The organism is Nocardioides sp. Root1257, assembly GCF_001425175.1.
Taxonomy (GTDB): domain Bacteria; phylum Actinomycetota; class Actinomycetes; order Propionibacteriales; family Nocardioidaceae; genus Nocardioides.
In genome coordinates, this window is sequence record NZ_LMDV01000009.1 from 278942 (window position 1) to 335480 (window position 56539).

The following is a 56539-nucleotide window of genomic DNA, read 5'->3' on the forward strand; positions in this document are numbered from 1 at the left end:
GATGACGGAGCACGATGACCGCGGTCTGGGTCGACGCGTCCTCCGGCGCCAGCGGCGACATGCTGCTCGGCGCCCTGGTCGGTGCCGGGGTGCCGGTCGAGGTCCTCCAGGAGGCGATCGACGCGGTGGCGCCCGAGCCGATCGCGCTCCGCGTCGAGGAGGTACGCCGCGGCGCCCTGGCGGCCACCCGCGTCCACGTCGACGTGGCCGAGTCCCACCACCACCGGACCTGGCGCGACGTCCGCTCGATGCTGGCCGGCGCCGAGTCGGCGCTGGCGGTCTTCGAGCGGCTCGCTGTCGCCGAGGGAGCCGTCCACGGCGTACCGGCCGACGACGTCCACTTCCACGAGGTCGGCGCGCTGGACGCGATCGCCGACGTCGTCGGGGTGTGCGCGGGCTTCGCCCACCTCGGCGCGACCAGCGTCACCGTCTCCCCCGTCGCGGTCGGCTCGGGCACCGTCCAGACCGCCCACGGCACGCTGCCGGTCCCACCACCCGCGGTCGCCGAGCTCCTGCGCGGCGTCCCGACGTACGCCGGGCCGGCGCCCATGGAGCTGTGCACGCCCACCGGGGCTGCGCTGCTGACCACCCTCGCCACGGCGTACGGCCCGCAGCCGCCGATGACCGTCGACACCATCGGGGTCGGCGCGGGCGGGCGGGATCCCGAGGGTCACGCGAACGTGCTCCGGCTCTTCGTCGACGGTGGTATCGAGGCTCGCTCCGCTCGCACCTCGACCGCCGAGGGGCCGCTGCTGCTGGAGTGCAACGTCGACGACCTCGACCCCCGGGTCTGGCCGGCCGTGATCGCCGCGCTGCTCGAGGTCGGGGCCTCGGACGCCTGGCTGACCCCGATCCTGATGAAGAAGGGCCGCCCGGCGCACACCCTCAGCGTCCTGGTCGACGCGGCACGCGCCGAGGACGTGCGCGCCACGATCTTCCGCCAGACCAGCACGATCGGGCTCCGCGAGCAGCCGCTGACCAAGCACGCCCTCGACCGTGAGATGGTGGCGGTGGAGGTCGGCGGACACACCGTGGCCGTCAAGCTGGCCCGGCACCACGGCGTCGTGGTCAACGCCCAGCCGGAGTACGACGACGTCGCACGCGCCGCCTCCGACCTCCAGCGCCCGGTGGCCGACGTGCTCGCCGAGGCGACCTCCCTCGCCAGGAAGTTCCGCTAAGTGGATCCCGTCGTCATCGGCCTGACCTTCCTCGCGATCTTCGTCGTCGAGCTGCCCGACAAGACGTTCCTCGCGACCCTGGTGCTCGCGACGAAGTACCGGCCGGTCCTGGTGTGGATCGGCGTCAGCCTGGCCTTCCTGGTGCAGACCCTGGTCGCGGTGCTGCTCGGCCATGCGGTGTCCTTCCTGCCCGAGGAGATCGTGCAGGCGGCCGCCGGGCTGATGTTCCTGGTCGGCGCCGTGATCCTGATCCGGGAGGGCCGCAGCCACCAGGAGGCGGCGGCCAGCGACGAGGAGGTCGACACCAAGGAGGCCACCGGCTACAAGGCCGTGCTCGCCAGCTTCCTCGTGCTCTTCGCCGCCGAGTGGGGCGACCTCTCCCAGCTGCTGACGATCTCCCTGGTCGCGAAGTACGAGGAGCCGGTCGCGGTCTTCATCGGCGCCCTGAGCGCGCTGCTGCTGGTCAGCGGCCTGGCGGTCGTCGCGGGCCGCCAGCTGCAGCGCTTCGTCAAGCTGCACGTGCTGCACTACATCGGCGCCGGGGTGTGCGTGGTGCTCGCCGCCATCACGGCGTACGAGCTGCTCTCCTAGGCGGTTCTCTAGGCTGGGCGCATGACCACTCACGGCGCCGACTCCGAGGTCGGCCGTCTCCAGACCGTCCTCCTCCACCGACCCGGCAACGAGCTCAAGCGGCTCACGCCGCGCAACAACGACCGGCTGCTCTTCGACGGGATCCCGTGGGTGGCGCGCGCGCAGGAGGAGCACGACGGCTTCGCGGAGGCGCTGCGCGGGCGCGGCGTCGAGGTGCTCTACCTGACCGACCTGCTGACCGAGACGCTGGAGAGCGACGCGGCCCGCAACCACGCGATCACCACCGCGCTGGCCGGGCTGCACCTCGGCGACACGCTGCGCGCCTACCTGGCGCGGTTCCTCTCCGAGGCATCGCCCGAGGAGCTCACCGGGTACCTGACCGCCGGCATCCGCAACGACGAGGTGCGGGGCGGGTTCGGCATCGTCACGTCGCTGCTGGCCCACGACGACTTCCTCATCGACCCGCTCCCCAACCTGCTCTTCACCCGCGACTCCTCGGTCTGGGTGCGCGACCGGGTCGCGGTCACCTCGCTGGCCATGCCCGCCCGCGCGCGGGAGACGCAGCTGACCGAGCTGATCTACACGCAGCACCCGCGCTTCGTCGGCACCCGCACGGTCCACGGCTGGCACCACGAGCACGTCGAGGGCGGCGACGTGCTGCTGCTGGCGCCCGGCGTGATCGCCGTCGGGGTCGGCGAGCGGACGACCCCGGCGGGCGTCGAGCGGTTCGCACGCCAGGCGTTCGACGTCGGGCTCGCGCACACCGTGCTCGCCGTACCCATCACGCAGGAACGCGCCACGATGCACCTCGACACCGTCTGCACGATGGTCGACGTCGACAAGATCGTGATGTACCCCAACGTCGCCGACTCCCTCACGGCGTACGCCGTCACGCCGACCGGCGACGGCACGCTCACCGTGGCCGACGCCGAGCCCTTCCTGGTGGCGGCGGCGAAGGCGATGGAGATCGACACGCTGCACCAGATCGACACCGGCCTCGACCCGGTCACCGCCGAGCGCGAGCAGTGGGACGACGGCAACAACACGCTGGCGATCGCGCCCCGCGTGGCGGTGGCCTACGAGCGCAACGTGGAGACCAACGCCCGGCTCGAGGAGGCCGGCATCGAGGTGGTCCGCATCGCCGGGTCCGAGCTCGGCTCGGGTCGGGGCGGTCCGCGGTGCATGAGCTGCCCGGTGACGCGGGAGCCGCTCCCGGTCGACTGAGGGCGGTCAACGGCCCGGGACGTGAAAGACCCGGTCGTTGTCGACGGGGGAGGCGACAACGACCGGGCAGCGCGACACTACGTCCCCGACGCGTTCACGGACAAACTGCACGCGCCGAAGTGACGTGAACAACGTGCAAGGTTCAGGTCACCGCAGCGTGACCTGGCGGTTGGCGAGCCCGGACCGGGCCGCGCGCTCCTCGGAGGACAGGTCGGAGTCGTCGGCCAGCGCCGCGGCGAGGTCGGCGGCGAACCGCTCGGCGGGCTCCTCCAGGGCCTCCGGGCCGGTCCCGACGGGGAGGTCCCAGACCGGGGCGAGCAGGCCGTGGGCGCGGAACATGCCGACGAAGCGCGAGTCCTCCACGAGGACGTCCTTGCCCGCGGCGTGCAACCGGGCGAGCGCGTCGAGCAGCGTGTCCTCGGGCTCCGGCATCACCCAGCGCAGGTGCTCCTTGGGGCCGACGTTGGTCCAGTACGCGCTCTCGACGCTGGTCAGCCGGGCGGTCGGGTTGGCGGCCGAGTTGGCCTGCTCGAGCGCGGCCTCGGCGGCGGCGCGGTCGGACTCCGGGACGTCGGCGACCCAGAAGCCGAACCCGTCGTGGACGGTCACGGCCAGCGTGTCGTCGGTGATCAGGTCCTGCAGCCGCGGGCCCTCTCCGGGCGGGTCGGTCAGGCCGACCACGCCGGGCTCGGCGGTCAGCGCGAGCTCGAGGACGGCGCCCAGGTCGCGGGCGGGGTCGCCGAAGTTGTGCTGCACCTGCAGCCCCAGCCAGATCTCGCCGTTGTCGCGCACCATCGCGGGCGCCGCCATCGGCAGCAGCGTGCAGAGCCGGACCACCCGGTCGGCGTCGCTCTTCAGGGTCAGCGGGGCGGTCGCCGCGGGCACCAGCTCGCGCAGGGCCACGACGTCGCACTCCGACGGCATCCCCTCGAAGGGACGGCCGACGTACACCGACGCCGCGCCGCCCGGGGCGCCGTGGCAGGCCTTGTAGCGCTTGCCCGAGCCGCAGGGGCAGGGCTGGCGGGGGCCGACCTCGCCGGCGGCGGGCGGCTTGGGCTTCGTGCGGGACTTCTTGGCCATGCAGAGGAACCTATCCGGCGGCGCTCTCCCGCTCGTCGAGCAGGTCGAGGACGTACGCCGGCCGGTCGGTGATGACCGCCTTCACGCCGAGCTCGAGGCACAGGTCGAGCTGGGTCTCGCTGTTGACCGTCCACACGTGCAGGTCGTGCCCCGCGCGGGCAATGCGGCGGCCCAGCCGGGGGTGCTCGGTCAGCTCCTTGATGCCCGGGCCGACGATCCAGTCCCGGCCGATCATCCGGCGCAGCATCGACCAGTTGCGGGAGTGCTCGATCAGCATCACGAGGGGTACGTCGGGGGCGAGCCGCTCCACGCGCTGGAGCGCGGTCCACGAGAAGCTCATCACCCGCGCGGGCGAGCCGGGGCGGTCCCAGCCGAGGTGGCGGAGCTGGTCGACGAGCCGTCGCTCGACGAGCCCGCCGTACCGGGTCGGGTGCTTGGTCTCGATCGCCACCTCGACGCGGCGGTCGTAGTCGGCGACGGTCTCCAGCAGGGTGCGCAGCGTGAGGACCTTGTCGAGCCGGTCGTCCGGGTCGGGCGCCTCGTCGTCGAGGTCGGCCCAGGGGTGCTTCCAGGAGTGGAAGTCGAGCTGGTCGAGCTCCGAGAGCTCGGTGTTGGAGATGACCGCGCGCGAGCTCGCCGTACGCCGCAGGTCACGGTCGTGCACGCACACCAGGTGGCCGTCGGCGGTGAGCCGGACGTCGCACTCGAGGGCCTCGGCGCCCGCGTCGAGGGCGGCGACGTACGCCCGCAGGGTGTGCTCGGCGTTGTCGTGGCTGGCGCCACGGTGCGCGACGACCTGGGGTCTCACGACTCCTATCGTGCTACTCCTCGGTGACGATGCCGGCCTCGACCCGCCAGCGACGATCGACGGAGACGTTGTCGAGCAGCCGGCGGTCGTGCGAGACGAGCAGCAGTGCGCCGTCGTACGACGCCAGCGCCTCCTCGAGCTGCTCGATCGCGGGCAGGTCGAGGTGGTTGGTCGGCTCGTCGAGCACCAGCAGGTTGACCCCGCGGCCCTGCAGCAGGGCGAGCGCCGCCCGGGTCCGCTCCCCCGGCGAGAGCCGACCGACGAGGCTGGCGACCTGGTCGGCCTTGAGCCCGAACTTCGCGAGCAGGGTGCGTACGTCGGCGGGCGACGTGTCGGGCAGCGCGGCCTCCATCGCGGCGCCGAGCGTCGCGTCCTCGGCGAGCCCGGTGCGGGCCTGGTCGATCTCGCCGATCGCCACCGACGCACCCAGGCTGGCGGTCCCGGTGTCGGGCGCGGTGCGACCGAGGAGCAGGCCGAGCAGCGTGGTCTTGCCGGCGCCGTTGGGGCCGGTGATCCCGATCCGGTCGCGGGCGTCGACCTGGAGGGAGGCCGGGCCGAAGGTGAAGCCGCCGCGGTGCAGCGTCGCCGCGCTGAGCGTCGCGACGACCGCGCTCGAGCGGGGTGCGGCGCCGATGCTGAACTGCAGCACCCACTCCTTGCGCGGCTCCTCGACCTCGTCGAGCCGGGCGATCCGCGACTCCATCTGGCGCACCTTCTGCGCCTGCTTCTCGGACGACTCGCTCTGGGCCCGGCGCCGGATCTTGTCGTTGTCGGGGCTCTTCCTCATCGCGTTGCGGACGCCCTGCGAGCTCCACTCCCGCTGCGTGCGCGCCCGGGCGACGAGGTCGGCCTTCTTGTCCGCGAACTCCTCGTACGCCGCGCGGGCGTGCCGGCGTGCCACCGCTCGCTCCTCGAGGAAGGAGTCGTAGCCGCCGTCGTACACCGTCACCTGGTGCTGGGCGAGGTCGAGCTCGACGATCCGGGTGACGCAGCGGGCCAGGAACTCGCGGTCGTGGGAGACGAGGACGACGCCGCTGCGCAGCCCGCGCACGAACGTCTCCAGCCGCTCGAGGCCGGCCAGGTCGAGGTCGTTGGTGGGCTCGTCGAGCAGCACGACGTCGAAGCGGCTGAGCAGCAGGGCGGCGAGCGCGGCCCGGGCGGCCTGGCCGCCGGACAGGCTGGTCATCAGGGCGTCCGCGCCGACGTCGAGGCCGAGGTCGGCGAGCATCGGCGGGATCCGCTCGTCGAGGTCGGCGGCGCCGCTGGCCATCCAGCGGTCGAAGGCCGCGGCGTACTCGTCGTCGACGCCCGGCCGGTCGGAGCCGAGCGCCTCGGCGGCCGCCTCCATCGTCGTCGTCGCACCGGTGGCGCCGGTGCGGCGGGCGACGTACGCCGCGACGGTCTCGCCGGGGACCCGCTCGTGCTCCTGCGGGAGCCACCCGACGAAGGCGTCGGCGGGTGCGGTGCTCACGGTGCCGCCGTGCGGGTCCAGGTCGCCGGCGAGGAGGCGCAGCAGGGTGGACTTGCCGGCGCCGTTGGCACCGACCACGCCGACGACGTCGCCCGGTGCGACCGTCAGGTCGAGGCCCTCGAAGAGCGTGCGGTGGCCGTGGCCGCCGGCGAGGTCCTTGGCGACGAGGGTGGCACTCACCGCGACCTCAGGAACTTGCCGAAGTGGGGGACGGTGAAGGCGACGCTCCCCCGCTCGCCGGAGTAGACGAGGCCCTTCTTGATCAGGCCGTCGCGCGCCGGGGAGAGCGACTGCGGCTTGCGCGCCAGGTGCGCCGCCACGTCGGCGGTCGGGATCGGGCCGTCGACGGTGCCGTCGCCGCGGTCGACGCCGAGGTCGGCCATCGCGGTCATGTAGTCGCGCTCGGCCGGGGTGGCGCGGTCGTAGCGGGCGCCGAAGAAGCCGACGGCCAGCTCGGCCTCGGCCTCCGGCGCTGCGGCGCGTACGTCGGCGGCGCGGATCGGCGAGCCGACGGCGGCGTCCCAGGTGACCTTGCCGTAGGCCTGCACGAAGTAGGGGTAGCCGTCGGTGAGCCGGTAGAGCTCGTCGAGGGCGTCGTCCTCGAAGTCGACGTCCTCCTCCGCCGCCGGGACGCGCCAGGCGCGGTCCGCCATCTCGCGCGGCAGCCGGTCGACGGAGGCGTAGCGGAAGAGGCGCTCGGCGTACGACTTGGACGCGGCGAGCGCGACCGGGAGGTGCGGGAGGCCGGCGCCGACGACGATCAGCGGCGCGCCCTGCTGGCTGATCTCGTGGCAGGCGCCGCAGAGCGCCGCGAGCTCCGGGGTGGCGACGTCCTGCATCTCGTCGACGAAGAGCCCGACCCCGACCCCCAGGTCGCCGGCGAGCGTGGCGACGTCCGTGAACAGCTCGACCAGGTCGAGCTCGAGGTCCCCCGAGTCGGCGCGGCCCTTGGCGGCGACGACGTCGGTGGGCGGCGTCCACCTCAGCCCCTTGCGGTCGTCGAGGCTGGTGCGCAGCGCGAAGCTCTTCAGCACGCCGGCCACCTCGTCGACCCGGTCGGGGTCGCGGTGCCGGTGGGCCACCTCGCGGACCGCGGCGTGCACCGCCTGGGCGACCGGGATCCGGATGCTCTGGTCGGGACGGGCCTCGATCTTGCCGGTCCCCCACGCCCGTCGTACCGCCTGGCCGCGCAGCGCGTTGAGCAGCACGGTCTTGCCGACCCCGCGCAGCCCCGACAGCACCATGCTCCGCTCGGGGCGGCCCGCCGCCACCCGCTCGAGGGTCACCTCGAACTGCTGGAGCTCGCGGTCGCGGCCCGCCAGCTCGGGCGGTCGCTGTCCCGCGCCGGGCGCGTACGGGTTCCGGATCGGGTCCACGCTCGCACGGTATCCGGCTGTCTAGCGGATTCCGTAGACAACGCGCCGGGCGGCGGGCGCCGTCTGCTGTAACGCCGGGTTACCCACTCTTCCCACCGTGCTGCAACACCCTGGAAAGAGTCAGTAACCCGGCGTTACAAGCGGATCGGGGGTCAGGCGGACTCGGAGCCGACCACGCCGAGCCGGTCACGGGCGCCCTCGTAGGAGCGGACCAGCCCGGAGCGCAGCATCTCGATCAGCGCGGGGACCTCGTCGATGGCGAGCCGGAACGAGCCGGCGCAGACGTTCTCGCGCCACAGGGACAGCACGACGAGCCCGGACTCCTCGTGCCACGAGACGCGGAGCGCGCGGTCGCCACCTCGGGCGTCGAGGAAGATCGACCCCGTCTCCGGCAGCGGTCGTACGGCGGGCACCCCTCCATCATGCGCCTGACCAGCAAGGACTGTCACCGCTTCTGCCTAGAATCGACGCGTGCCCGAGCTGCCCGAGGTCGAAGCCCTGGCCCTCGATCTGGGGAGCCGGCTGGACGGTCACGCGATCGCGAAGATCCACGTCGCGGCGTTCAGCGCCCTCAAGACCTTCGACCCGCCGCTCTCGGCGCTCGAGGGCACGATGGTCGACACCGTCACCCGGCACGGCAAGTTCCTCGACATCGAGGCGTCCGGCCTGCACCTCATCCTCCACCTCGCCCGCGCGGGCTGGGTGCGCTGGCGCGACGAGGTCCCGACGATCCCGCCGAAGCCGAGCACCAAGTCGACCCTCGCCGTCCGCGTGGTCCTCGACGACCAGTCCGGCCTCGACATCACCGAGGCGGGCACCCGAAAGAGCCTCGCGATGTACGTCGTGCGCCAACCGCTCGACGTCCCCGGCATCGCCAGCCTCGGACCCGACCCGCTCACCGACGACTTCACCATCGAGCGACTCGCGGAGATCCTCGAGCGCGAGGGGCGCAAGCAGCTCAAGGGCGTGCTGCGCCACCAGGGCACGATCGCGGGCATCGGCAACGCCTACTCCGACGAGATCCTGCACGCCGCGAAGATGTCGCCCTTCAAGCCCGCGAGCGGGCTGACGGACGCCGAGCTCACGACGCTGTACGACGCCATCCGCACCACCCTGGGCGATGCCGTCGACCGCTCCCGCGGCCTGCACGCCAGCGAGCTGAAGGGCGAGAAGAAGACCAACCTCGCCGTGCACGGCAAGGCGGGCCAGAAGTGCCCGGTCTGCGGCGACACCGTGCTGTCGGTGTCCTTCGCCGACTCCAGCCTGCAGTACTGCCCCACCTGCCAGACCGGCGGCAAGCCGCTCGCCGACCGGCGGATGAGCAAGCTGCTGAAGTAGCTCAGCCCAGCCGAGCGATCAGCTGCCGCGCCCGTGCCCCGAGCACCTCCGTGGACAGGCCGTATCGCTGCTCCAGGACCCGGTCGACCCGCTTCGGGTCGTAGGCGGCCCGCGCCCGGTGCAGGGCACGCACCAGCCGGGCCGGCTCGCCACGCCCGTGCGCGTCCGCGAGGTAGGCCATGGCCGCCCAGGCGACCGCGTAGTTGCCGGAGCGCGCAGCCCAGTCGCCGGCGTAGAAGTCGTCGGTCGGCAGGCCGGTGCCGCCGGTGCTGCTCCCGGGTGGCACCAGGTCCACGTCCGGCACCCGGGGGCCGCCGGCCCGGCCGGACGCGTAGTACTCCGCCACTCCCTCGGTCGCCCAGACCGGCGCGAACGGGTGCCGGGCGAGCAGCACGTGCACGAACTCGTGCCGCATCAGCTGCGGGAGGTACGCCGACCGGCCGCTCTCGAGCATGGAGGGGTTGACCAGCACCCGGAAGTCGACCTGGTCCGAGCCCGCACGCACCGGTATCTCGACGCCGCCGGTCAGCTCGAGGCTCTGGTAGTAGAACCCGTTGGCCTTCATCGCCCGGTCGGTGGTGAACGCCAGCACGACCACCCCGACGTCGTCGGGCCGCGGGTCCTGCGACGCGAGGATCCGGCGCTCGTCGCGCCAGGCGTCGGCCGCCGTGTCGAGGATGCGGCGGCGCTCGTCGTCATCGGTCTCGTCGGTCACCAGGAGCACGTCGTCGCGGTGCTCGATCACGGCGTCGGGGGCGTCCCAGGGCGCCAGCACGACCTGCAGGTCGTCCGGCTCGTCCGCGTCGACGAGCCAGCAGCCGCCGTGACGCTCGAAGGTGACACGGTGACCCACGGCCACCGGCTTCTCGTCGATGCCGGCGAGCTGCACCTTCTGGTTGACGTACGCCGTCAGGGAGTCCGTCGCCGACGCCCGGGTGACGCCGAGCGTCAGCTCGAGGGTGTGCTCCGGCAGCTGCTGGATCCGGTCGAACCGGGCCCGCTGCTCATCGACACCTCGCGGGTCGGCGTCGCGCCAGGAGGTCGCGAGGAACGCCTCGAGGTCGCCGTCCCGGACGGCAGCGGTCCGTCGTTCGAGCACCGACGCAGCGGCCTTCCGGGCGTCGTCCCCGCCCACGCACGCCGCTCCTGTCACCGTCGAGTCGTCCGTGCACGCCGCCTGCGTCGCGAGCAGGACGCCGAGCAGGGCGACGACGGGACGGGCGCGCAATCGGACCTCTGTGTGGTCGGGACGGGCTGCGGAGCCTAGTGTCGGATGTCCGGCGCTGCAGCGATACCCAGGAGAGTCACCCGATGAGCCAGATCCCGACCGTCTCCATGGACGGCGTCCCCGACCCGCTGCCGGAGGGCCTGACCGTCCTCGACGTCCGGGAGCACGTCGAGTGGGAGCACGGGCACATCGACGGCGCGCTGCACATCCCGATGCACGAGGTCCCCGAGCGGCTGGCCGAGGTCGGCGATGGCCAGACGCTGGTGGTCTGCAAGATCGGCGGCCGCTCCGGCCAGGTCGTGGCGTGGCTCCAGCAGCAGGGCTACGACGCCGTCAACCTCGACGGCGGCATGCTCGACTGGGCGGCGGCCGGCCGGCCGATGGTCAGCGAGACCGGCCGACCGCCCCAGGTCGTCTGAAGGGTCGTCTGAGACCGACGCGTCAGGAGGCGCCGTCCGACGGCACGGCCGGGATCGACGGGCTCGGGCAGTTCTTCGTGGTCCAGTCGCCGAAGGCCTCGGCCGCCTTGTTGTCCTCGGCCGACACGTCGTCGCCGAGGTTCTGGAGGTCCTCGGCGGTCGCGTCGTCGTCGACGCTCTTGAAGGTCTTGATCACGACCTCGAACCCGTTGCGCGCGTCGTCGGTCATCTCGCTCGGCGTCCCGTAGTCCTCCATCTCGGCCGCCCAGTCCTTGATGCCCTTGATGGCCTTGGACGGGTCGTCCGAGCTGGCGCCGGTCAGGTTGTCGTAGAGCCCGTTGAACTTCTCGCAGAAACCGTCCTTGCTGGCGCCCTTCGGAGCGTCCTTCGCGGAGTCACCGCCGTCGCTGCCACCGCAACCGGTCAGCCCGGCTCCCACGGCGCTCAGCACGAATGCGATCCCGGCGATCTTCACAGCAGTCTTCATGGGGTCGTCTCCCTCGTCGTGGCTCGGTCGTGGTCCCTCGGTCGTTGTGCACCGGGGCTCACCCTTCCCCCCTGAGGTCCGGTTCACGCACGTGCAGTGCCCGGGCGAGACGACGCAGGTACTCGGCGCGCGGGATCTCGACCACCCCGAGCGACGCCAGGTGCGGCGTCACCCACTGCACGTCGAGCAGCCGCTCGCTCGGGTACGTCGCCCGCAGCCGCTCGACGAGAGCCACCAGCGCGACCTTCGAGGCGTCCCGCTCGCGGTGGAACATCGACTCCCCCGCGAAGAGTCCGCCGATGCCCACGCCGTACAGCCCGCCCACGAGCCGGCCGCCCTGCCAGGCCTCGACGGAGTGCGCCCAGCCCAGCTCGTGCAGGCGCAGGTACGCCGCCTGGATGTCGCCGTCGATCCACCCCTGCGGGCGGGCCGGGTCGGCGCACGCCTCGACCACCTCGGCGAACGCCGTGTCGACGCGGATCTCGTACTCCCGGCAGGAGCGCCGCAGCGACTTCGAGACCACCAGGCCGTCGAGCGGGAGGACCCCGCGACGCACCGGGCAGAACCAGTACGTGGGCACCCCGCGGGTGCCCGACGGCATCGGGAAGAGCCCGCGTCGGTACGCCGCCAGCAGCGTTCCCGGCGCCAGGTCCGCCCCGATGCCGACCAGGTCGTCGTCGGGGTCGAAGCCCGCGGGATCGCCGAACGTCCAGCGCGACGGCGGAGGCTCGACGGGTCTCACGTGCTCGACCGTACGATGCCGACATGGCCAAGGGCGGCATCACCAGGATGGCGGGCAGGTACGTCGCGCCCCGGATGCCTGCGCTCGCCCCCGAGCTCAACGCGACGTTCGTGCAGGAGGCGCTGCGCCGCGCGATCCACGGGATCGGTCCGCTGCCACCCGCGGCGCGCACGGCCGAGCGCCAGCTCGACGAGCACGACGGCAAGGTGAAGAAGGCCATCAGGTCCGTGATCGACGACCACGTCCGCTACGCCGGCGCCCAGGGCATGCTGACCAGCGTCGGCGGTGCGTTCACGGCGATGGTCACGATCCCGACCAACATCACCGGTCTCGCGCTGATCCAGGCCCGGATGGTGGCCGTGATCGCGCACCTGCGCGGCTACGACCTCGAGGACCCGCGGGTGCGCAACGCGGTGCTGGCCTGCCTGCTCGGCGAGGACCGGGTCGACGCCCTGGTGCGGGCCAGCAAGATCCCGGCGCCGCCGATGGCGCTGGCCACGGCGCCGGTGCACGACCCCGAGATCGTCCGCGTCCTCTCCGCCGAGGTGACGTCGGAGATGGTCACGAAGGTCGCCGGCAAGCACGCGGCCATCGCCGTGGCCCGCAAGGTCCCGGTCGTCGGGGGCATCGTCGGGATGGGCGTCGACGGCGTCGCGACGTACCAGATCGGCCACTACGCCGCCGGCGAGCTCCGCCCCCGCACGCGACGGTAGCCCGCGAGCGCACGCCGGCCGACGCCGCTGCTCTGCAGCCGTCGCACGGCCTTCTCGCGCCAGCGGTACGTCGGGCGCAGGTAGGAGCGCTCGAGCGCGCGGTAGGCCGCGTCGAGCTCGGCCTGCAGCTCGCCCTCGCGGCGCCGCAGGCGAGCGCCCTCGAGGAGGGTGGCCTTGAGCGCGTCGACGGCCGCGTCGGCGACCTGGGCCTCGTCGGGGTGGTCGGGGTCGGCGTACTCCGCGACCGGCGGCGCGCCGACCAGGTCCGCGGTGTCGCCGACGACGTCGTAGCCGCGCCGCGCGATCTCGTCGAGCCACGAGGCGGTGACGTCGGCGACCCACGGGTGCAGGTCCGGCGGCAGGGCCAGGCGGGGCGACTGCGTGCGGCGGGACAGCGTCTGGTGGGCCAGCAGCTCGCGCACCAGCGGCCGGTAGTCCGCGGGCTCGAGCTCCTGGTTGGCAGCGCGGTTGATGCGGCGGACCAGCGCCGTCTCGGGGACGCCGAGCGACGGGTTGGTGCGCTCGGCCTCGAGGGTGAGGTCGAGCCCGTCGAGGCCGAACACCGTGCTGAACCGCTTCCACAGCAGCTCCTGCGGACCGCCGAGCGGGGGCACGGTGACGAGGTGCACACGCTCCGGGGGCAGGTCGCCACCCCACCGGTTCAGGATGTCGGGCAGCTCCTGCACGCCCCAGAACCAGGTGGCGATCCGCGACTCGCGCCGCGGGTCCCGGATCTCGTCGAGGAAGGCGCGGTAGGAGAGGCCGGTGCGGTGCTTGACGTTCTCCTGCCACTCGGCCGGGATCTGACGCACCAGGTCGCGCACCGACACGACCACGTGGATCTCGGTGCCGTCGTCGTGCCCGAGCGACGTCAGCGCCCGGCCGACCTGGGCCCGCGACGCGGTCGCGAGGATCTCGTGGCTGATGATCGAGGTGCCCTCGTGCCGGCGCACCTGGGCGGCCAGGTCGTCCCAGCGGCCGACGGCCTGGGTCTCGAGACCACCCCACGGCATCCGCATCAGGTCGAGGGCGGCCAGGAAGTGGGCGTCGAAGCGGTCGGCCGGGTAGAGGATGCCGGCCGCGTCGAGCGTGCGCTGGTTGCGGAACAGCACGTCCTGCAGGTACGACGTACCCGTCTTCGGGGTGCCGACGTGCAGCAGGACGCGGGAGCTCACGGGACCTTCTTCTCGAGGAGCAGGCGCAGGGCCAGCGCCAGGACGCCGGCGTCCGAGGGTTGCGTGACGCCGGGGCGCTCGACGGGCAGCAGGCCGTCGGGATCGCCGAGGACAGGGTAGCCAGCGCGGACCACCGCGTCGCGCATGGTGCGGGCCCGCTCGCGCGCCCAGCGGGCCCGGCGCGGCGGCAGGACCAGCGCCGGACCGGGGTGCTCGGCCAGGCGGGGCACCAGCACCTGGCGCAGGAGGGCGCGCCGCTCCGCGGGCACCGCCAGCAGGGCGAGGACCTGCCCGGTGCGCCGGGCCAGCTCGACGGCGTCCGCCGAGAGCGCCGGTGCCGCGGCCAGGGGGCGGCGCACGCCGACCAGCTTGGGCAGCGCGTCGACGTCGAGCACGACCCGCACCCGGCGTACGCCGACCCGCTCGGCCGCGGTCCGCGCCAGCCGGGGCAGGTCGATGCGGTCGGGCAGCTCGTCGAGCCGGGCGGCGCGCCCGATCCAGTCGGACCACGGGGTCACGCCGCTCCCGATGCTCCGGGCGGTCCAGGCGTCGACGAGCATCTGCCCGACGTCGGTGCCGACCACCAGGACGAGCTCGTTGCGGCCGCCGGGCGGCCGGCCGCGCGAGACCAGGTCGACGCGCCGCGGATCGGTGAGCATCGGGTCGCCGAGCAGCCGGTAGCGGGTGCGCCACGGCCGCGGTCGGGGCGGCGTCGACACCGGCAGCCCCGCGCCGTGCACGTCCTCGGCGAGGAGGGCGGTGGCGACCCGGAGCAGCTCGTCGGCGTCGAGGTCGGCGGGGTCGACGGGCGGCGGTCCGAACGCGAGCGGCTCGACAGAGCCGGCCAGCTCGAGGTCGGGGCGGCCGCGGCCGGGCGCGCTCGCCTCGAGCACCCGGCCGGCGAGGGCGGCCGGGACCGGGCCGGACGCGTTCAGGCGACGGAGCAGCTCGAGCTGCTGGGCCCCGGGGAGGTGCCGGCCGTGCGCAGCCCCCTCGGCGGACCAGTCGCGCCACGGCGTCGTACCGCCGTCACGCAGGTGGGCGGCCCAGCCCCAGGCGCGCCGGAGGCCGGGGGTGTCGCCGGCGTCCGTCATCGCTCCCGCAGCCGCTTGGCGACCTTGGTGACCCGCGCACTGAGGTGCTCGTCGGGGTCGTCGCGCCGGGCGGCCTCCTCGATCATCGCGACCAGGGCGTCGAGCGCCGCGTCGGCGACGTCACGGGGCCGGGCCCGGTCCGGGTTGAGCCAGACCGCGTCGGCCGGCGGACGCACCGGACGCAGGTCGTCGAGGTCGCCGACCACGTCGACGCCGGAGCCGATGATCCACTCCCGCCAGGAGTCCGCGATCTCGTCGGCCCAGTCGTAGCACGGGGGCGGCAGGGTGAGCCGGTCCGTGTTCTTGCCCGCGGCGAGCGTGTCGTGGACGAGCAGCTGGCGCACCAGGGCGCGGTAGTCGGCGTGGTCCACGTCCGCGCGCCGGAGCCGGGTGTTGAGGCGGCGCAGCATCGCGCTCTCGGCGACCCCGATCGACGGGTTGCGGCGGACGCTGTCGAGCGGCGCCCAGGCCGGGTCCACCCCGACCGCCCGGCAGAAGCGGCGCCACAGCTCGCCGTGCGGCGCGCCGGGCTGCGGCACCGTGACGACGTGGACCTGGTCGGGCGGCAGCTGGCGGCTCCACCGCTCGAGGACCTGGGTGACGCCCTGGACCTGCCAGAATGACTGCGCGACGCCGGTGCGGGTCTTCTGGATCCGGCGGACGAACTTGCCGTACGACAGGCGGCGCTGGTGCTTGAGCCGCTCCTGCCACTCCGCGGGCACCTGGCGCGCGATGTCGCGGGCGGTCAGCACCACGTGGATCTGGGCCGGCGCGAGCGACGTGACCGCCCGCTCGACCTGCTCACGGGTGGCGCCCGCGAGGATCTCGTGGCTGATCACGACGGTGCCGTGCGCGCGTCGGGTCCGCTTGACCAGGGCGTCCCACTCGCCCTTCGAGTCGGCGAGCAGGCCGCCCCACGGACGCTCGACGAGGTCGAGGGCGGCGTGGAACATGTCGGCGCGCAGGCCGATCGGGTAGCGGACGTCGTGGCGGGCCAGGGCCGCCCGGTTCAGCGCGAGCCGGTCCTGGATGTAGGTGGTCCCGGTCTTGGGCGAACCCACATGGAGGTAGACGACGTCGGCCATGTCGAGGATTCTGCCGCAGGCCCCGGCTACGCGAGCGCGCGGACGACCGCCGAGGGGCTCGGCCGGCCGAGGTGCCCCGCCATCCAGACGCTGGTGTCGACCACCTGCTGGAGGTCGACACCGCACTCGATGCCGAGGCCGCGCAGCATCCAGACCAGGTCCTCGGTCGCGAGGTTGCCGGTGGCGCTCTCGGCGTAGGGGCAGCCGCCGAGCCCGCCGGCGCTCGCGTCGTACGTCGTGATGCCGGCGCGCAGCGCGGAGAGCGTGTTCGCGAGCGCCTGCCCGTAGGTGTCGTGGAAGTGCATCGCGAGCTGGTCGGTGCCCATGCCGGCCCGGCCGAACGCGTCGACGAGGGCGGTCACGTGCCCGGCGGTGCCGACGCCGATGGTGTCGCCGAGGCTGAGCTGGCTGGCGCCGAGGTCGAAGAGCCGCTTGCCGACGCTGACGACCTGGTCGACGGGCACGCCGCCCTCCCACGGGTCGCCGAAGCACATGGACACGTAGGCGCGGACGTCGAGACCGGCGTCGCGGGCGCGACGGACGGTCGGCTCGAACATGGCGAACTGCTCGTCGAGGCTCCGGTTGAGGTTCTTCTGCGCGAAGGTCTCGGTCGCGGAGCCGAAGATCGCGACGTGCCGGGCGCCGAGCTCGAGGGCCCGGTCGAGGCCGCGCTCGTTGGGGACGAGCACGGGGCAGTCCCGGCCGGCCTCGCCCAGCAGCTCCATCAGGTCGGCGGCGTCGGCGAGCTGGGGCACCCATTGCGGGTGCACGAAGCTGGTGGCCTCGACGATCGGCAGGCCGGCGGCGAGGAGACGGCGTACGAACTCGGCCTTCACGTCGGTGGGGACGAGGGCCTTCTCGTTCTGGAGCCCGTCGCGCGGGCCGACCTCGTAGATCGTGACCCGGTCGGGCAGGCCGTCGGCTCGGACGGTCATGGGCAGGTCACTCATCGGGCTGCACCTCCATCTCGACCTCCAGCAGGGTCGCACCGAGCGCGACCTGCGCACCGGTGGTCGCGGCCAGCGCGGTGACGGTGCCGTCGAACGGCGCCTTGAGCGACAGCTCCATCTTCATCGCCTCGAGGACGACGAGCACCTGGCCGGCCTCGACGCGGTCGCCGTCGGCCACGCGTACGTCGAGGATGGTGCCGGGCATGGGCGAGGTGATCGTGCCGTCGCCGACGTCGGCCGCGTGGTCGCCGAAGACGTCGGGCCGCTCGAAGGCGAACCGCTGGCCCCGGTAGGACACCTCCGCGACGTGCGGCTGCACGTTGACGACGGCGACGTGGCGGGTGCCGCCGACGGCGAGCACCAGCGTGTGGTCGGCGGCCGACACCTGCCGGACCTCGGTCCCGTCGACGGTCCCGCGGGCGCGGTCGACGACGACCGGGCGGTCGAGCTCGACGATGGTCGGCGCCGGGTCGGCGCCCGAGCGCCAGCCGTCGGACTGGAAGGGGTGGCCCGCGTCGACGACCGCGGTGAGCATCGCGCTCACCCAGGCCACGAAGATCCGCGGCAGCTCGTCGTCGGGCTTCTCGACCACTGCCGTGTCGAGCCAGGCCGTGTCGATCGTGGCGTCGCGGAACTCGTCGCTGGCCGCCAGCGCCCGCAGGAACCCGGTGTTGGTGGTGAGGCCGAGGATCGCGGTCCGGTCGAGGGCGTCGACCAGGGCTCGGCGCGCGTCCTCCCGCGTCGCTCCGTGAGCGATGACCTTGCCGAGCATCGGGTCGTACGACGTGCTCACCACCTGCTCCGGCTCGAGCGCGTGGTCGACCCGCACCCCGGCCGGCCAGCGCACGATGCTCGTCGCACCGGCCTGGGGCAGGAAGCCGCCGAACGAGTCCTCGGCGTACACCCGCGCCTCGATGGCGTGGCCGGTGACGGTGACGTCGGCCTGGGTGATGGGCAGCGGCTCACCGGCGGCCACCCGCAGCTGGAGCTCGACCAGGTCCAGCCCCGTGATGGCCTCGGTGACCGGGTGCTCGACCTGGAGGCGGGTGTTCATCTCCAGGAAGTAGGCCTCGCCGGTGTCGGCGTCGAGCAGGAACTCGACGGTGCCGGCGTTCTCGTAGCCGACGTGCCTGCTGAGCGCGACCGCGCTGCTCGTGACGAGCTCGCGTATCTCCGGGGTGATGGTCGGCGCGGGCGCCTCCTCCAGCACCTTCTGGTGGCGGCGCTGGGTGGAGCAGTCGCGCTCGAAGAGGTGCACGACGTTGCCGTGGGCGTCTGCCAGCACCTGGACCTCGATGTGACGGCCGTGCTCGACGTACTTCTCGACGAGCATCGTGTCGTCGCCGAACGACGACAGCGCCTCGCGCCTGGCCGCGGCCACGGCGTCGTCGTACTCCTCGGCGGAGCGGACGACGCGCATGCCCTTGCCGCCGCCACCGGCGGCGGCCTTCACGAGCACCGGGTAGCTCGCGTCGTCGGTCGGCTCGCCCTGCGGCACCACCGGCACGCCCGCGGCGATCGCGATCTCGCGGGCCGCGTCCTTGCGGCCCATCCGGTCCATCACGTCGGCGGACGGGCCGACCAGCTTGATGCCGGCCGTCTCGAGCGCGCGGGCGAAGGCGGCCCGCTCGGAGAGGAAGCCGTAGCCGGGGTGGACCGCGTCGGCGCCGACCTGCTGGGCCGCGGCGACGACGGAGTCGATGTCGAGATAGCTCGGGACGCGCACCGCGTCGTCGGCGGCGCGCACGTGCGGGGCGTCCGCGTCGAGGTCGGTGAAGAGCGCGATCGTGCGGATGCCCATGGCCGTGGCCGTGCGCATGACGCGGAGCGCGATCTCGCCACGGTTGGCGACGAGGAGGGTCTTCACGCTGCTGCTCATCGGCGCATCACATCCGGAAGACGCCGTAGGACGGCGTCGGGGTCGGGGCATTCGCGGCGGCCGCGAGGCCGAGTCCGAGGACGCGTCGGGTGTCGGCGGGGTCGATGATGCCGTCGTCCCAGAGGCGGGCCGTGGCGTAGTAGGGCGAGCCCTGCGTCTCGTACTGCTCGCGGATCGGCGCCTTGAAGTCCTCGTCGTCGGGCTTGCCGGCGACGGTCGCGAGGACCGAGGCGGCCTGCTCGCCACCCATCACCGAGATCCGCGCATTGGGCCACATCCAGAGGAAGCGCGGGTCGTAGGCGCGCCCGCACATGCCGTAGTTGCCGGCGCCGAAGGAGCCGCCGATGACGACGGTGAACTTCGGGACGACCGAGCAGGCGACGGCCGTGACGAGCTTGGCGCCGTCCTTGGCGATGCCGCCGTTCTCGTACTCCTTGCCGACCATGAATCCGGAGATGTTCTGCAGGAAGACCAGCGGGATGCCGCGCTGGTTGCACAGCTCGATGAAGTGCGCGCCCTTGAGCGCGGACTCGCTGAAGAGGATGCCGTTGTTGGCCACGATGCCGACCGGGTGGCCCCAGATGTGCGCGAACCCGGTCACCAACGTCTCGCCGTACAGCTTCTTGAACTCGTGGAACCGGCTGCCGTCGACGACGCGGCGGATCACCTCGCGGACGTCGTACGGCGTCCGGGTGTCGGCGGGCACGACGTCGTACAGCGTGGACGGGTCCTCGTGGGGCTCCTCGACGGGAGCGAGCTCGTACGGCGCCCCAGCGGGCCGGCGCTCGAGCGTGCCGACGATGCTGCGGACGATCGCGAGGGCGTGCGCGTCGTCCTCGGCGAGGTGGTCGACGACGCCGGACGTACGGGCGTGGACGTCGCCGCCACCGAGCTCCTCGGCGGTGACGATCTCGCCGGTCGCGGCCTTCACCAGCGGCGGGCCGCCGAGGAAGATCGTGCCCTGGTTGCGCACGATGACCGTCTCGTCGGACATCGCCGGCACGTACGCGCCACCGGCGGTGCACGAGCCCATCACGCTCGCGATCTGCGGGATCCCCTGCGCGGACAGGTTGGCCTGGTTGAAGAAGATCCGCCCGAAGTGCTCGCGGTCCGGGAACACCTCGTCCTGCATCGGCAGGAACGCGCCACCGGAGTCGACGAGGTAGATGCAGGGCAGCCGGTTCTCGGCCGCGACGGTCTGCGCGCGCAGGTGCTTCTTGACGGTCAACGGGTAGTAGGTGCCGCCCTTGACGGTCGCGTCGTTGGCGACCACGACCACCTCGCGGCCGCTGACCCGGCCGATGCCGGTCACGACGCCGGCACTGGGGACGGGCGACTCGCCGGGGCCGCCGTACATGCCCGTCGCGGCGAGCGGGCTGAGCTCCAGGAACGGGCTGCCCGGGTCGAGCAGCCGGTCGACCCGGTCGCGGACCAGCAGCTTGCCGCGGTCGGTGTGCTTGGTCCGGGCCGCCTCGCTGCCGCCCTGCCGCGCAGCGGCGAGCCGCTCGCGCAGGTCGTCCACGAGCTCCTTCATGTGGGTCACCCCACCTAGGTTAGCGATCGTTAACCTACGGGTCCACCGCTGGGAACATCCGTCGTCCTCCAGCCGTTGAGAACGGCATGGCCACCACCGAGCTGACCGCGGACACCTTCGAGCAGACCGTCGTCGACAACGGCATCGTCCTCGTCGACTTCTGGGCGTCGTGGTGCGGCCCGTGCCGGCAGTTCGCCCCGGTCTACGAGGACGCGGCCGGTCGCCACGACGACGTCGTCTTCGGCAAGGTCGACACCGAGGCGGAGCAGTCCCTGGCGGCCGCCGCTCAGATCACCTCGATCCCGACGCTGATGGCCTTCCGCGACGGCATCCTGGTCTTCAGCCAGCCCGGCGCCCTCCCCGCGCCCGCGCTCGAGCAGGTGATCACGGCGGTCAAGGACCTCGACATGGACGACGTACGCCGCCAGATCGCCGAGCAGCAGGGCGGACAGCAGCCCGAGCAGGGTTAACACCCACTAACCTGAGCGGCATGAGCCGCAGGGACCAGATCCTGGAGACCGCAGCGGAGCTGTTCGCCCAGCGCGGCTACCACGGGGTCTCGGTGGCCGACCTGGGCGCGGCGTGCGGGATCTCCGGGCCGGCGCTCTACAAGCACTTCCCGTCGAAGCAGGCGATGCTCGCGGAGATGCTCGTGTCGATCAGCGAGGAGCTGCTCCGCGAGGGCCGGCGACGGGTCGCCGAGACGCCCGATCCCCAGGCCGCACTGGCCGCGCTGGTCGACTGGCACGTCGACTTCGCGCTGCGGCACCGGCCCCTGATCGTCGTCCAGGACCGCGACTGGGAGTCGCTGCCGGCCGAGGCACGCGAGCAGGTGCGCGCCCTGCAGCGCGAGTACGTCGACCTGTGGGCCGCCGAGCTCCGACTGCTCGACCCGGCCCTCGACCTGCCGACGGCGCGGTCGATGGCGCACGCCGCGTTCGGGCTGATCAACTCCACCCCGCACAGCGGGCTGCTGCCCGACGCCCGGATGCGGGAGCTGCTCAGCCGGATGGCGCTCGGCGCGCTGGGCTGACCTCGGCGTCAGCCGACGTAGACCCACGCTGCGGGCCGGAAGCCGGTGTCGTGCCCGAAGGCGACACCGCCCCCCTCCGCGAGCCCGAGGAGTCCGGCGCTCACGCCCGGCGAGAACCGTCGCCACCGGCCGCCGTCCAGCGTCCACAACGTCTGGTAGCCGTCGAAGCGGACGCAGTAGCCGCTGCCGCACGACAGCAGCGCCGGGTCTCCGGCAGCGCGCGCGGTGGTGCCGAACCGCGCCAGCAGGGTCCACCTCCCGGCGGCGTACGTCCACTGCAGTCGGTCGTACTGCGCCGTGTCGTCGACGTCGCTCCCGCCGCTGTGGTGCACGTAGGAGCCCGTCGCCAGGCAGGTGCCCTGCGCGCTGCAGGCGAGGCGACGCACCACGACGCGCGGGTTCTGCGCCGCGTCCGACGGCAGCGCCGTCCGGGTCACGGTCCAGGTACCGGCCGTCGACCTGCTCCACAGGGCGCCCTGCCCGTCGCCGGCGGTGTCCGTGTAGCTGCCGACCGCGACGCACCCGCCGGACGCCGGACAGGCGACCTCGGCCAGGTGCCCCGTCCCCGCCTGGGCGCCCGCGGGCAGCGGCAGGTCGGTCGACGTCCAGGCACCGCCGGCGAGCGTCCAGAGCGCGGTGCCGCGCCCGCCGGTGATCGTCAGGTCGATCGCCGCGAGGCACACCGCCGGCCCGCACGCGGTGGCGAAGTCCACCGTCTGTGCGTACGCCGGCCCGGTGGGCAGCGCGGTCGCCTCCCACCCCGTGCCGGTGAGCCGCCACACCACCCGGCGCGAGGTCAGGCCCGGGTTGGCGACGTAGAGCCCGCTCGCCGCGCAGTCGGCGCCCGGGCCGCACGCCAGGCCCTCGACCGCACCGAGGTCGACGCGGGCTGCGTCGGCGGGCAGGGGTGCGCTCGCCACCGACCAGGTGCCGCCGGTCAGCGTCCAGAGCGCCGGGCGCGCGTTGCCCCCGAACTCGTAGGTGCCTCGTGCGGCGCAGACCGCGCCGGCGCAGGTGACGGCCCAGACGTCGCCGGTGGTGCCCGGGTCGGCATCTGCCGGGACCGGCGCGGAGGTCACGGCCCAGCGACCGGCGGACCGGGCCCAGAGCAGGTCGGCGTCCTGGTCGCGCCCGTCGCGGTGCGCGGTGTAGACGGCGTACGCCGCGCAGTGACCGGCGGCACCGCAGGAGACCTGCAGGGGGAACGGCGCGGCGTTGGTCGCCGCATCTGCCGGCACCGGCACGCGGGCGGCGGTCCAGCGGGTCCCGGTGAGCGTCCACGCCACAGCACCGTCGTTGCCCGATCGCTGGCGGTAGGTCCCGGTCGCCACGCAGTGCTGGTCGCTCCAGCAGGCCGCCGCCCGGAACGTCGGGGCCGCGGCGGCGTCCGTCGGGCGGGGCAGGGTCGACGCGACCCAGTCGGTGGCCCGGAACCGGAATCGACCGGTCCGCACGACCTTCGACGTCCCGTGCCGCGTCACGACGCGCACCGGCACGACGCCGGCCGCGTGTGCGGGGGCGGTCACCACCAGGCGGGTCGCCGACCGCACCCGCACCCGTAGCCCCGGGGTCCGGCCGAAGCGCACCGACGTGACCTTCGTGAAGTGCCGGCCCGTGACGGTCACCCGGGTGCCACCCGTCGTCGGCCCGGACGTCGACGACAGTCGTGTGACGACCGGGGGCGCGGTGGCGTGCGAGGCGGCTGGGGTCAGCGCGGCGGCCGGGACGGCGACCGCGACCGGGAGGGCGAGCACCAGCGCGGAGGAGGTGGCGAGCAGCGTGCGGACTCGTGCAGCGATCATGTCGACTCCCGGTGCCACGGGAGCGCGACCGCGCCACCCAACGGGCCAGGGTGGCACCGGCGCCGACCCCGTTCATCACTCGACTTGGGGAACCGGTCTCAACCGGCCGGCTCGTCCTCGTCGAGGATCCGGGCGGCGTACAGCGCGGCCTCGACGGCGTGGTCGAGGTCGGCGTCCACCTCGATCGTCGACACCTGCCGCGCGTGCAGCCGGGCGAGCAGGTCGTCACGGGGCAGCCCACGCAGCTGGAAGAGCACGAACGGGTCCGCGTCGACCAGCCAGGCCAGCTGGTAGAGGACCGTCAGCGCGTGCACGCACGGGTCGGTCCAGTGGTCGCACCCGCAGGTCGAGCCGAGCTCGAACCCGCTCGGCAGCAGCTCCGCCCCCGCCTCGTCGGCCTGCTCGACCAGGTCGTGGGGCAGCTCGCCCGCCACCAGCGCGGCCACCCTGCCCGCGGCAGCGGCGACCGTCTCCACCAGCGCGGCCACGCCCGCGGCGTCGAGCACCGGCAGCGACCCCTCGACCGTCCAGAGGCCGCGTGCGTCGTCGACGGACGCGACGTACCGCCCCGACTCGGTCGCGATCTGCCCGACATGGCCGCCGCGGGCCAAGGTCCGGGCGGCGCGCAGGTCGGCCTCGGCGTACGACGCCTCCTCGACCGCGCGGACCCAGGCCTTGCCCCACCAGGTGGTGGCCCGTGCGGCTCCGCGCCGCTGCGGGACCCGGGGGTGGAGGACGGCGCCCGTCATGAGTCGCGGGCGTCCGGGCGCAGGGTGACCAGGTCGCGCAGCTCGTCGTTGCTGAGCTCGGTCAGCGCCGCCTCGCCGCGGCCGAGCACGGCGTCGGCCAGCGCCCGCTTGCGGCCGAGCATCTCGGCGATCCGCTCCTCGATCGTGCCGCGGGTGATCATCCGGTGCACCTGCACGGGCCGGGTCTGCCCGATCCGGTAGGCGCGGTCCGTGGCCTGCTCCTCGACGGCCGGGTTCCACCACCGGTCGACGTGCAGCACGTGGTCGGCGCGGGTCAGGTTCAGCCCGGTGCCGCCGGCCTTCAGCGACAGCAGGAACACCGGCGCCTCGCCCGCCTGGAAGCGGCGCACCATCGCCTCCCGCTCGCGCACCGGAGTACCGCCGTGCAGGAACTGGTGCGGTACGCCGGCGCGCTCCAGGTGTGCCTCGAGCAGGCGCCCCATCGCGACGTACTGCGTGAAGACCAGCGCGGCGCCGTCCTCGGCGAGCACCGTGCCGAGCAGCTCGTCGAGCAGGTCGATCTTCTGCGAGCGCCCCGCCAGCCGCACCGCGGACTGCTTGAGGAACTGGGCCGGGTGGTTGCAGATCTGCTTGAGCCCGGTGAGCAGCTTGAGCACCAGCCCGCGCCGGGTGTCCTCGTCGGCGCGCTCGATGCGCTCCATGATGTCGCGCACGAACGACTCGTAGAGGACGACCTGCTCGCGGGTCAGCCCGATCCGGTGGTCGGTCTCGGTCTTGGCGGGCAGCTCGGGCGCGATGCCCGGGTCGGACTTGCGCCGCCGCAGCAGGAACGGGCCGATCAGCTCCGCGAACTGCGCCGCCTTCGTCGGCTCGCGGCCCGACTCGATCGGCGCGGCCCACGCCTTGCGGAAGGCGTTGCGGCTGCCGAGCAGCCCGGGGATCGCCCAGTCCAGGATGGCCCAGAGCTCGGTCAGGTTGTTCTCGACGGGTGTGCCGGTCAGCGCGACCCGGGCCGCGCTCGGGATGGTGCGCAGCGCCCGGGCGGTCGACGTCCGTGGGTTCTTGACGTGCTGCGCCTCGTCGGCGACGACGAGGTCCCACGGCACAGCGCCCAGCCGCTCGGCGTCCCGCTGCATGGTCCCGTACGTCGTGAGCACGAACCCGTCCGCGGCGCCGTCGAGCTCACGCGCGCTGCCGTGGAAGCGGACGACCGGTGTGCCGGGCGCGAAGCGGCGTACCTCGTCCTCCCAGTTGCCGAGCAGGCTGGCCGGGCAGACGACCAGCGTCGGCCCGGTCGCCCCGGCCTCGTGGCGGTGCAGGTGCAGCGCGATGAGCGTGATCGTCTTGCCGAGACCCATGTCGTCGGCGAGGCACGCGCCGAGCCCGAGCGAGGTCAGCTCGGCCAGCCAGGTCAGCCCGTGTCGCTGGTAGTCGCGCAGCGTCGCGGTCAGCGCAGCCGGCGGCTCGACCGGCTCACGGGTGGCCGCGGACAGCAGCTGCTCCCGCACCTTGAGCAGGCTGGCCCCGACGACGACCTGCTCCTGCTGGCCCTCCTCGGGGCCGGTCTGGACGATGCCGGTCAGCGCGGCGGCGACGGCCTCGGCAGGCTTCACCGTGCGCAGCAGCCGCTTGCGTGCCTTGCGGACGATCGACGGGTCCACGACGGTCCAGTTGCCCCGCAGCCGCATCAGCGGCGTCGCGGACGACGCGAGCTGGTCCATCTCCGCGTCGCTCAGCGGGTCGCCGTGCAGGGCCACCTGCCACCGGAACGCGAAGAGCGCCTCGGTCCCGAGCAGTGGCTCGTTGAGCGGCTCTTCGCGCGGCGCGGCCGGGGACGCCCGGTCGAGGGTCGCGGTGGCGCTCAGGTCGCGGCCCAGGCTGCGCGGCCACAGCACGTCGACGCCGCGCTCGCGCAGCGCGCCGACGCCCTGGTCGAGCAGGCTGACCAGCTCGTCGGTGTCGAGGGTCAGCTGGTCGGGCACCCGGAGCTCGAGCAGCCGGTCGAGCACCGGCCAGGCGTCGGCCGCGGCCCGCAGGGCGATGGTCGCGTGGGTGCGGGCCCGGTCGCCGAACCCGTGCTCGGCCGCGCCGTGCGTCCACAGCTCGGCAAGGTCGCAGAGGTGCAGCGGGTTCTGCTCGTCGTGCACCTGCGGCACCAGGCGTACGGCGCCCGCGACCAGCTCCTCCTCGTCGGCCTCGACCCGGACGGACAGCCGCACCAGCTGCGGCAGGTCGGTCGGGTCCACGCGGCGGTGCTTGGCCAGGCGGGCCTGGAGGCGCTCCTCGAACGACGGGCGTGACGGGCCCGACGGCTCCCGCCGGCGGTCGGGCACCTCGACCGGAGGCTGCCGCGGCATCGCGTCGGCGACGGCGTCGATCAGGTCGCGGACCACCCGCTCGTCCTCGCGCTGGGCCCGCGCGAGCATCTCGATGCGCTCCTCGTCGTCCTCGTCGAGACCGCTGACCCGCCAGCTCGGCGGACCGCCCGGCGAGGAGGACTGCGGCGCGAACTTGCCCGCTGCCACGAAGCGCATCCCCAGCAGGGCGGCCCCGGAGAGCAGCCCGACGCTCGGGTGCAGGTCGTCGCGGTTGCGGGCCTTCGTCAGGACCGGCAGGGCGGCCCGGATCGGGAGCGCGACCGTGCGTCGCTCGTCGGTGAACTCCACGACCCCCTCGCGGGGCGGCTCACCGGCGCGGAACGTCGCCGGACCGGTGAGGGGGACGAAGGACACGTCTAGAAACTAGCCGGGGACGACGACAGTGATGCCGGCCAGCGTGGCCCGGTCGAACGCCGGCAGCAGCCGGGCCGCCTCGTCGAGGTCGATGGACCGCTCGACCAGGAGGTCGGGGCGAAGCGCGCCCTGCTCGATGAGCTCCAGCATCGCGGGGTAGTCGACGGCGGCCATCCCGTGGCTGCCCAGCAGGTCGAGCTCCCAGCCGATCACCCGCGCCATGGGCACCCGGGGATGGCCGTCGACCGGCGGCAGCAGCCCCACCTGGACGTGTCGCCCGCGGCGACGCAGGCTCAGGACGGCGTCCGCGCAGGTCTGCTCGCTCCCGACCGCGTCGAGGGCGACGTGGCTGCCGCCGTCCGTGAGCCCGGCCACCACGTCCGGCACGTCGGCGCCGTCGGCCAGCACCACGTGCTCGGCGCCCAGCCGCGTCGCCACGGCGAGCGCCTCCGGGTTGCGGTCCACCGCCACCACGCGGCCGCCGAGAGCGCGGGCGATCATCACCGCGCTCAGCCCGACTCCTCCGGCACCCACGACGGTCACCCACTCGCCAGCCTGCACGCGGGCCCGACCGGCCAGCGCACGGTACGCCGTGGCGAACCGGCACCCGAGCGCGGCGGCGGTCGCGTAGTCGACGCACGAAGGCAGGGCCACGAGGTTGGTGTCCGCGGCGTGGAGGACGACCTCCTCGGCGAACGAGCCCCAGTGCGTGAAGCCGGGCTGCTGCTGGTCCGGGCAGACCTGGGCGTCGCCCGCCAGGCACCACTGGCACCGGCCGCAGCCGCAGACGAACGGCACCGTCACCCGGTCGCCCACGCGCCACCTGCTGACGCGCGCACCGACCTCCACCACCACGCCGGCGAGCTCGTGCCCGGGGACGTGCGGGAAGACGATGTCGTCGTCGTGCCCGGCCCAGGCGTGCCAGTCGCTGCGGCACAGCCCGGTCGCCATCACCCGGACGACGACCCCGCCCGCCGGCGCGGACGGCGACGGCACCTCCCGCACCTCGGGCTCGGCTCGGACCGCATCGATGACCACCGCACGCACGGGCACATCGTCCCAGGAAGGGGACCGGGTCCCGGGACGTGGCCGGTGGTTCTACGCTCGTAGTCATGACGATCCTCGACTCCTCCATCGCCCGGCTCGACGGCACCGCCGCGACGCTCGGCGAGCTCACCGGCGGCAAGCCGGCCCTGCTGGTCAACGTCGCGAGCAAGTGCGGGCTCACCCCGCAGTACACGGGTCTGGAGGAGCTCCAGGAGAAGTACGCCGCGCGCGGCTTCACCGTCGTCGGGCTGCCCTGCAACCAGTTCATGGGCCAGGAGCCGGGCAGCGCCGAGGAGATCCAGGAGTTCTGCTCCGCGACGTACGGCGTGACCTTCCCGATGACCGAGAAGATCGAGGTCAACGGCGACGACCGGCACGAGATCTACCAGGGCCTCGTCGACACGCCCAACGAGAAGGGCGAGACCGGCGACGTGCAGTGGAACTTCGAGAAGTTCCTCGTCGACGGCTCGGGCTCCGTCGTGGCTCGCTTCAGCCCCGGCGTCGTCCCGGAGGACCCGACCCTCGTCAGCGCGATCGAGGCCCAGCTCGGATGAGCTCCGCTCCCGGCGGCGGGTTCGTTGCACTCACCTGGTGACCAAGACCACCCCGCGGGGCGACGAAAGTCGGATGACCCTGTCGGCGGGCCCGCCTAGCCTCGTTCGGTGAGCACCGAGACCCCCACCCAGCCCGCCCCGGCCTCCGACAAGCTGGACCGCCAGGTACTCGTGATCGCGGGCGTGGTCGTGCTCGGGGCCATCATGTCGATCCTCGACATCACGATCGTCTCGGTCGCGCTGCAGACCTTCACCCAGGTCTTCGACGCCACGGCGGCCCAGGTCGCCTGGACGATGACCGGCTACACGCTGGCCCTGGCCGCGGTCATCCCGCTGACCGGGTGGGCCGCCGACCGGTTCGGCACCAAGCGGCTCTACCTGACCGCGATCGTGCTCTTCGCCCTCGGCTCAGCGCTCTGCGCCCTGGCGACGTCGCTCCCGATGCTGGTGACCTTCCGCGTCCTCCAGGGCCTCGGCGGCGGCATGCTGATGCCGCTCGGCATGACGATCCTGACCCGGGCCGCGGGCCCGGAGCGAATCGGTCGCGTCATGGCCGTGATGGGCATCCCGATGCTGCTCGGCCCCATCTTCGGCCCGATCCTGGGCGGCCTGCTGATCGACGTCGCCAGCTGGCACTGGATCTTCCTGATCAACGTCCCGATCGGCGTCGCCGCGATCGTCTACGCCTCGATCGCGCTGCCGAAGGACGACGTGCAGCCCTCCGAGTCCTTCGACTGGCTGGGCATGGTGCTGCTCTCCCCCGGCCTCGCCCTGTTCCTCTACGGCATCTCGACGATCCCCGAGACGGGCACCTTCTTCGCGACCAAGGTCGTCGTCCCCGTCGTCATCGGCACGATCCTCATCGTCGGCTTCATCCCGTGGGCCCTCAACCGCCGCAACGAGCACCCGCTGATCGACCTGCGCCTCTTCCAGAACCGCAACATGACCATCGCCATCATCGCGATGTCGCTCTTCGCGATCTCGTTCTTCGGCGCCGGCCTCCTCTTCCCGCTGTACTTCCAGCAGGTCCGCCAGGAGGACGCGCTGCACGCCGGCCTCCTGCTGGCGCCGCAGGGCTTCGGCGCGATGATCACGATGCCGATCGCCGGCGTGCTCGCCGACAAGATCGGCCCCGGCAAGATCGTGCTGGTCGGCATCAGCGTCACCGCCATCGGGCTCGGGATGTTCTCGACGCTGACCGACACCACCTCGTACGCGTTCCTGATGTTCTCGCTCTTCGTCATGGGCCTCGGCATGGGCGGCACGATGATGCCGATCATGTCGTCGGCACTGGCCACCCTGCGCGACCACACGATCGCCCGCGGCTCGACGCTGATGAACATCGTCCAGCAGGTCGCCGCCTCGATCGGCACCGCCGTCTTCACGGTGCTGCTGACCAACGGGCTGCTCGACAGCATCACGGCGTCCACGCCGCCCGAGCAGGTCCCGAGCGCGACCGCCGACGTCTACGGCGACGTCTTCCTGGTCGGTGCCGTCCTGGTCGCGCTGGTCCTGGTCCCGGCGTTCTTCCTGCCCCGCAAGAAGATCGAGCACCAGGTCGACCCGGCGCTCATGGTCGGTCACTGAGCACGGCGACCCGCCCCGTGACCGGCGGCAGGTCCGCGAGCGTGACGATGCCGGGCGGGGCGGCGACGACGTAGGGCACCGCGTTGGTCACCGGCATCGCCGTGTAGATCATCCCGAGGTCCATGAAGCCCTCGGACCAGTCCTTCGGCGGCAGGCAGTGCAGCACGGTGCGCATGTTGGGCACCCCGAAGACCTGGATCACGTGGCCGTGCTGGAGCGGCTTGGGCGGCACCACGTGCTCGCCCATCGTCCAGTTGAAGCCGACGCTGACGACGTTGCGGTCGCCGACCCAGCCGCGGTGGTAGCCCATCACGCCCCCGACGGTGCCGGCCGGGATCGTCATGAAGCCCAGGTCGCTGTCGCCGGTGGCCGCGGTGAACTCCACGTCGAAGCTCATCCGGTCCAGCGTCACCCCGAGCGCGTCCGCCATCATGGCGGCCGACTCGGCGAACACCTCGCTCTCCCGGCGCACCGACTCCGCGAGACCCGGTGTCTCCGGGTCGAGTGAGAAGCCCATCGCCCGCTGGGTCTCGGCGCTCTCGTACGTCGAGCAGTCGACCGACTCGGTGATCCGGATCTCGTCCACCCGCTCGCAGGAGCCGCTGAGCACCATGCCGACCATGTTGGTCATGCCCGGGTGCGCGCCGCTGCCGAAGATCGAGGCGCGGCCGCTCTCGCACGCCTTCTCGATCCGCTCGCGGTCCTCGGGCGTCTGCTTGCCGCCGGTGATCCAGGCGGCCGAGGTGCACACGTTCACCCCCGACTCGAGCAGCGCGCAGAGTTCGTCGATGCTCGGCCAGAGCGGGTTGTAGCAGCAGGCGTCGGCGCCCAGCGCCACCAGCGCCGCGATGTCGTTGGTGGCGACGATGCCGGTCGGGGTCGGCCAGCCGCACAGCTCGGCGGCGTCCTTGCCGACCTTGTCGGCGCCGTGGGCGTACACGCCGACCAGCTCCATGTCGGGTCGGCCGATGATGGCGTGCAGCGAGCGCCGGCCGATGTTGCCGGTCGTCCACTGGATGACGCGCAGAGGTCTGTCCATGGCCGCAGACTAGAACGTGTTCTACAGGTGGTCCAGCCTGAGGATGCGATGAAGATCGTGTGAACGCGCCCGCGGTTGAGCGGGAATCCGGCTGTGACGGTCATCGCGTGACTCGACGCACGTCGCTCCCGACTTGCGTCGGGCACCCGGGTCTCGACACGGTGGATGGACCAGCGCGACTCACGCAGCGCGCCTTTCCGCCGGTTGTCCGAGCCCCCGCCATCGCGGGGCCGGCCGGCATCGCACCGCCCGCGCCCGCCCTACCCGGCGGCCGGTCCGCCGATCCCCGAAAGGTCACGCCCGTGTCCCTCTCCCTCGACCCCCGCGCCTCCCGGATGGCGCACACGCAGGGTCGGGTCGGTTCGACGCAGGACGTCGTCGAGCCACCCGTCCGCCGACCGCTCGCCGCGGTCACCCCCGACCGTCCCCGCGAGATCATCGCGGTCATCGACCCCGTCTTCGCCGCTCCGGGTGACGACGTCACCGCCAGCGTCCGGCCGCCCGTCGAGGTGGTCCAGCAGGTCGCCGCCAGGATGACGTTGCACCTGCACCCCGGCGAGGTCGTCGCCGCCACCCCGGACGGCCGGCTCACCCTGCGGCTGCGCCGCGAGGACCGCGACGCCCGCCCGGTCCGGCTCCAGGAGATGGCCTACCACGCGGTCGAGGCCTTCGACGGGGTCGCCGACCGGCACGGCGTCGTCGACCTCGGCGTCGGCTGGGCCCACATCTCCCGCAAGCAGGACCCGCAGACCGCGGAGGACCACGCGGCCTCCGCGGCCGAGGAGTCGGTCCGCGGCCGCGACCTCCAGCCCCGCTCGAGCGGCGCCCACATCCGCCAGCGGCACCCCGTCGTCAGCTGGTGGTCGGCGAGCCGCCAGGTCGTCTGGGCCACGCTCGGCTGCCTGGTCGTCCCGTTCCTGGCACTCGTCGGCCTGTACGCCGTCGGGCTCGACCTCTCCACGCCCCTGTACTGGCTCCTGGTCGGCGCGCTCACGCTCACCGCCGGCACGATCTGGGCCGAGTGCTCGCACGCGGTCGAGCCGCCGACGGTCCCGGACGCTCCGCCCGGTCCGGCTCCGCGGGCGACGGCGATCATCCCGGCGTACCTGCCCAACGAGGCGGACACGATCGTCGAGACGATCCACACGTTCCTCTCCCAGGAGTACGACGGCGGCCTGCAGACCGTGGTCGCCTACAACACGCCGATCGCGCTCGAGGTCGAGGACGAGCTCTCCGCGCTGGCGGCCGAGCACCCCGACCTGACCGTGCTCAAGGTGCCGGACAGCACCTCGAAGGCGCAGAACGTCAACGCGGCGCTGCGCGTCGCCGAGGGCGAGTTCGTCGGCATCTTCGACGCCGACCACCACCCGATGGCGGGCGCCTTCGACCGCGCCTGGCGGTGGATCGCCGACGGCGCGGACGTCGTGCAGGGCCACTGCGTCATCCGCAACGGCGACGACTCCGCCCTGGCGAAGCTGATCGCCGTGGAGTTCGAGCAGATCTACGCCGTCGCCCACCCGGGCCGGGCCCGGCTCTTCGGGTTCGGGATCTTCGGCGGCTCCAACGGCTACTGGCGCACCTCCGCCCTGGAGCGGATCCGCCTGCGCGGGTCGTTCCTGACCGAGGACATCGAGTCGTCGATGCGCGTCCTCGAGGCCGGCGGCCGGATCGTCAACGACCCCGGCCTCGTCAGCCGCGAGCTGGCGCCCGAGACGACCAAGGCCCTCTGGAACCAGCGGATGCGCTGGGCCCAGGGCTGGTTCCAGGTGTCGATCCGGCACCTGATGCCGATCCTGACCCAGCCCGGCCTGACCGTGCGCCAGCGGCTCGGCGTCGTCCACCTGCTCGGCTGGCGCGAGATCTACCCCTGGATCTCGCTGCTCACCTGGCCGCTGCTCGGCTTCCTGGCGTGGCGCGACGGAGGACTCGACCTGACGTCGCCGATCTTCCTGCTGCTGACGCTGCTCACCACGGCCTCCGGTCCCCTGCAGACGATCGCCGCCTGGCGGCTGGCCGCCCCCGAGCTGCGCGAGCACCCGCGCTGGTTCGTCGCGTCGGCCTTCGCCAACATCGCGTTCTACACCGAGCTGAAGAACATCGTGAACCGGGTCGCCCAGCTCAAGCAGCTGCGCGGCGAGCACCGCTGGGTGGTCACGCCACGCAGCGCCGGCCGCGCCCACTCCACCGACCACGAGCCCGAGGAGGTCGCAGCATGAGCGTCACCCAGCTCACCCGTCCCACCGACCCGACGATCGACGGCGACGCCGCACCGCGCGGCACCGACCTGCCGCCCCCGGCCCGACCGGCGCCGTTCCCGCTGGGCTGGCTGCGAGGGCTGGCGGCGCTGGCCGTCGTCACCTTCCACGCGTACCAGTACAACCGCACCGGTCCCGGGTCCACCTGGCCCTGGAGCGGCACCGCGCACCAGCTGATGCTGGGCACGGACCTCTTCGTCGACATGTTCTTCGTGCTGTCTGGGCTGGTGCTCTGGATGCCGATCGCGCTGGCGTGCGCCCATGGCGTCGCGGCCCGGCCGGGCCGCGTGCTGCTGATGCGCCGGATGGCGCGACTGCTGCCGCTCTACTACGCGATCGTGCTGGCGGTGTGGGTGACGACGAACCCGTCGTTGCCCGGCCACTGGCAGGACCTGCTCATGCACCTGACCTTCACCCAGGTCTACAGCGACCAGTACATCTTCTGGACCGACGGCCCGGCGTGGTCGCTCGCGGTCGAGTTCCACTTCTACGTGCTCATGGCGCTCGCCGTCCCGGTCGTCTACCGGCTGATGGAGCGTCGCGAGACGCGCCGCGGCCGCCTGGCCGTGGCCGCCGCGCTGCCGGCGCTGTGCGCGACCGTCTCGGTCATCTACCTGACCTGGGCCTCGGCGACCCACCAGCCCGAGACCGACTGGTCGGTGTGGTTCTCCCCGTTGACCCGCGGCGGCGACTTCGCGATCGGGATGGCGCTGGCGGTGCTCGTCGCGGCCGGCGTACGCCTCGGCCGATCGGCGCGGATCGCGCTCGGCCTCACCGGCGTCGCCGCCCTGATCGCCCTCGTGCTCTCCCGACCCGTCGGGACCACGACGAGCGAGTGGTGGCACCCGATGTACGCCGTCGCCGTCGCCACCGCCCTCGCCGGCATCGTGCTCCACGACGGCCCGTGGTCGCGGGCCTGGGACTGGAAGCCGCTGGTCTGGGTCGGCACCCTCGGCTACGGCGTCTACCTGATCCACGAGCCGGTGATGCGCCTCCTGGGCAGCCACGGCTTCCTGCCAGCCGGGCGCCCGGGCGCGTTCTTCCTCATCTCGGCCGTCCTGGTCGCGGTGCCGAGCCTCGCCCTCGCCTGGCTCAGCGCCCGCACTGTCGAGCCCGCCGGGCTGCGCCTGCTCGCGCTGACCGACAGGCGGGGTCGACCGCGCGACTACTACGCACACCTCGCCGCCGAGGACCGGATGGAGCGGGTCTAGGCGCCCCTAGGCGGTGATGGCCTCACCCGTCGGGTCGGCTCCGAGCAGCCGGTCGCGCAGCGCGACCAGCTCGGAGACCGACTCGAGGAACCGGGTGGTGCTGTCGCCGACCTGGTGGTCGTCGAAGTAGTGGTGCCGCATGGCGACCCGCGCCAGGTGGTGCTCGTCGTGGTCGAGCCGAGCGGCGACGAGCGCGGTCAGCCCGGCGACATCGACCTCGTCGAGCACGTCGGCGCAGCGGCTGACCGGCACCTCCTGCCGGAGCCGCTCCGCGTCGTGGTGCCGGTCGGTGATGAAGATCGGCTTCTCGGTGCGCAGGTAGAGCCAGTCCAGGCCCACCGAGGACACGTCGGTGATCATCGCGTCGCAGTCCGGCATCACGGCGAGGATGTCGCCGCTGGTGACCGCACAGTGCTCGCCGCCGGCCTCCGCGACCAGGTCGAGGATCTCGCGGTGGCCGGCGATGACGGCCGGGACCTTGCTGGTGGTGACCTTGGGGTGCGGCTTGTAGACCAGCCGCACGTCCGGGACGTCGAGCACGGCGCGCACGATGTCGGCGCCGATCGTGTCGACCGAGGTGTAGTCGTTGTACTCGGCGTCGCCCTCCCAGGTCGGCGCGTAGAGCACCGTACGGCGAGCGCTCGGCTCCAGCAGGGCGGGCGGGCGCAGGTCGAGCTGGGGCCGGCCGATCCGCACCAGGCGGGAGATGTCGAACTCCAGCAACCCTGCCTCGTGGCGCTGCACGGCGGCCTCGCCGGCGACGAAGACGCGGTCGTAGGCCTTGGCGTTGTTGCTCGCCATGCTCTGCTTGTCGCTCTCACCGTGGTTGATGTGGACGTGCAGCTTGCGGCTGTCCAGGAGCGACTGGAAGTTGTGCATCGAGTTGTTGCAGTAGAGGACGACCTGGGCGTCCGACTCGGCGTACAGCTCGTGCAGCTCGGCGAACGACGGCGCCAGCGTGATCGGCAGGTCGGTCCGGGTCTCGAGCACTGCGACCGTGTCCGCGTCCCGCGCCACGATCGCCACCCGATGGTGCTGGTCGAGCTGTTCCAGCACGGGCAGCCACTGGATGAGCTGGTAGCTGCGGGTCGGGTCGTCGGCGAAGTAGGCCAGGACAGAAGCGTGGTTCACCAGCGAAGGCTACGTCCCGGTTGTTTCAGCCGTGCAACCGGGATCCAGGCGCCCTCCCGGGGTGCCTTTCAGCACTTGACCGGGCGGACGGCGGACTGCAGCAGGTACGTCGCCACGACCCGGCACCGACCGGACTTCGGCCGCTCGTAGAAGTACCCGAGCATGCGGCCACGGCTGCTGGGCCGGGCGTACGTGTAGGCGAATGGCCTCCACTCGCCACCGCGGCGCACGTCCAGCCACAGCCGCACCCGGTCGGACGGCTGACGGGGCGACACCGCGCCGACGATCCTCAGCGGGTCGTGCTTGCCGGTTGCGGGGTGGACGGCAGTGATCGCCACCGACGGCTTCCTGCCCGCCGGCCACACCACGCAGGTGCCGGTCGGGCAGGGCTGCCAGTCGTAGACGACGCTGCGCGGCGGACCGACGCGCTTCGCGCGGTGGGTGGCGACGTCGATGTAGGCGTAGGGCTCCAGGCCGGGCAGGTCCGGAGCTCCCGCCGGCGGAACGGTCGCGGAGATCACGGTCCGGCCGTCGGCGGACCACCAGTGGGCGAAGGACGGCGTGCCGATGTTCGGCCGCGCGCTCGCCGGGTAGGAGACCTGCCGGAGCGTCCGCAGCCGTTCCGGCGCCGTGCCGGCCTCGGCGACGGTGGCCGCGGCCGTCGAGGCGTCGATGCCGCCCGTCGCACGCCAGGTCACGTCCGTCGCGTCGGCGAGGAGGTGCGTGCCGTCGGGCGACCACAGCGCCGCGGCGTATCGGACGGAGCGGCACGCGACGGACGTGGCGCAGGACGGGTCCACGTCGGGGACGTTGTAGGGCTGCGGCGCGCCGCCGGGGACCGGGATCGTGTAGATCTGCCCGACGTACGAGCGGCCGCCACGCTTGAGGTCGGCGAGGTGGACCTTGTCGGTGCCGGAGACCGCGAGTCGGGTCCCGTCCGGGCTCCAGCTCACCGTGTCCGAGTCCAGCCGGAGCGCGCCGGTGCCGCCGTCGTAGGCCTTCGTGGCACCGGAGCCGTCGACGTTCGCGATCCAGATCTCGTCGCCGGTGTTGTTCGCGAGGTAGACGGCGAGCCGGGTCTGGTCCGGGGACCAGGAGATCGACGTGGCGACGCCCCCTTGGAGGTGCGGCAGCTCGGTCGTCGGGCCGTGCGCGCGCCGGATCACGAGGGTGCTGGCGCGACAGCCGTTCCGGAGCAGCTTCCCCGAGGCGAGCATCGAGCCGTCGGGCGAGAACACGGTCGGCTGGCACCACGACCGGAAGCTCAGCGGCCGGCTGCCCCCCGGGACCTTGAACACCCCGCCCTCGATGAGGAGGTGCCCGGAGCGAGCCGTCGGTGCCGGTGCCTGCGCCGACGCTGCGACGGCGGGCAGGCCGAAGGCCAGCAGCGCGACCAGCAGGACGAGGCGGGCGAGAGTTCTCATGACGACAACAGCGCCGCCGGCCGCCTGTGCGTTACACCGCCCTCAGGACTGGGTGGCGAGCACCAACGGACGGACCTCGGCGGCCCCGGCCGAGCGGATGGCCCGAGCGGCGAGAGTGAGCGTCCAGCCGGTGCCGACCCGGTCGTCGACGAGCAGGATCCGGCTGTCCGCGGGCACGTCGGCGTGCAGGTCGAAGCGGCGGCCGACGGCGGCGATCCGCTGGGCGGAGTTGGCGGCGCCCTGGCCGGGTGCGACGTCGGGGTCGACGATCGCGTAGCGGCCCACGACGGGCACCTTCAGGTAGCGCGACAGCCCGTCGGCGAGGTCGGCCGTGAGGGTGGGGTGGGTCGTGGACTCGACCACCACGATGCTGTCGACCGGCGGGCGCCAGTCGCCGAGCACCTCGACGACCGCCCGGACCAGCGGCACCGGGACGGGGCCGTCCGGCGTCGCCGGGGCGAACAGCTCGCGCAGCGCGTTGCCGTAGCCGAGGTCGGTGAGTCGTGCGACGGCCCGACCCTCCTCCGCCGCCTCGCCGATCTTGCCGCGCAGGTCGACACCCAGGTTGGCCAGCGCGGTCGGCCACATCTTGCGCGGCTCGACGACGACGCCGGGCCGCGCCAGGCGGGCCTCGGCCTCCTCGACGGCTGCGGCGGAGACGTCGGCCGCGATGGCGAGGCCGCCGCAGTTGTCGCACCGGCCGCAGTCGGCGGCCTCCGGGTCGTCGAGCTGCTCGCGCAGGTAGCGCATCCGGCACTCGTCGGTGGCGATGTAGTCGAGCATCGCCCGCTGCTCGCGCTCGCGCGCCTCGGTCACCCGCCGGTAGCGCTCCTCGTCGTAGGCCCACGGCTGACCGGTGGACTCCCACCCGCCGCGGACCCGGCGTACGGCGCCGTCGACGTCGAGCACCTTGAGCATCGTCTCGAGACGGTTGCGGTTGAGCTCGACGTAGGTCTCCAGGGTGGCCGTGCTCATCGTGCGGCCCTCCTCGGCGAGCACCTCGAGCGTGCGCCGCACCTGCTCCTCGCGGGGGAAGGCGAGCGAGGCGAAGTAGGCCCAGATGTCACGGTCCTCGATCGCCGGGAGCAGCACGACGGTCGCCTCAGCCGTGCCGCGGCCGGCACGGCCGACCTGCTGGTAGTAGGCGACCGGCGACGGCGGGGCCCCGAGGTTGACCACGAACCCGAGGGTCGCGTCGAAGCCCATGCCGAGCGCGCTGGTGGCGACCAGCGCCTTGACCCGACCGTCGACGAGGTCCTGCTCGAGTGCCTGGCGCTCGGTGGGCTCGGTCTGGCCGGAGTAGGCCGCGACCTCGTGGCCGCGCGAGCGCAGGTAGTCGGAGACCTCCTGGGTCGCCGCGACGGTGAGGCAGTAGACGATGCCGGAGCCCGGTTGCTCGGCGAGGTGGTCGGCGAGCCAGGCGAGCCGCTGCTCGGGCGTCTTCAGCCGGACCACGCCGAGCCGCAGGGACTCGCGGTCGAGGGTGCCCCGCAGGACCAGCACGTCACCGAGGGTGCCAGCGCTGCCGAGCTGCTCGGCGACGTCGTCGGTCACCCGGGCGTTGGCGGTCGCCGTCGTCGCCAGCACCGGGATGCCCTCGGGCAGGTCCTGGAGCAGGGTGCGGATCCGGCGGTAGTCGGGTCGGAAGTCGTGGCCCCAGTCGGAGATGCAGTGCGCCTCGTCGACGACGAGCAGCCCGCAGGTCGCCGCGAGCCGGGGCAGCACCTCGTCGCGGAAGCCGGGGTTGTTGAGCCGCTCCGGGCTGACCAGCAGCACGTCGACCTCGCCGGCGCGGATCGACTCCTGGATCGGCTCCCAGTCCTCCATGTTGGTGGAGTTGATGGTGACCGCCCGGATGCCCGCGCGCTCCGCGGCGGCGATCTGGTTGCGCATCAGCGCGAGCAGCGGCGAGACGATCACGGTCGGCCCGGCGCCCTGGTCACGCAGCAGCAGGGTCGCCACGAAGTAGACCGCCGACTTGCCCCAGCCGGTGCGCTGCACGACGAGCGCGCGGCGCCGGTCGACGGCGAGCGCCTCGATCGCGGACCACTGGTCCTCGCGGAGCACGGCGTCGTCGCTGCCCACCAGGGCTCGCAGGTGTGCCTCGGCTCCGGCCCGAATCTCAGGGCGGCGTACGTCGGTCGGCGTCGGCATGGTGCCTGTCTACCAGCGGGTCCGGACACCGATGTACCTGGTGTGTATCTGGCGCCCGCCCGCCCGCTCCTGACCGTTGCCGGCGCGCAACACGGGGTGTGAGCTGGTGGATCACAGGTCGTGTGCCCCAGGACGTCCCATGGCGCGTGCTGGGGCACACGATCGGTGCAGCGATCAGGCCCGGACGAACGCGGACCCGGTCAACAGGGGTACGACGTCGGAGTCGTCGAGCTCGCCGGCGATCGCGACGTCCTCGGGGAAGCCGGCGTCGACCAGCTCCGCCCCGCTCGCGCACGCGGACAGCTCTGCGGGCAGACGCGGCACGACCGCCCGGAAGGCCTGCTCCGTTGCCCGTGCCTCGGCGCTGAGGCCCGTCGCACCGAGGTCGACGAGGGCCGCGAGCACGGCTCCCGCACCCCACAGGTCCTCCACCGCCGGACGCAGCGACCCGTCCGGCCACCGCTCCCCGGCGGCGATGACCGCGACCGGCTGGTCGCGCTCGACGAGCCACCGCGCCACCGCCGACGCGTTGCGCAGCGATGCGCCGACGACGGTGATGCCGGACTCGGCGAGCGCGAAGCTGATCGCGGACCCGTTCGGCGACGGCAGCACCAGGCGCGCGACGCCGGTCGCCGCGCGCACCGAGGCCGGCGACAGGCTCACGCCGTCCCGCCGGGAACGACCGGTCGCGAGGACCGCGTCCCGCTCGGCGGCGTACGCCGCGGCGCGCTCGTCCTTCCACCGGAAGGGGAGGACCTCGATCCCGGCGTCGACGGCGACCGTCAGCGTCGTGGTGAAGGACAGCACGTCGACGATCACCGCCGTTCCTCCGTCGGCAGCGACGGCACGAGCACCGGTCGGCCCCCACTCGAAGCGGATCCGGTGCTGCACCTGCCGGTGGGCCGGGTTCGTCGTCTCCCCCACGATCGAAGGGTAGAGGGCCCGCAGCCCGAGCTCCGACCCCGAGCCGATCCGGTTCCAGATGAGGGTCTGGACCAGCGAGATCGGGCCATGTCCTGTGGCGGCTCCCGGTCACTAGCGTCCGGCCATGAGATCGACACCCATCGTCCTGGCGGTCGCCGCCACCGCCCTCGTCGTGTCCGCATCCTCGGGTGCCGTCGCCGGCAGCCTGATCACCAGCAAGCAGATCAAGGACGACACGGTCACGACCAAGGACGTCAAGAACAAGACCCTGACCACCGCGGACATCGCTCCGGCGACCCTCGCCCAGCTGAAGAGCGCCGCGGGGCCGACCGGTGCCACCGGTCCGGCCGGTCCGAAGGGCGACAAGGGCAACACCGGCGACACGGGATCGACGGGTGCGCCGGGCGCTGCCGGTCTCGTCCGCGCCTACGCCCGCGTCAGCTCGGGCGGCGTCGTCTCCAGGCAGTCCGGCGGGATCACGGTGACCAACCCGGTCGCCGGGCTGATCTGCGTCAACGTGCCGGGCCTGTCGTCAGCGGACCGTCCGTGGGTCGTCTCGCTGGACTTCAGCTCGGACAGCAGCGGGCCGGCGAATCAGGCGTACGCCGAGGCGTCGCCGCTGCAGTGCGGCACCGACTTCGCCGTCCGGACCTGGGTCCGCGACGCCGCGTCCGGCACCATCACCGACTCCAACCAGGGCTTCATGATCCTGGTCCCCTGAGTCACCAGATCCGCACCCGGTCGTCGGGCTCGAGCCAGAGGCCGTCGCCCGGCGCCGTCTCGAAGACCTCGTGGAACTCGTCGAGGTTGCGCACGATGTTGGCGCGGAACTCCGGCGGGCTGTGCGGGTCGATGGTGAGGTACTGCTGGTCCTGCTCCTTGCGGCGCTTGGTGCGCCAGCAGTAGGCCCAGTTCATGAAGAGCGTGCGGCGGTCGTCGGCCGCGGCCGTGCCACCGCGCGCGATGAGGTACGCCGTGTGGCCGATCGTCAGGCCGCCGAGGTCGCCGATGTTCTCGCCGACGGTGAGGGCACCGTTGACGTGCTCACCCGGCAGGCTGCGGGGCTCGAACGCGTCGTACTGCTCGATCAGCTTCTTCGACTTCACCTCGAAGGCGGCCTTGTCGTCCGGGGTCCACCAGTCGTTGAGGTTGCCGTCGCCGTCGTACTGCGCGCCCTGGTCGTCGAAGCCGTGGCCGATCTCGTGGCCGATCACCGCGCCGATGCCGCCGTAGTTCTCGGCCTCCTCGGCGTCGGGGGAGAAGAACGGCGACTGGAGGATGCCGGCCGGGAAGCAGATCTCGTTCGTGCCCGGGTTGTAGTAGGCGTTGACGGTCTGCGGCAGCATGAACCACTCGTCGCGGTCGACCGGCGAGCCGATCTTGGCGAGCTCGCGGTCGGTCTCGAACGCCGAGGCGGCCGCGACGTTGCCGAGCAGGTCGTCGCGCGAGACCCGGAGCGCCGAGTAGTCGCGGAACTTCTCCGGGTAGCCGATCTTGGGACGGAACTTGTCGAGCTTGTCGTAGGCCCGCTGCTTGGTCTCGTCCGACATCCAGTCCAGGACCGAGATCGACTGGCGGTAGGCCGCGAGCAGGTTGGCGACCAGCTCGTCCATCATCGCCTTGGAGCGCGGCGGGAAGTGCCGCGCGACGTACTCCTTGCCGACGGCCTCGCCCATCGCGCCCTCGACGAACGCGACGCCGCGCTTCCACCGGGCGCGCAGCTCGGGGGTGCCGTTGAGGGTGCGGCCGTAGAAGTCGAAGTTGGTCTCGACGAAGTCGTCGGTGAGGTAGGCCGCCGACGCGCGCAGCACGTGGGAGAGCAGCCACGCGCGCCACTCGTCGACGGGCACCTCGTCGAGGACCGTCGAGAGGTGGGAGAAGTACGACGGCTGTCGTACGCACACCTCGGCGAGGACCCGGTCACCGTCGGGGTCGCTGCCGCTGAGGTTGGTGATGTAGGCGTCCCAGTCGAAGCTCGGGCACAGCTCGACCAGGTCGGCCTTGGTCATCAGGTTGTAGGTCTTCTGGACGTCGCGCGTCTCGGCGCGCTCCCAGTGACCGGCCGCCAGGCGGGTGTCGATGGCGAGGACCGTCGCGGCCGCCTGCTCGGCGTCGTCGTGGCCACCGAGGGTGAAGAGGCGGGTCAGGTAGCCGACGTACTTCTCACGGATCTCCGCGAACTTGTCGTCGCGGTAGTAGGACTCGTCCGGTAGCCCGAGCCCGCCCTGGCCCAGGTTGAAGAGGTAGCGGTCGGAGTCCTTGCTGTCGGTCGCGATGTAGGAGCCGAAGAGGCCGTGCCCGCCGATCCGCTCGAACTCGCCCAGGAACGCGGCCAGGTCGCGCACGTCGCGCAGGCTCGCCACGGCGGTGACGAGCGGCCGCATCGGTGTCGTGCCCCGGGCATTGATCGTCTCGGTGTCCATGAAGGCGTGGAAGAGGTCGCCGATCTTGCGGGCGTCCTGGTCGAGGGCGGAGTCGAGGTCGGCGCCAGCCGCGTCGACCGTGCGGGCGAGGTCCTCGATGATCGTGCGGACCTGCGCCTCGGCGATGTCGGCCAGCTGCACGAACGGTCCCCAGCTGGAGCGGTCCGACGGGATCTCCGTCTCGGCCAGCCACCGCCCGTTCACGTGGCCGAACAGGTCGTCCTGCGGACGAATGGCGGTGTCCATGCCCTCGCGGGCGTCCTCGAGAATGCTCACGAGCCGACCCTAGCCGCCCAGGGTAGGCAGAGCGGAATAGACCGAACGGGCGTCGGGCCCTCGGGTCGGCACGCTACCGTCCGAGCATGACCGACATCCCTGACGGCGCCCTGCACGTCGTGGCCACGATCCCGATCGATCCCGCGAAGTCGGCCGAGGCCGCCGCCGCCCTCTCCGAGCTCGCCGCGGCCACCCGCGAGGAGGAGGGCTGCTACGCGTACGACGTCTACGAGTCGGCGTCCGCGGCCGGCACCTTCGTGACCGTCGAGGCCTGGCGGGCCCAGGAGGACCTGGACGGGCACATGGCGACGCCGCACATCGCCAAGGCGTTCGAGGTCCTCGGCCCCGCCATCGCGGGCGACATCGCGATCCACCCGCTCAAGCCGGTCTGATCCCGAGGACCTCTCGGAGGTGCGGCCACGCGGCCGCACCCAGTCGCTGCGGCGCGCCGTCGTCCCCGCCGACCTCGTAGGGACGACGCGGGTCCGGCGGTGCCTCCCCCGGGAGCACCACGGGATGGCCCGCTCGCGGGTCGTGGACGACGACGGTCGCCAACCCGGCACGGGCTCGCCGCGCCACGATGTCGTCGGCGGCCCGGGCGCTCGCCCACACCCGGTCGTCCCCACCCGTGACGAGCACCAGCTCGCCCCGGAAGAGCTCGACCGGGATCGTCGCCGCCGCGACGGTCTCGGCACCGGCGAGCTCCCGGCTCCGCTCGTAGAGCTCGACGAACGCGGGGCTGGCCGTCGACGGCTCCCACGCCCGGTCCAGCGGCACGAACGGGACCGGTCGGCCCTGCCGCGTCCACTTGCTGCGCCGCGGGTCGGCGTCGTCGAGGTGCTGCCCCTCCCAGACCACGTCCGTCGGGGCCAGCGCGACGACGGCGTCGACCCGGTCGTCGAGGCACGCGGTCAGCAGCGCGGCCTCGGCGCCGTACGAGAGGCCGATCAGCACGACCCGCTCGCACTCGCGCGCCAGCAGGTCGATCGCCTCGGTGAAGGTCTCCAGCGGCACCTCGCACGCCACCGGCGGCTGCCCGGCGCCTCCGAACCACCGCAGCGCGAGCGCCGTCACGCCGTACGACGCGAGCAGGTCGGCCCGGCCGGCGTCGAGGCGACCGCTCGAGCCGGCGAGCACCAGCGCCCCGGTGCCGTTCGGCACGGCGGGCCGGGCCCAGTGTCGATCGGCGTCGTCGATCAAGGGCGGACGTGCACGACGGACTTGCCGAGCGTCCTGCGCTGCTCCATGTCGATCAGCGCCTGGCCGAAGCCGTCGAGGTCGTACGTCGCGCCGATCGGCGGCTTGATGACGCCGGACTCCATCATCGGCAACAGCTCGGACCACTGCTGCTGCATGTAGCCGGGACGCATCATCGCGAACGCGCCCCAGCCGACGCCGCGGACGTCGACGTTGTTGAGCAGCAGGCGGTTGACCTTCACCTCGGGGATGCCCTGGCCCGCGGCGAACCCGACGACCAGCAGGCGGCCCTGGGTGGCCAGCGAGCGCAGGGAGTCGGTGAAGACGTCGCCGCCGACGACGTCGACGACCACGTCCACGCCGCGGCCACCGGTCACCTCCTTGACCGCGTCGCGGAAGCCCTCGAGGAGCACGGTCTCGTCGGCGCCGGCGTCGCGCGCGATCGCCGCCTTCTCCTCGGTGCTCACGACGGCGATGGTGCGGGCGCCGTACCCCTTCGCGACCTGGATGGTCGCCGTGCCGACACCGCCGGCGGCACCGTGCACGAGGACGGTCTCGCCCGCGCGGAGGTGGCCGCGCTCGGCCAGCGCGAACTGGGCGGTCAGGTAGTTCATCGGGAGCGCGGCGCCCTCGTCGAACGAGAGCCCGTCGGGCAGCGCGAACGTCGTGTCGGCGGGGCTGGCGACCAGGTCGGCGGCGTTGCCGTAGCCGGCGACCCCGGCGACCCGCTGGCCCGGGGCGAAACCCTCAGGCCCGGAGACGACCACCCCGGCGAAGTCGACCCCGAGGGTGAACGGCGGCTCGGGCTTCAGCTGGTACTCACCCTTGCTCAGCAGCAGGTCGGGGAACGAGATGCCGACGCTGTGCACCTCGACGAGGACCTCGCTCGGCTGTGGGGTGGGCTCGGGGACCTCGTTGACGACGACGTCGGCGGGACCGGTGGGCGTGACGACCTGGACAGCGCGCATGCGCCCGAGGCTAGCGGCCGGTCGGTCGCTCAGCGCGGCTGGACCAGCCGGTTCATCTCGAAGTGCATCGGGTCGGTGTAGCCCCAGTCGCCGCCCCAGGTGAAGCCCCAGCTCTTGAAGATGGCGACCACGCCGCGGTCCATCTGCCCGGCCGTGCCGCGCTGGTTGCCCGGGGTGTTGAGGTCGAGCGCGAGCCCGAACGCGTGGTTGGACAGCGTCGTCGAGCCGGCGATGAAGCGCGGGTAGTAGCAGCCGGCGTACTCACCGGGATGGATCTTGTCGGCCAGGCCCTGCGCCTGCACCGCCTGGAGCGCCGCGATGAGCTGCGGGAAGATCGCCTTGTTGCAGGTGACGCTGCCGAGGATCGGCACGGTCTGGGTGGTGATGTGCTCGGCCACCCATGCCGGGTCGGGCGCGATGTGGCCGCCGCCGAGGACGGTGTAGCGGTAGGTGCCGACCGCGTCGGCGATGGTGCCGACGACGACCGCGGTCTGCACCACGTCGGGATCGAGTCCGTAGCGGGCGATCGCGTCGGTCATCTGCACCGACGAGCCGGTGTCGTGCAGCAGCTGCTTGATGGGAGCGCGCAGCGTGATCGGCGCGGTGCCGCCCGTGCGGATCAGGAGCGCGTTGCCGGGCGTCAGGTCGAGGTCGGGGATCCAGGTGTCGTTGACGACGGCGTCCACCTCCAGCGCCTGGGGCGCGTAGGCACCGATGTGCACGGCCGGCGCGTCGTCGGCGCTCCCGAGGCGGAGGAAGTCGTTGTCGTCGACGGGCAGCTTCTTCGCCGTCGCGCGAGCGAGCGCGAGCTCGCCGTCAGCGACCCGCGCCCAGACGTCGCCGCTCTGCGCGCTGCCGTCGGGCGTGTAGTTCCGGTACGTCGCGGGATCGACCGCGGCGACGTTGATCGCCCGGTTCTCGATGACGGCCTGGCCGAGCGCGATCTGCTCCACGTCGGTCACGCCGGGGAGCCGCCGGATCGCGTCCACGATGCTGTCGTCGAGGGTCTTCGAGCCCGTGACGATGATGTCGGACGGCGCGATCTGGCCGGTGCGCGTGCCCGGCTTGTCGATCGCGTGGGCCGGGTCGAGGGTGGGGGTGCTCTGCGGCGTGCTGCTCGCCGAGCCGCTCGCGGAGGCGGACGTCGTACCACTGCCGGCGGTGCCCGGCTGGTCGTCGGCGTGCATGTCCGACCCGTCGCACCCGGCCGTCAGGGTCGCGGCCAGGAGCGCGACGACGGCCAGCGCGGCGCGACTGCGTGCGCGTCCCATGGCGCTCCTCCCCCCGGTGGCTGAGGCTCCAGGGTAGGCGGGCGCGCCCCAGGAGTCAGGCCGACCAGCGAACCGCCTCGGTGGCGAGGTCGGCCGGCGAGTAGACGCCGGCCAGGTCGGGCCGTCGGCCGAACAGGTCCGACAGGGCACGGACGTGGCTCGACGCGCGGACCTCCGCGAGGACCGTCGGCTCCTCGGTCGAACGGGTCTCCGGTGCTGCAGCAGTCATGTCGACTCCCCCTTCCCGCCCGAGCGTCGATCGGCGCGGGCGATGATCCAGGTGGCGGTGTACGCCGCTCCTGCGGCCAGGAGCTCGACGTACCGGTCGATGACCAGGAGCACGCTGAGCGTCCCCACGGACACGACCGTGAAGACCGACCACCAGGGGTCGACGTCAGTTGGCTCCTCCACACGAGAAGTCTACTGACTTTATCGAGTTACTGCACCTGCGAATCTGGTCACGCGGACCAGCGCACCGCCTCGGCGGTGACGTCGGCCGGCGAGTACACGCCCGCCAGCTCCGGGCGCCGCACCAGCAGGTCGGACAGCCCGCGGGCCCGGGTGACCGCACGCGGCTCCCACGCCGGTGTCGTGTCGTCCTTCTGCTGCATCGTGAGCAGGGTCCCCATGCGCTCGTCGTCGGTCATCGTGCTTCCCCGTTCTCCCTCGGTCCTCGGTGGACCGTCCCCTTCGGTGATCGGCAGCCGGCGCCGCCTGACCAGGGTTGTGCCCGCTGATCCCGCCCTCCAATCCGCCCTGACGACATGTCTGGACCTGCCCGCGCCCGCGGTGCGAGGTGGTGGGATGGGGGCGTGGACCGACTCCAGCGCTTCCCCGAGCAGGGCGTGACGGAGCGCGCCGCCCTCGACGACCTCCTCGACTCCCAGTGGGTCGGCGTGCTGTCCTGCGTGGCCGACGGCCGGCCGCTCGCCGTGCCGATGCTCTACGCGCGCGACGGCGACCGGATCCTGCTGCACGGCTCGACCGGAGCCGGCGCCCTACGCCGGGTCGCGGCCGGTGCACCGGCGGTGCTCACCGTGTTCGCCCTCGACGCCCTCGTCGTCGCGCCGACGACGTTCGAGTCGTCGGTCAACTACCGCTCGGCGACGGTCCGCGGGCCGCTGGAGACACTGTCCGACGAGGCGCGGGAGGCCGCGCTGGACAGGTTCTCCGAGGTGCTGGTGCCGGGTCGTACGACGGAGGTGCGCCCGCCGAACCGCAAGGAGCTGGCCGCCACCCTCGCGCTGTCCCTGCCGATCCGCCCGGACGGGTGGCTGCTCAAGGTCGCCGACGACTGGCCGGCCACGCCCGAGGAGGCCGACGCCGACCCGGACGTGTGGAGCGGGCTGGTGCCGGTGCGGACCGTCCTGGATCCGCCGGTGCCGGCACCGGCGGCCACCGGACTGCCGGTGCCGCCCTCGGTCGATCAGCTGGTGGCGCGGCGCAGCGCCGGTCGCGGCATCACGACGTAGAGCAGCGAGCCGAGCAGGCCCAGCAGCACGATCAGCAGCACCCACAGCAGCTTGCTCTGCCCGGCAGCGTCCCACCGGCGGTCGTCGTACCGCAGGGCGTCGACCAGGCTCCAGATCCAGAGCACGGTGCCGACGAGCGCGACGAGCACGAACACGAGGAAGAACCCGGCGGGGATGAGGAAGTTCGTCTCCTCGACCGAGATGAGCGCCCTGGGCGGACCCTACTGCCGGCGCCTGATCTCCGCATTGATCGCGGGCACGACCTCGTGCAGGTCGCCGATCACGGCGTACGACGCCTTGGTGACCATCGGGGCGTCCGGGTCGGTGTTGATCGCGAGGATGTGCTTCGCGGTCGAGCAGCCGGCCCAGTGCTGGATGGCGCCGCTGATGCCGCACGGGATGTAGAGGTCCGGCGAGATCCGCGAGCCCGTCTGGCCGACCTGCTCGTGGTGCGGACGCCAGCCGAGCGAGGTGACGACGCGGGAGACGCCGAGCGAGCCGCCGAGCAGGTCGGTGAGCTCGAGCAGGTCGGCGAACCCCTCGGAGCTGCCGGCCCCGCGACCGGCGCCCACGACGACCTTCGCCGACTTGAGGGTGCCGGACAGGTCGGGCTCGGGCTCCTCGCTCGACACGACGCGGGCGACCAGGTCGGCGGCCGCGACCTCCGGCGCGTGGACCTGGACGTCGGCCGGGCCCGGCGTCGCTGCCGGGACCGCCTCGACGGCGTGCCCGGCGACCGTGAAGACCGCCGGCCGGTCGCCCAGCCGCATCTCCTCGAGGGCCGCGCCACCGACGACCTGACGGGTGACGACGAAGGGCGCCAGGCCGCTGAAGGACAGCACGTTGGCGGCCATGGCGACGCCTTCGCGCGCGGCGACGTGGGCCATCACCTCGTTGCCCCGGGGCGTCCCGGCGGCCATCACCACGACCGAGCTGCCGCGCACGCCCTGGATGCCGGACGCCCACGCGGCCCCGGCGTACGACGCGAACGCCTCGCCGGTCAGCGCGTGCACCGTGCGGACGCCGTACGACGCGAGCGTGGCGACCAGGTCGGCCGACGGCTCGCCCACGACGACTGCGTCGACCGGCACGCCGCCGCCCGCCTCGGACAGGGAGCGGGCGAACGTGATCGCCTCGCGGGAGACCTCGACCGCCTCCCCCGACGGCGTCGTCTCGACCAGCACCACGATCATCGGGCCAGCACCCCCAGCTGCTCGAGCAGGTCGACGACGGCCGGAGCGGCGTCCGCGCCCTTGCCGAGGATCTGCACGTCGGAAGGAGCGGGAGGGGGAAGCAGCAGCCGGACCCGGCCCGGCCCGGTCGGCTCCGCGGTGGGTCGGCGCTCGTCGATCGCGACCTTCTTCGCCTTCATCCGGCCGGGTACGGTGGGGTAGCGCGGCTCGACCCCGCCCTCCAGCACGGTGACGACGGCGGGCAGCGGGACGCGGTAGGTCTCGTGACCGTCCGGGCCGGCCCCGCTGGCGGTGACGACACCGTCGGCGACCGACACGGTCGAGACTCCGTTGACGACCGGCCAGCCCAGCTCGTAGGCGAGCCGGATGCCGACCTGGAAGTCCCCGCTGTCGGCGGCATCGTTGCCGAGCAGCACCAGGTCGTGACCGCCGTCGCGCGCGACGGCGGCGATCTCGCGGGCAACGTCCGCGGGCCCGAAGGTCTGCGGGTCGGCGACGACGTGCACCGCGGCCGTGCACCCGACCGCCAGGGCGGCGCGCAGCTGCTCGACCGCGTCGGCGTCGCCGAGCGTCATGACGGTGATCTCGCCGCCGATCTGCACGGCCAGCTCGACGGCACACTCCTCGTGCGCGCTCGTCGTGAAGCCGGCGTACCGACCGTCGACGGCCTGGCCGTCCTCGGTCAGCACGACCTCGCTGGACGAGTCGACGACCCGCTTGATGCAGACGAGCGTCGTCATCGGATGCGGTCGTTGGTCGGGTCGAGCAGGGCCGTGGCGTCGACCGAGCCGACGGTCACCGGGTAGAGCTCCTCCATGTAGGAGACGGCGAGCTGGTTGCCGATCGAGGCCTCGGCCGGCGGCAGGTAGGCCAGCAGCACGTGCTTGCCCAGCGACGGCGCCGAGCCCGCGGTCGTCACGTAGGGGTGGTGCCCGTGGCCGTCGGTCAGCGGCTCGCCGGACCGGGTCAGGATCGGCTCACCGCCGAGCATGTAGCGCTTCACGCCGCTGGCCGAGGTGTGGTCGTCCACGACCAGGGTGCAGAGCACCGACTGGACCGGCGCGTCGCGCTGGGCGAGGTAGGCCTCCCGGCCGACGAAGTCGGCGGCCTTCACCTTCGGCCGCTGCATGCCCGCCTCGACGATGGAGCGCTCGGAGTCGAGCTCGTAGCCGAAGGCGCGGTAGCCCTTCTCGATCCGGCCGGTGGTGCCGTAGACGCCGATGCCGACCGGTACGGCGCCGTGGTCGGCACCGGTCTCGAGCAGCGTGTCCCAGAGCGCGGCCGCGTCGTCCATCGCGACGTACAGCTCCCAGCCGAGCTCGCCGACGTACGAGATGCGCGACGCGAGCACGGAGACGCCACCCACGGTGATCTCACGGCAGGTCAGGAAGCCGAAGCCCTCGTCGGAGACGTCGTCGTCGGTGAGTGCCGAGAGGATGGTGCGGGCCTTCGGGCCCCAGAGCCCGATGGTCGACACCTCGTCGGTGCGGTCGGTGATGGTGGTGCCGTCGTCGGTGAGCTGGTTGCCGAACCACTGCAGGTCGGCGCGGCCGTGCGCTCCGCCGGTCACGACGCGGAAGTGGTCCTCGCCCAGCCGCATCACGGTCAGGTCGGAGAGGAAGCCGCCCTTGGCGTCGAGCACCGGCGTGTAGATCACCTTGCCGACCGCGACGTCGCACTGTGCGACGCACGTGCGCTGCACGGTGTCGAGCGCTCCGGGCCCCTCGATGTCGAAGACCTGGAACGCCGACAGGTCGATGACGCCCGCCGCCTCGCGCATCTGGAGGTGCTCGGCGTTGATGATCGGGCTCCACCAGCGGGCGTCCCACTCGTGCTCGCGCGGCATCGTCGCGTCGCCGTACTCCTCGAGGAGGCCGGCGTTGGACTCGTACCAGTGCGGCCGCTCCCAGCCCGCGGTCTCGAAGAACATCGCGCCGAGCTTCTGCTGCGCGGCGTGCATCGGCGAGAGGCGCTGGTCGCGGTCGGACTCGTACTGCTCGGCCGGGTGGATGATCCCGTAGGTCTTGATGAACGACTCGGTGGTGCGCAGGCGGGTGTGCTCGCGGCGCATCTGGTGCGGGTGGAAGCGCGCGATGTCGCTGTGGTGGACGTCGATCTCGCTGTGCCCGTGGGTCATCCACTCGGCGACCGCGCGGCCGACGCCGGGGCCCTCCTTGATCCAGACCGCGGCCGCCGTCCAGAGGCCCTTGACCAGGCTCTCGCCCAGGATCGGGTTGCCGTCGCAGGTCAACGACAGGAGCCCGTTGATCGCGTAGCGCATCTCCGCACCCTCGGCGCCGAGCAGCTCGGGCATCAGCTCGTAGGCCTGCTCGAGCTGCGGGTCGAAGTCGTCGGAGGTGAAGGGCATCTCGGTCGGTGACAGCTTGGCCTGCTCGATCGAGGGGATGTCCTCCGGCTCGTGCAGGATCGCGCGGTGCGCGTAGGAGCCGACCTCCATGTCGGCGCCGTGCTGGCGCTCGTAGCAGAACGTGTCCATGTCGCGGATGATCGGGAACGAGATCTCGCCCTCGCGCTCGGCGAGCTGCGGGCACGGCCCGACGCTGATCATCTGGTGCACCGCCGGCGTGAGCGGGATCGAGATCCCTGCCATGTCGCCGATCTTGGGGCTCCACACGCCGCAGGCGATGACGACGTACTCCGCCTCGATGTCGCCGCCGTCGGTGCGCACCCGACGGATCCGTCCGTCCTCCACGTCGAGGCCGACGACCTCGACGGTGGGTACGACGGTGAGCGCGCCGGACTCCAGCGCCTTCTCGCGCATGATCGTGCCGGCGCGCAGCGAGTCGACGACCCCGACGCTCGGGGTCCAGAAGGCGCCGATGAACTGGTCGGTCTCGATGAAGGGCACCTTCTCCTTCACGAACTCCGGGCTCACCAGCTCGGCCTCGATGCCCCACGCCTTCGCGCTCGACATCCGGCGGCGCAGCTCCTCCATCCGCTCCTCGGTGCGGGCCAGCTCGAAGCCACCGGACTCGGTGAAGACGCCCATCTCCTTGTACTGCCGCACGGAGTCGAGCGTCAGGTCCGTGATCTCCCGGGAGTGGTCCACCGGGAAGATGAAGTTGGAGGCGTGGCCCGTCGAGCCGCCGGGGTTGGGCAGCGCGCCCTTGTCGAGCTGCACGATGTCGCGCCAGCCGAGCTCGGCGAGGTGGTGCACGAGGCTGTTGCCGACGATGCCGGCGCCGATGACGACGACCTTCGCGGAGGCGGGGACGTTGGCCATGAGGCCCTCCGAACTGCTGCTTCGTTGTTGCGTAATCCGCAACGCGATTCGTATTACGGAACTACCTCAAGGATCACCCGTGTGCGGTCGGGCGGTCAAGCCCGCCGCTGCGGGTTTCACCGGCTGACCGCCGACCCCCGCACGACGCGCCGGTTGCGTACGGCGTGTCGTGCGGGCTCTGGCGGCTGACCGGTGAAACCCGCACGGCCGATCAAGCGACCCGACCGGCTACTTGAGCCAGGCGTCGACCTTGTCCTGGTTGGCGTCGACCCACTTCTTGGCCGCGTCGTCCGGGTCCATCTGGTCCTGGGCGATGTACTTGGCCACGAGGTTCTGGTCGTCGTTGGTCCAGGTGAAGTTCTTGACCAGGTTGACGGCCGGGCTGCCGGACTTCATCCACTCGGTGGAGACGATCTTGTTGAGCGGGTACGGCGGGTAGTCGCAGGCCACCTTCTCCGGGTCGGCGTCGCAGCCGTCCGTGTACTTCGGCAGGTTGACCTTGACCAGCGGAACCTCGGCGAGGAACCACTGCGGCTCGTAGAAGTAGCCGATCATCGGCTTCTTGTTCTCCTCCGCGGTGCGGAAGGCCTCGATCAGCGCGTCCTCGCTGCCGGCGTACACGACCTTGTAGTCGAGCTTCAGGTTCTTCACCAGCGCCTCGTCGTTGGTCACGAACCCGGGGTCGCCGTCGAAGAGCGTGCCCTTGTCGCCCGACTCGGAGGTCTTGAACAGGTCGGCGTACTTGTTCAGGTTGTTCCAGTCGGTGATGTCGGGGTACTTGTCCGCCATCCACGGCGGGACGTACCAGCCGATCACTCCGTCGTTGCCGGTCAGGCCGGCGTCCTCGGCGCTGCCGTCGCCCTCGCCGGCGAAGTACTTCTTCTCGAGCTCCGGGTGACCCCAGTTCTCGATGACGACGTCCACGTCCCCGCTGCCGAAGCCCTTCCAGGAGACCTGCTCGTCCAGGTCCTTGTAGCTCACGGTGCACCCGAGCTGCGTCTGGGCGACGTAGCCGACCACGTGCGCGTCGGCCTCGAAGCCGACCCACGGGTTCACGGCCATGTTGAGGTCACCGCAGTCCTTGGTGGCCCCGGCCGGGGTGTCGGCGTCCTTGATGGAGTCGCCACCACACGCACCGAGCGCGAGTGCCGACGTCGTAGCCAGTGCCGCGAGCACCGCTTGTGTGCGCTTGACTCTCATCGTTGACCTTTCTTTCCCTTGGTGAGGTTCATCTGAGGCCCGCCCAGGCGGGCCGCCGGAGCAAGGGCTTCTTCTGCTGCCACGTCGACGACGCGCCCGCACGCGCGGCGCCGTACGTCGTGATCCGGTCGAGCATGATCCCGAGCAGCACGATCGTGATCCCGGCGGCGAGGCCCCGGCCGACGTACTCGGACTGCCGGAAGCCCTTCACGATGTCGAAGCCGAGCCCGCCGGCGCCGACCATGCCGCCGATGACGACCATCGACAGCACGTAGAGGAGGCCCTGGTTGGTCGCGAGCAGCAGCGAGCCGCGGGCCATCGGCAGCTGCACCTTGGTGATCTCCTGCCAGCGGCTGGCGCCGGTGGAGCGGGAGGCCTCGAGCGTCTCGGGCGAGACCCCGCGGATGCCGTCGGCGACCAGCTTGGTGGCGATCGGGACCGCGTAGATGACCGCAGCGATGATCGCGGTGAACCGGTTGGGGCCGAAGAGGATCAGCACCGGGATCAGGGGGACGAACGGCGGGATCGTCTGGCCGGCGTCGAGGAGCGGGCGGACCGCTCGGTCGACGCCGATGCTGCGGCCCATGGCGACGCCGAGCACGACCGCGATCACGACGACGATCGCCGTCGCCACCAGGACGGAGGTCAGCGTGACCATCGCGTTGTACCAGAGGTCCAGCAGGTAGATGCCGGCCAGGCACACGGCGGTCGCGACCAGCGCGCGCACGCCGCCGACGATGGCGGCGATCAGCAGGATGGCCACGGCGGTGACGAACCACGGCGACTCCGCGACCAGGCTCTGCACCGGGTTGAGGAACCACTCGGTGAAGTTGTTCTGGATCGAGGCGGTGAAGCTCGAGAGGTTGGTGCGCAGCCAGTCGCCGAAGTCGTCGACCGCGTTGCGCAGCGGTGTCCCGAGGTCCGGGTTCGCCGGGAACTCGTTGGCCCAGACCTGGACGTGGGAGAGGTAGACCGCGATCAGGGTGCCGACCGTGCCCGCGGCGAGCACCATCCGCCGGAGCCGCCGACCGCGGTCGCCGGCACGCCGGGCCTGCTCGGAGCGGACGCTGGCCGCGGTCGTCGTGCGGTCGAGCATCACCGCCGCGATGACGATGCAGAGGCCGGCGACGAAGGAGGTGCCGAACTGGCCGCGCTTGAGGCCGTCGATCACCGGCTGCCCCAGGCCCGGGCCGTTGATGTACGCCGCGATCGTCGCCATCGCCAGCGCCGCCATGATCGTCTGGTTGACCCCGACGATGATGGTCCGCTTGGCGAGCGGCAGCTCGACCTTGACGAGGCGCTGGAGGCGACCCTGGCCGAGCGAGTCGGTGGCCTCGAGCACCCCGCTGTTGACGGTGCGCAGGCCGTGCGCCGAGATCCGGATCACCGGCGGCGTCGCGTAGACGAGCGTGACCATGATCGCCGCCGCGGGGCCGATGCCGAACAGGATGCTGAACGGCAGCAGGTAGACGAACGACGGCATCGTCTGCATGACGTCGAGGATCGGCGTGACGATCGCCGAGACGGCCTTGCTGTGCGCCATCCACACCCCGAGAGGGATGCCGGCCACGCAGGCGATGAGGACCGAGAAGAGCGTGATCAGCAGGGTGTCGACGGAGTCGGTCCAGTAGCCGAGGAAGCCGAACAGGAAGAAGGACGGCACCACCAGCAGCACCATCCGCCACCCGGCGATCGCGAAGGTGACCAGGGCCGCGATCGCGATCGTGCCGAGCCAGCCGATCTGCGGCAGCGGACGCGGGTACGGCGCCACCGTGAACAGGTGCTGGAGCCAGGTGAAGATCGAGTCCATCGCATCGGCGAACCCGCTCACCACCCGGGCGATCGCGTTGGACTGCGCGGAGAACGCCTCGGCGACCGACTCGCTCAGGTCCTGGAGCCAGCCGTGGACGTCGGTGCGCGTCGAGGTGCTGATCTCCAGCGTGTGCATGCCCTCGGTGACCGACCAGACGACGATCCACACCACGACGACGGCCAGCAGCGCCCACAGTCGCGGCCGCGCGCGCAGCATCGCGGCGACCCGGCTCTCGTTGCGGATCCGGGCGGCCGCGGTGGTCGTCGCGGTGCTCATGCTGTGGCTTCCTCCGCGACGACGACCCTGAGGATGTCCTCGTCGTCGACGACGCCGACGAGGGTGTCACCGTCGACCACCCGGCACGGCCCCTGGTGGTCGAGCACGGTGCGCGCGGCGTCCCGGACGACCTGGTCCGCCTGGAGGACGGGGCCGTCCACCGTCCCGTCGGGCTCGCGCATGACCCACTTCAGGGTGAGCACGTGCGACTTCGGGACCTCCGAGGTGAAGTCGCGGACGTAGTCGTCCGCGGGGGCGCCGACGACCTCGTCCGGCGTACCGATCTGCACCATCGCCCCGTCGCGCATGATCAGGATCCGGTCGCCGAGCTTGAGCGCCTCCTGGAGGTCGTGGGTGATGAAGACCATCGTCTTGCCGAGCTCGTGGTGGAGCCGGATCACCTCGTTCTGCATGTCCCGCCGGATCAGCGGGTCCAGCGCCGAGAACGGCTCGTCGAAGAGCAGCAGCGACGGGTCGTTGGCCAGCGCGCGGGCCAGGCCGACGCGCTGCTGCATGCCACCGGACAGCTGGTCGGGGTAGGAGAGCTCGTAGCCGGACAGGCCGACGAGCTGCACGATCTCCTCGGCCTTCGCCCGGCGCTCCTTGCGACCGACGCCGCGGATCTCGAGCCCGTAGGCGACGTTGTCGATCACCTGGCGGTGCGGCAGCAGGCCGAAGTGCTGGAAGACCATCGAGGTGTGGGTGCGCCGCAGGTCGCGCAGCTCCGACTCGCTCGCCTTCACGATGTCGTGGCCGTCGATGACGACCTCGCCCGCAGTGGGCTCGATCAGTCGGGTCAGACAGCGCACCAGCGTCGACTTGCCGGAGCCCGACAGGCCCATGACCACGAAGACCTCGCCGGGCGCGACGTCGAAGGACACGTCCTTCACGCCGACGACGCAACCGGTCTTCTCCTTGAGCTCGGCGCGGGACAGGTCGGCGTCCGGCGTGCCGATGATCCCGTCGGCCCCCTTGCCGAAGATCTTCCAGAGGTTCTTGACCGAGAGGGCGGAGTCACTCATGAGATCTCCTCGTTGCGGCTGTCGCCGGGCGGGTAGAGCGGCGTGCCGTCGCGGTAGCGGTAGTACGGCACGTCTGCGGGCGGGAGCGGCGTGTTGCCCGCGATCAGGTCGGCCGCCTTCTCGGCGACCATCATCACGGGGGCGTAGATGTTGCCGTTGGTGACGAACGGGAAGACCGAGGCGTCGACGACGCGCAGGCCCTCGACCCC

At 72.5% G+C, this 56539-nt stretch carries 54 protein-coding genes (2 of these 54 cut by a window edge); 16 read left to right on the forward strand and 38 right to left on the reverse strand.

Features of this window, described 5'->3' with window-relative positions:
- The 4 genes in view from larB to ASC77_RS15640 are tightly spaced (at most 21 nt apart) and all read left to right on the forward strand, a layout consistent with a single transcriptional unit that may run on beyond the window.
- Positions 1–18: the 3' portion of a nickel pincer cofactor biosynthesis protein LarB gene (larB, locus tag ASC77_RS15625; RefSeq protein WP_056154872.1), read on the forward strand. 681 nt of this gene lie to the left of the window's left edge; the window shows 18 of its 699 coding nt (coding positions 682–699); its start codon lies beyond the left edge, outside the window; the stop codon is at positions 16–18.
- Positions 15–1178 (forward strand): nickel pincer cofactor biosynthesis protein LarC, encoded by a 1164-nt coding sequence (gene larC, locus ASC77_RS15630; RefSeq protein WP_056154876.1) that lies wholly within the window; start codon positions 15–17, stop codon positions 1176–1178. Before larB ends, larC begins: the two co-directional genes overlap by 4 nt.
- Positions 1179–1769 (forward strand): TMEM165/GDT1 family protein, encoded by a 591-nt coding sequence (locus ASC77_RS15635; protein ID WP_056154878.1) that lies wholly within the window; start codon positions 1179–1181, stop codon positions 1767–1769.
- 21 nt (positions 1770–1790) lie between these two features.
- Positions 1791–2993 (forward strand): arginine deiminase, encoded by a 1203-nt coding sequence (locus ASC77_RS15640; RefSeq protein WP_056154881.1) that lies wholly within the window; start codon positions 1791–1793, stop codon positions 2991–2993.
- 147 nt (positions 2994–3140) lie between these two features.
- Here the strand turns inward: ASC77_RS15640 and ASC77_RS15645 are convergent, their stop codons facing one another.
- The 5 genes from ASC77_RS15645 to ASC77_RS15665 form a co-directional block, all read right to left on the reverse strand.
- Positions 3141–4073, reverse strand: coding sequence for a DUF5926 family protein (locus ASC77_RS15645; RefSeq protein WP_056154884.1), 933 nt, complete (start codon positions 4071–4073; stop codon positions 3141–3143).
- Between the two features lie 10 nt (positions 4074–4083).
- Complete coding sequence (locus tag ASC77_RS15650; protein ID WP_082574807.1) at positions 4084–4881, reverse strand: glycerophosphodiester phosphodiesterase family protein; 798 nt, start codon at positions 4879–4881, stop codon at positions 4084–4086.
- Positions 4882–4894: 13 nt separating this feature from the next.
- Positions 4895–6532 (reverse strand): ABC-F family ATP-binding cassette domain-containing protein, encoded by a 1638-nt coding sequence (locus ASC77_RS15655; protein ID WP_056154887.1) that lies wholly within the window; start codon positions 6530–6532, stop codon positions 4895–4897.
- On the reverse strand, positions 6529–7728 hold the full coding sequence (locus ASC77_RS15660) for an ATP-binding protein (RefSeq protein WP_056154889.1): 1200 nt from the start codon (positions 7726–7728) through the stop codon (positions 6529–6531). The genes ASC77_RS15655 and ASC77_RS15660 overlap by 4 nt, the downstream gene beginning before the upstream one ends.
- A 152-nt stretch (positions 7729–7880) precedes the next feature.
- Positions 7881–8141, reverse strand: coding sequence for a hypothetical protein (locus ASC77_RS15665; RefSeq protein WP_056154892.1), 261 nt, complete (start codon positions 8139–8141; stop codon positions 7881–7883).
- Positions 8142–8199: 58 nt separating this feature from the next.
- Between ASC77_RS15665 and ASC77_RS15670 the strand changes: the two genes are divergently transcribed.
- The gene (locus tag ASC77_RS15670) at positions 8200–9066 is read left to right on the forward strand and encodes an Fpg/Nei family DNA glycosylase (protein ID WP_056154897.1); all 867 of its coding nucleotides are present in this window, start codon (positions 8200–8202) and stop codon (positions 9064–9066) included.
- A 1-nt stretch (position 9067) separates the two neighbouring features.
- Here the strand turns inward: ASC77_RS15670 and ASC77_RS15675 are convergent, their stop codons facing one another.
- Complete coding sequence (locus ASC77_RS15675) at positions 9068–10294, reverse strand: hypothetical protein (protein ID WP_056154899.1); 1227 nt, start codon at positions 10292–10294, stop codon at positions 9068–9070.
- Between the two features lie 83 nt (positions 10295–10377).
- Here ASC77_RS15675 and ASC77_RS15680 point away from each other — a divergent pair, with 83 nt between their 5' ends.
- Positions 10378–10713 (forward strand): rhodanese-like domain-containing protein, encoded by a 336-nt coding sequence (locus ASC77_RS15680; protein WP_056154901.1) that lies wholly within the window; start codon positions 10378–10380, stop codon positions 10711–10713.
- A 22-nt stretch (positions 10714–10735) separates the two neighbouring features.
- Here the strand turns inward: ASC77_RS15680 and ASC77_RS15685 are convergent, their stop codons facing one another.
- Both ASC77_RS15685 and aat read right to left on the reverse strand, forming a co-directional pair.
- Positions 10736–11200: a hypothetical protein gene (locus ASC77_RS15685; protein ID WP_156391125.1), complete on the reverse strand. Its 465-nt coding sequence runs from the start codon at positions 11198–11200 to the stop codon at positions 10736–10738.
- A 58-nt stretch (positions 11201–11258) separates the two neighbouring features.
- Entirely contained in the window at positions 11259–11942 is a 684-nt protein-coding gene (gene aat, locus ASC77_RS15690) for a leucyl/phenylalanyl-tRNA--protein transferase (RefSeq protein WP_056154905.1), read from the reverse strand.
- A gap of 23 nt (positions 11943–11965) precedes the next feature.
- On the opposite strand from aat, the gene ASC77_RS15695 reads away from it, so the two are divergent.
- On the forward strand, positions 11966–12655 hold the full coding sequence (locus ASC77_RS15695; RefSeq protein ID WP_082574809.1) for an EcsC family protein: 690 nt from the start codon (positions 11966–11968) through the stop codon (positions 12653–12655).
- Here ASC77_RS15695 and ASC77_RS15700 read toward each other — a convergent pair.
- The 6 genes from ASC77_RS15700 to ASC77_RS15725 are packed head-to-tail and all read right to left on the reverse strand — an operon-like array spanning position 12616 to position 20372.
- Positions 12616–13830: a hypothetical protein gene (locus ASC77_RS15700; protein ID WP_056154908.1), complete on the reverse strand. Its 1215-nt coding sequence runs from the start codon at positions 13828–13830 to the stop codon at positions 12616–12618. The genes ASC77_RS15695 and ASC77_RS15700 overlap by 40 nt on opposite strands.
- Positions 13827–14924, reverse strand: coding sequence for a hypothetical protein (locus ASC77_RS15705; RefSeq protein ID WP_056154911.1), 1098 nt, complete (start codon positions 14922–14924; stop codon positions 13827–13829). Before ASC77_RS15705 ends, ASC77_RS15700 begins: the two co-directional genes overlap by 4 nt.
- A complete protein-coding gene (locus ASC77_RS15710; protein WP_056154914.1) occupies positions 14921–16009 on the reverse strand; it encodes a hypothetical protein in 1089 nt (362 codons plus the stop codon). Before ASC77_RS15710 ends, ASC77_RS15705 begins: the two co-directional genes overlap by 4 nt.
- Before the next feature lie 26 nt (positions 16010–16035).
- Positions 16036–16959, reverse strand: a complete 924-nt coding sequence (locus ASC77_RS15715) for a hydroxymethylglutaryl-CoA lyase (RefSeq protein WP_056154916.1) — start codon at positions 16957–16959, stop codon at positions 16036–16038.
- The gene (locus ASC77_RS15720; RefSeq protein WP_056154919.1) at positions 16952–18838 is read right to left on the reverse strand and encodes a biotin carboxylase N-terminal domain-containing protein; all 1887 of its coding nucleotides are present in this window, start codon (positions 18836–18838) and stop codon (positions 16952–16954) included. Before ASC77_RS15720 ends, ASC77_RS15715 begins: the two co-directional genes overlap by 8 nt.
- Positions 18839–18845: 7 nt before the next feature.
- The gene (locus ASC77_RS15725; protein ID WP_156391179.1) at positions 18846–20372 is read right to left on the reverse strand and encodes a carboxyl transferase domain-containing protein; all 1527 of its coding nucleotides are present in this window, start codon (positions 20370–20372) and stop codon (positions 18846–18848) included.
- An 86-nt stretch (positions 20373–20458) separates the two neighbouring features.
- Between ASC77_RS15725 and trxA the strand changes: the two genes are divergently transcribed.
- Complete coding sequence (trxA, locus tag ASC77_RS15730; RefSeq protein WP_056154923.1) at positions 20459–20842, forward strand: thioredoxin; 384 nt, start codon at positions 20459–20461, stop codon at positions 20840–20842.
- Positions 20843–20862: 20 nt separating this feature from the next.
- On the forward strand, positions 20863–21405 hold the full coding sequence (locus tag ASC77_RS15735) for a TetR/AcrR family transcriptional regulator (protein ID WP_056154926.1): 543 nt from the start codon (positions 20863–20865) through the stop codon (positions 21403–21405).
- A gap of 8 nt (positions 21406–21413) precedes the next feature.
- Here the strand turns inward: ASC77_RS15735 and ASC77_RS15740 are convergent, their stop codons facing one another.
- The 4 genes from ASC77_RS15740 to ASC77_RS15755 form a co-directional block, all read right to left on the reverse strand.
- Entirely contained in the window at positions 21414–23207 is a 1794-nt protein-coding gene (locus ASC77_RS15740) for an IPT/TIG domain-containing protein (RefSeq protein WP_056154928.1), read from the reverse strand.
- 98 nt (positions 23208–23305) lie between these two features.
- Entirely contained in the window at positions 23306–23956 is a 651-nt protein-coding gene (locus ASC77_RS15745) for a hypothetical protein (RefSeq protein ID WP_056154931.1), read from the reverse strand.
- Positions 23953–26649, reverse strand: a complete 2697-nt coding sequence (locus tag ASC77_RS15750) for a DEAD/DEAH box helicase (protein ID WP_056154934.1) — start codon at positions 26647–26649, stop codon at positions 23953–23955. Before ASC77_RS15750 ends, ASC77_RS15745 begins: the two co-directional genes overlap by 4 nt.
- Before the next feature lie 9 nt (positions 26650–26658).
- On the reverse strand, positions 26659–27696 hold the full coding sequence (locus ASC77_RS15755) for a zinc-dependent alcohol dehydrogenase family protein (protein WP_056154936.1): 1038 nt from the start codon (positions 27694–27696) through the stop codon (positions 26659–26661).
- Positions 27697–27761: 65 nt separating this feature from the next.
- Between ASC77_RS15755 and ASC77_RS15760 the strand changes: the two genes are divergently transcribed.
- Positions 27762–28250: a glutathione peroxidase gene (locus tag ASC77_RS15760; RefSeq protein ID WP_056154938.1), complete on the forward strand. Its 489-nt coding sequence runs from the start codon at positions 27762–27764 to the stop codon at positions 28248–28250.
- Positions 28251–28358: 108 nt separating this feature from the next.
- Entirely contained in the window at positions 28359–29837 is a 1479-nt protein-coding gene (locus tag ASC77_RS15765; RefSeq protein WP_056154941.1) for a DHA2 family efflux MFS transporter permease subunit, read from the forward strand.
- Here ASC77_RS15765 and ASC77_RS15770 read toward each other — a convergent pair.
- Entirely contained in the window at positions 29821–30876 is a 1056-nt protein-coding gene (locus ASC77_RS15770) for a dihydrodipicolinate reductase (protein ID WP_056154945.1), read from the reverse strand. The two genes, ASC77_RS15765 and ASC77_RS15770, sit on opposite strands and share 17 nt — an antisense overlap.
- Before the next feature lie 302 nt (positions 30877–31178).
- On the opposite strand from ASC77_RS15770, the gene ASC77_RS15775 reads away from it, so the two are divergent.
- Complete coding sequence (locus ASC77_RS15775) at positions 31179–33092, forward strand: glycosyltransferase (RefSeq protein ID WP_056154947.1); 1914 nt, start codon at positions 31179–31181, stop codon at positions 33090–33092.
- A complete protein-coding gene (locus ASC77_RS15780) occupies positions 33089–34342 on the forward strand; it encodes an acyltransferase family protein (protein ID WP_056154950.1) in 1254 nt (417 codons plus the stop codon). Before ASC77_RS15775 ends, ASC77_RS15780 begins: the two co-directional genes overlap by 4 nt.
- 6 nt (positions 34343–34348) lie before the next feature.
- On the opposite strand, the gene ASC77_RS15785 is transcribed toward ASC77_RS15780, so the two are convergent.
- The 4 genes from ASC77_RS15785 to ASC77_RS15800 form a co-directional block, all read right to left on the reverse strand.
- Complete coding sequence (locus tag ASC77_RS15785; RefSeq protein ID WP_056154953.1) at positions 34349–35473, reverse strand: CDP-glycerol glycerophosphotransferase family protein; 1125 nt, start codon at positions 35471–35473, stop codon at positions 34349–34351.
- Between the two features lie 68 nt (positions 35474–35541).
- Positions 35542–36897: a TolB family protein gene (locus ASC77_RS15790; protein WP_056154956.1), complete on the reverse strand. Its 1356-nt coding sequence runs from the start codon at positions 36895–36897 to the stop codon at positions 35542–35544.
- A gap of 42 nt (positions 36898–36939) precedes the next feature.
- Positions 36940–39051 (reverse strand): RecQ family ATP-dependent DNA helicase, encoded by a 2112-nt coding sequence (locus ASC77_RS15795; RefSeq protein WP_056154959.1) that lies wholly within the window; start codon positions 39049–39051, stop codon positions 36940–36942.
- A 174-nt stretch (positions 39052–39225) separates the two neighbouring features.
- On the reverse strand, positions 39226–39975 hold the full coding sequence (locus ASC77_RS15800) for a 2-phosphosulfolactate phosphatase (RefSeq protein WP_056154962.1): 750 nt from the start codon (positions 39973–39975) through the stop codon (positions 39226–39228).
- A gap of 124 nt (positions 39976–40099) precedes the next feature.
- On the opposite strand from ASC77_RS15800, the gene ASC77_RS27720 reads away from it, so the two are divergent.
- The gene (locus tag ASC77_RS27720; RefSeq protein WP_056154966.1) at positions 40100–40696 is read left to right on the forward strand and encodes a collagen-like protein; all 597 of its coding nucleotides are present in this window, start codon (positions 40100–40102) and stop codon (positions 40694–40696) included.
- Between the two features lies 1 nt (position 40697).
- On the opposite strand, the gene ASC77_RS15810 is transcribed toward ASC77_RS27720, so the two are convergent.
- Positions 40698–42674 (reverse strand): M13 family metallopeptidase, encoded by a 1977-nt coding sequence (locus ASC77_RS15810; protein ID WP_056154968.1) that lies wholly within the window; start codon positions 42672–42674, stop codon positions 40698–40700.
- A gap of 86 nt (positions 42675–42760) precedes the next feature.
- Here ASC77_RS15810 and ASC77_RS15815 point away from each other — a divergent pair, with 86 nt between their 5' ends.
- The gene (locus tag ASC77_RS15815) at positions 42761–43066 is read left to right on the forward strand and encodes a putative quinol monooxygenase (protein WP_056154972.1); all 306 of its coding nucleotides are present in this window, start codon (positions 42761–42763) and stop codon (positions 43064–43066) included.
- Here the strand turns inward: ASC77_RS15815 and ASC77_RS15820 are convergent.
- Genes ASC77_RS15820 through ASC77_RS15840 form a run of 6 tightly spaced genes read right to left on the reverse strand, consistent with a single transcriptional unit; the run spans position 43053 to position 46757 of the window.
- Positions 43053–43874: an alpha/beta fold hydrolase gene (locus ASC77_RS15820; RefSeq protein WP_200952352.1), complete on the reverse strand. Its 822-nt coding sequence runs from the start codon at positions 43872–43874 to the stop codon at positions 43053–43055. The genes ASC77_RS15815 and ASC77_RS15820 overlap by 14 nt on opposite strands.
- Positions 43871–44839 (reverse strand): NADPH:quinone oxidoreductase family protein, encoded by a 969-nt coding sequence (locus ASC77_RS15825; RefSeq protein WP_056154975.1) that lies wholly within the window; start codon positions 44837–44839, stop codon positions 43871–43873. Before ASC77_RS15825 ends, ASC77_RS15820 begins: the two co-directional genes overlap by 4 nt.
- Before the next feature lie 29 nt (positions 44840–44868).
- Positions 44869–46110: a M15 family metallopeptidase gene (locus tag ASC77_RS15830; protein WP_056154979.1), complete on the reverse strand. Its 1242-nt coding sequence runs from the start codon at positions 46108–46110 to the stop codon at positions 44869–44871.
- A gap of 55 nt (positions 46111–46165) precedes the next feature.
- Positions 46166–46339: a hypothetical protein gene (locus tag ASC77_RS26715; protein ID WP_156391126.1), complete on the reverse strand. Its 174-nt coding sequence runs from the start codon at positions 46337–46339 to the stop codon at positions 46166–46168.
- Positions 46336–46521 carry a hypothetical protein gene (locus tag ASC77_RS15835; RefSeq protein WP_056154982.1) on the reverse strand — a complete coding sequence of 62 codons (186 nt, stop codon included), beginning with the start codon at positions 46519–46521 and terminating at the stop codon, positions 46336–46338. Before ASC77_RS15835 ends, ASC77_RS26715 begins: the two co-directional genes overlap by 4 nt.
- Before the next feature lie 47 nt (positions 46522–46568).
- Positions 46569–46757, reverse strand: coding sequence for a hypothetical protein (locus tag ASC77_RS15840; RefSeq protein ID WP_056154985.1), 189 nt, complete (start codon positions 46755–46757; stop codon positions 46569–46571).
- 165 nt (positions 46758–46922) lie between these two features.
- Between ASC77_RS15840 and ASC77_RS15845 the strand changes: the two genes are divergently transcribed.
- Complete coding sequence (locus ASC77_RS15845) at positions 46923–47582, forward strand: pyridoxamine 5'-phosphate oxidase family protein (RefSeq protein ID WP_056154988.1); 660 nt, start codon at positions 46923–46925, stop codon at positions 47580–47582.
- Here ASC77_RS15845 and ASC77_RS15850 read toward each other — a convergent pair.
- The 8 genes from ASC77_RS15850 to betA form a co-directional block, all read right to left on the reverse strand.
- Positions 47537–47737, reverse strand: coding sequence for a PLDc N-terminal domain-containing protein (locus ASC77_RS15850; RefSeq protein WP_056154990.1), 201 nt, complete (start codon positions 47735–47737; stop codon positions 47537–47539). The two genes, ASC77_RS15845 and ASC77_RS15850, sit on opposite strands and share 46 nt — an antisense overlap.
- Positions 47738–47803: 66 nt before the next feature.
- On the reverse strand, positions 47804–48775 hold the full coding sequence (locus ASC77_RS15855; RefSeq protein WP_056154992.1) for an electron transfer flavoprotein subunit alpha/FixB family protein: 972 nt from the start codon (positions 48773–48775) through the stop codon (positions 47804–47806).
- Complete coding sequence (locus tag ASC77_RS15860; protein WP_056154995.1) at positions 48772–49515, reverse strand: electron transfer flavoprotein subunit beta/FixA family protein; 744 nt, start codon at positions 49513–49515, stop codon at positions 48772–48774. Before ASC77_RS15860 ends, ASC77_RS15855 begins: the two co-directional genes overlap by 4 nt.
- A complete protein-coding gene (locus ASC77_RS15865; protein ID WP_056154996.1) occupies positions 49512–52019 on the reverse strand; it encodes a GcvT family protein in 2508 nt (835 codons plus the stop codon). Before ASC77_RS15865 ends, ASC77_RS15860 begins: the two co-directional genes overlap by 4 nt.
- Positions 52020–52247: 228 nt before the next feature.
- Positions 52248–53219 (reverse strand): ABC transporter substrate-binding protein, encoded by a 972-nt coding sequence (locus tag ASC77_RS15870; protein ID WP_056155000.1) that lies wholly within the window; start codon positions 53217–53219, stop codon positions 52248–52250.
- Positions 53220–53247: 28 nt separating this feature from the next.
- Positions 53248–55308 carry an ABC transporter permease gene (locus ASC77_RS15875; RefSeq protein WP_056155003.1) on the reverse strand — a complete coding sequence of 687 codons (2061 nt, stop codon included), beginning with the start codon at positions 55306–55308 and terminating at the stop codon, positions 53248–53250.
- Positions 55305–56330 carry a quaternary amine ABC transporter ATP-binding protein gene (locus tag ASC77_RS15880; RefSeq protein WP_056155006.1) on the reverse strand — a complete coding sequence of 342 codons (1026 nt, stop codon included), beginning with the start codon at positions 56328–56330 and terminating at the stop codon, positions 55305–55307. Before ASC77_RS15880 ends, ASC77_RS15875 begins: the two co-directional genes overlap by 4 nt.
- Positions 56327–56539 carry the final stretch of a choline dehydrogenase gene (gene betA, locus ASC77_RS15885; protein WP_056155009.1) on the reverse strand. It continues 1485 nt past the right edge of the window, so only the last 213 of its 1698 coding nucleotides appear in the window; its start codon lies beyond the right edge, outside the window; the stop codon is at positions 56327–56329. The genes ASC77_RS15880 and betA overlap by 4 nt, the downstream gene beginning before the upstream one ends.

Coding starts and splice junctions, on each gene's coding strand:
- ASC77_RS15735 (WP_056154926.1), top strand. CDS start 20,863: ATGAGCCGCAGGGACCAGATCCTGGAGACCGCAGCGGAGCTGTTCGCC.
- ASC77_RS15790 (WP_056154956.1), bottom strand. CDS start 36,897: ATGAGAACTCTCGCCCGCCTCGTCCTGCTGGTCGCGCTGCTGGCCTTC.
- ASC77_RS27720 (WP_056154966.1), top strand. CDS start 40,100: ATGAGATCGACACCCATCGTCCTGGCGGTCGCCGCCACCGCCCTCGTC.
- ASC77_RS15860 (WP_056154995.1), bottom strand. CDS start 49,515: ATGACGACGCTCGTCTGCATCAAGCGGGTCGTCGACTCGTCCAGCGAG.
- larC (WP_056154876.1), top strand. CDS start 15: ATGACCGCGGTCTGGGTCGACGCGTCCTCCGGCGCCAGCGGCGACATG.
- ASC77_RS15745 (WP_056154931.1), bottom strand. CDS start 23,956: ATGACGGGCGCCGTCCTCCACCCCCGGGTCCCGCAGCGGCGCGGAGCC.
- ASC77_RS15740 (WP_056154928.1), bottom strand. CDS start 23,207: ATGATCGCTGCACGAGTCCGCACGCTGCTCGCCACCTCCTCCGCGCTG.
- ASC77_RS15875 (WP_056155003.1), bottom strand. CDS start 55,308: ATGAGCACCGCGACGACCACCGCGGCCGCCCGGATCCGCAACGAGAGC.
- ASC77_RS15760 (WP_056154938.1), top strand. CDS start 27,762: ATGACGATCCTCGACTCCTCCATCGCCCGGCTCGACGGCACCGCCGCG.
- ASC77_RS15685 (WP_156391125.1), bottom strand. CDS start 11,200: ATGAAGACTGCTGTGAAGATCGCCGGGATCGCATTCGTGCTGAGCGCC.
- ASC77_RS15870 (WP_056155000.1), bottom strand. CDS start 53,219: ATGAGAGTCAAGCGCACACAAGCGGTGCTCGCGGCACTGGCTACGACG.
- trxA (WP_056154923.1), top strand. CDS start 20,459: ATGGCCACCACCGAGCTGACCGCGGACACCTTCGAGCAGACCGTCGTC.
- ASC77_RS15640 (WP_056154881.1), top strand. CDS start 1,791: ATGACCACTCACGGCGCCGACTCCGAGGTCGGCCGTCTCCAGACCGTC.
- ASC77_RS15825 (WP_056154975.1), bottom strand. CDS start 44,839: ATGCGCGCTGTCCAGGTCGTCACGCCCACCGGTCCCGCCGACGTCGTC.
- ASC77_RS15695 (WP_082574809.1), top strand. CDS start 11,966: ATGGCCAAGGGCGGCATCACCAGGATGGCGGGCAGGTACGTCGCGCCC.
- ASC77_RS15855 (WP_056154992.1), bottom strand. CDS start 48,775: ATGATCGTGGTGCTGGTCGAGACGACGCCGTCGGGGGAGGCGGTCGAG.
- ASC77_RS15720 (WP_056154919.1), bottom strand. CDS start 18,838: ATGAGCAGCAGCGTGAAGACCCTCCTCGTCGCCAACCGTGGCGAGATC.
- ASC77_RS15795 (WP_056154959.1), bottom strand. CDS start 39,051: ATGCCGACGCCGACCGACGTACGCCGCCCTGAGATTCGGGCCGGAGCC.
- ASC77_RS15715 (WP_056154916.1), bottom strand. CDS start 16,959: ATGAGTGACCTGCCCATGACCGTCCGAGCCGACGGCCTGCCCGACCGG.
- ASC77_RS26715 (WP_156391126.1), bottom strand. CDS start 46,339: ATGACTGCTGCAGCACCGGAGACCCGTTCGACCGAGGAGCCGACGGTC.
- ASC77_RS15880 (WP_056155006.1), bottom strand. CDS start 56,330: ATGAGTGACTCCGCCCTCTCGGTCAAGAACCTCTGGAAGATCTTCGGC.
- ASC77_RS15840 (WP_056154985.1), bottom strand. CDS start 46,757: ATGACCGACGACGAGCGCATGGGGACCCTGCTCACGATGCAGCAGAAG.
- ASC77_RS15680 (WP_056154901.1), top strand. CDS start 10,378: ATGAGCCAGATCCCGACCGTCTCCATGGACGGCGTCCCCGACCCGCTG.
- ASC77_RS15710 (WP_056154914.1), bottom strand. CDS start 16,009: ATGGCCGACGTCGTCTACCTCCATGTGGGTTCGCCCAAGACCGGGACC.
- ASC77_RS15780 (WP_056154950.1), top strand. CDS start 33,089: ATGAGCGTCACCCAGCTCACCCGTCCCACCGACCCGACGATCGACGGC.
- ASC77_RS15770 (WP_056154945.1), bottom strand. CDS start 30,876: ATGGACAGACCTCTGCGCGTCATCCAGTGGACGACCGGCAACATCGGC.
- ASC77_RS15705 (WP_056154911.1), bottom strand. CDS start 14,924: ATGACGGACGCCGGCGACACCCCCGGCCTCCGGCGCGCCTGGGGCTGG.
- ASC77_RS15865 (WP_056154996.1), bottom strand. CDS start 52,019: ATGGCCAACGTCCCCGCCTCCGCGAAGGTCGTCGTCATCGGCGCCGGC.
- ASC77_RS15725 (WP_156391179.1), bottom strand. CDS start 20,372: ATGAAGGAGCTCGTGGACGACCTGCGCGAGCGGCTCGCCGCTGCGCGG.
- ASC77_RS15830 (WP_056154979.1), bottom strand. CDS start 46,110: ATGGGACGCGCACGCAGTCGCGCCGCGCTGGCCGTCGTCGCGCTCCTG.
- ASC77_RS15645 (WP_056154884.1), bottom strand. CDS start 4,073: ATGGCCAAGAAGTCCCGCACGAAGCCCAAGCCGCCCGCCGCCGGCGAG.
- ASC77_RS15815 (WP_056154972.1), top strand. CDS start 42,761: ATGACCGACATCCCTGACGGCGCCCTGCACGTCGTGGCCACGATCCCG.